Here is a 57,671-nt window from a genome sequence, read left to right on the forward strand (position 1 = left end):
CACTACCGCCTTTGGTAATCCCCAATAAAAAACCAAAGAAGCCAATTAGTAGCCCAAGCGCCATAGGATGACCGCCCGACGCAACAATCAGTGGCACCAAAGGTAATAACGGACCATGAGTACCCGCTAAATTTGCTGATGGGTTAAAAAAGCCAGATATCAATACGACAAAAAGCACAGCAGCAATGAGCAGTTCAAATCGAACGTTTTCTACTACAAATTCCGGTGATAACCCAAGCGGTGCAGCAAAGGCACCTACAACGGCCGCCACCATTACAATTTTACCTATTGTTGCCGCCATACCTGGTACGCAGTCTTCCCACTCTACACGGTAGTCCCTACCTGGAAGGTTGAGTCGCCAGCGCTTTGGGGCGATGATCTGTAACTCGTGGTTTAAATAATCTTCTCTTGACTGAAATGTATTGCTTGGCTTGTGAAGTTTTTGATAAGAATCGCTTTCTTGAGACACTTTACACCTTACGATTGCTGGAAGAATCGCAAGGCTATACCTGTTAATAGCGTGTAACAATGCGACTGTGGTCTTACACGCAAGCTGATATGGCATTTATTTTAAGCATAAAAAAACCCGCAACAATGATTCGAACCCCCGGAAGGTTTGACCCTTCGCCTGATTTCAAGTCAGGTGCATTAAACCGAGCTCTGCCACCTCTCCAAGTGCTGCGTATCTTAATGATATTTTTGAGCGTGTAAAGTGCAAATCTAAATAAAGTGCGCCAAGTGGCGAATAGATAAACAAAATGCAGTGCCGAGGTTATATTTCATACAAAACATATTCGCTTTCTGCCCCTTCAGTCACTTATTACACAGCGCGAATCGGTAAAGTTTAACTCCACTGACTGCGTAAAATAACCATGACTGCCCCCCACTCTTTGAACCCTCGCGCTAATTATGCTTTTACCTAAATATTTATTGCGCCAGAAATAGCAAATTTTTTCACCCTACATTGACCATACAAGCACTACTATAAAACGTTCTGATTAAAAACTTCCTTATATTAAACGATGTTTTGCTAATATTGCATTGTTGAAAACAACCTCATCAACTGGTGAGGTTTTATTGTTGGCAAAACAAAAATGAGAAAAAAACAATTTCATGGCGCTATCGCTTCTTTTATTTGTGCTACAAGCTTCATTCTTGGCTTGTTCCTCATATTTATCATTGCGCCCGACTTTAATGATGGGCCGGATCAACGCTTACGCACCCTTAATAACTTTAGTGAATTAATGCAAGTTTGGTATTTCTTAGTTTATGTTGTGTTTGGGATAAGCGTTCTAGTACTTAGCGTTTCATTATTAGAAAATCAAACGCGAGAGCACAGTGTACTTCAGCAAATTACGATGCTAATGAGCTATCTTTGGTCATGTTACATATTCGCCAGCGGTTTTATCGCCATTCTTTCGGTAGAGTTTCTATTTGGTGAAAATTTTAAACTGGGAACAGCTGTAGTTGATTTGTGGCGAGATATATATGCGATTCAAATGGGCTTAGGGGAAGGCTCTGAATGGGTAGGAGCAATCTGGGTCATGTTGATCAATACTTGTTTGCTGAAAGAACAAAGATTAAGTAAAAATCTTGTTCTCTTTGGCTATATTATCAGTTTTTTCGGTTTTTTAACGCTTATACCAAGTCTTAAGGAAATTGGCGCAGTATTTGGGTTATTGCAGATAATTTGGTTCATACTTGTAGGTTCGATGTTGCTACATGAGAGGCGCGAGTCACAACAACATGTAACCATCGACATTTAACAGTTTAGAAATTCGCTCTCACCCAAGCAGTCGCTTTCGCAATGGCTTGAGGATTAGATAATATGCTCATGTGATCAGCATGTTTAATTAATTCAACAGAGCCTAAAGCACTATTCTCAAGAATAAAGTTCGGGTATGCGCTCGCCAAAAAAACTTCATCTTCTTGTCCTATAATCGCTATTAATGGCTGAGGTATATTGAGCAGTGCTTTATCGGTTGTGTCTGGCCTGTTAGATTGAGCAGACATAATTGAAGAATAACTATAAGCCATCATATGTGGTCGAAAATTAAAATACATAATAGTTAATGAGTCTAAATGATTAATTCCTATAGTGTTTAACATCAATAGCCCAATCATTCTTGTCTTATTGAAAAAAATTGGCGAATTGCCCGCCATATCTCCACTCGCTTTACGCTGTGTAGGGCCTTCGCCAAAATTAGGAGCAAACAATAAGTATCCGTCTACGTCTGGTTTATTATCTTTCAACGCGTAACGCATAGTAATACCGCCCCCCATTGAGTAACCACCAATAATGATATGACGATATGGACCTTTTGAGGACACGTTAGCTTTTGACGTTAAGTATAAAAGGATATCTTCTAAATCATCCTCATATTGGCCAATGTAAGCAACATCGAAGTTGTTTCCTTGAGAAAACCCGTGTCCCCTCAGATCGGGTAATAATATTTGAGCCCCTGTTGCCTCATGCAACTGCGTTGCAGTATTTATTAATGTTTGATGAGTGGATGCTATTCCATGTATTAACACGATAACGCGCTGAGAATCTGGACCAATCTTACGCAAATAGAGCGACGTACCATCTCTAGCGGCCACTGTCATATGTTGCCCATCAAAATTCAATGGTTCATTATGATTTGCATTATTTACATCATGATGAATCAAGCTAAACGGAAGCTTACTGGGCCAAAATATTAGGCTAAAACTGATGGTTAAATAGCTAAGTAATATACAGCTAAAAACAATGCTACTTTTTACAATTTTTTTCGACAGTGTTGATGTGTTTTTTACCTTCATGACTGCTCCTATTTGATTGAATGTTGATTACGCGAAGAGGCCTAGATCAAAATATTCATTAGGAGTTTAAGTGGAAATAGGTGAAGCAAAGGTAAAATTTAAACCGAAATGGCTAGGTAATGGTTGAAATAGCGACCCTGTAGATACGGTCTGCTTGCTCAACCTTGACGCTCCACCCCATTTCTTCAACGATGCGTTTCACAAGGTATTGACCATGACCTAACCCTTGATAATAAGGACGTTCTTGTGTCGCTTCCAGTGAATTTTCAAAAATGAGTTCGTGCCCTGAAGAACGGATTGTCATAGCTTTACCATTTCCATGGTAGAGCCCGTTGTTTACAAGGTTTTGGCAGAGCAAACCCAGCAAAAGCTCATTGCCAATGGCCCGCATTTTAGGACAAACTGCAATGAGAGCATTAAAAGAAAAGTCGGGGTATAGATGGTAAACCTTCAGTACTGTTTTCTCGATAATCGGTAAGACGCTAAATTCTGTAAACTCCAAATTTTCTTGTCTGGCTAATGCTAAAAGTATTTCAACGGTCTGTTCAAGTTCATTGGCAGATTGTTTTAATAGATTGTGCTCAGCGAGACTACCCACCTTTGCATTATTAAGTGTTAATGTATTTTTAATTAAAGTGATGGGAGTACGTAACTCATGGCTAACGTCGCGAGTAAAATTTCGTTCCCGTTCCAATAATATTTGAATCTCGTCATAAGACTCAGCAAGCGCTTTGGCAAGTTTTCCAATTTCATCTGATCTATCTAAACCAAACATAGATGCTACGGCGACATTTCTTTCAGATTTAAAGTCAACATTAGTGCGCCTGTTTTCAACACTTTTAGTCAATTGCTCTACAGGGCGCGAAAGCCATTTAGACAGATACCAGGAGCTCAATAAGCATAGAATAAATGCACTTCCAGAGATACTATAAAGAAATAAAGACTTATATTGGCTTAGGTGTTGATTCGCAGAAAAAGAATTTATGTTCATCAGTAACAGTTGGGGGCTTTGCTCAATCGTAAATACTCTAAAAACAAACTGTTGATTGTCTTTTGTTTCAAAACTTCCGCTACGCGCATTGCCAACTGCCGTAATTATCTCATTGGGAACCGACTCCATATTGGAATATAAAACTGAGTTTAGTATTGTTGGCATTAACAAAGGGTTGGTGATTGCTGTTAAGCGGTGTTCCTCTTGTGCAAGCACAGATTGATAGGCGTTAGCTTCGGCAATTTCTATTAATATAGTTGAAAAGCGTATGAAAAAAATACAGATGATTAATGATAAACAAGTAAACGCAACCATTAGTCTATTTTGTAAGCTTGTAAACCTAATCATCTATACCCTTTAACTGATAGCCAATATTGCTGATTGTGTGGAGGATAGGTTTTCCCGTTACTTGTTCAGTTGCTTTTCTTAGCGCATAAATGTGTGATTTCAGCGCATTGCTTTCAGGGGGATCATTACCCCAAACATGCTCAATCAATTCAGAGCGACTGACAGGGTAAGGCATTTCACTTAATAGCTTATGTAAAAGCTTAAACCCCACCTTCGTTACTTTTATATTTTCACTACTCCACAACACCTCAAACGACCTAGTGTCGAGAGATAACGCCCCATGGGAAACCACAGTATTTTGATGCAACTCAGACCTTCTTGACATCGCTTCGCATCGCAAAACCAGTTCTCTTAAATCAAAAGGCTTAGTAAGATAATCATCAGCACCTTTTCTAAAGCCTTTGACTTTATCCTCAAAAGCATCCCTAGCAGTAAGCATCAATATTGGTATGTTGGCGCTAGCGTGACGCTTAACGTCTTCACATACTCGTAAGCCGTCAGTGTCAGGTAAATTTAAGTCTAAAATAACAACGTCGAACGTATGCTCTAATGCTAATTTTACTCCTAACTTACCGGTTGACGCATAATCTACGTCCCACTCATGACTTTGAAAAAAAGTGATAATTTGATTCGCTATTGCTTGGTTGTCTTCAACAAGAAGCACGCGCAATTTACGCTTCATACAGATCTCCCTTTGCATAAAAACTGTGATAAAGCTGATTAAGTCAGCTTTATTCATCCAAAATTGTACTAAATAGCTTACTTATGGAAGGTGATGTGAAGGTGAAATTTACTCTTTTACAACACTTCACTCCAAATTTACTTAACAGTACTGATGATTGTTAGTTCATTCAATAAACCAAGTAACAACGCGCATCAAATAAAAAGTTACATGAAGCGAGAGAATTTATTTTAGCTCAGAGATATTAGCGTCTCCCTTAACAGCAGAAAACACAAGATTATATTGTTTTTTAACTGTTTCTTCTAAGCACAACTCAATCTTTTACACAATATGAAGCTGTTGAACAGGTTCAGTTTAACAACCAGATGAAATTTAAATCAGCTGAGGAATTGATAGATAAGGTTAGTCGTAACTACGTAGAAATTGATAAAGTGAGCATTATTATCAGCAACTTAGAAAGTGTTAAACATCATAAAGCGTTCGCGAACGTAAAACGTCGGCAGGACGTTTACAACCTTTATAAACAAAGCCAAACTTCGTTTTTACAGCGAAGTCGGCCTTCAGTATATTAATTTGAGCGTAATTACCCGATTAGAATGCGTATCTTATACTCATGTTTACGATTTCTTGGTCAGAGTATTTCGTGTATTCAATGCCCCCTATAACCCCCAAAAGGTCGTATAAAGCACCAAACCTATATGCTTTTTGGTCGGCGTCACCATCCCAATTTTGTACTTCGACACCACCAAAAACCTCTACGTTTTCGGTTAATTGATAGCGAACGTTTGTAGCGGCGCTAAAAAAATCTGTGTCAGCGCTTGCTGAATCACTATCGCGGGTGCCCGTCATATCAAAATTACCCAAACCCACTCTGTAATCAAGTGTCAGACGGGGTGAAATATTATGGATGTATCCAACCGAGAACTGCCGTTGCAATACATCAAGCTTGAACCCATCATGAGAATCTGAAGAATCCGTATGCTTATATTCAACAAAAAAGCCATACCCCACCTCACCACTTGCTCTGAGTTCATATCCATTCAAATTAAATGGTTCAAGATCGGCTAATTCTGTTTTTACAAAACTCGCCTGCAGGAAACTATAAGAAGGTTGAACTGCATGTGCGAAACCGCAACACGATAAGCACAAGGTAGGGAGAATAAGTTTATACATGTTTGTCCTTTATAGGTTTATTTAAACGACCTAAAGGCTAGCAACTCGATGGTGAATTGAAGGTGAAAGCACTATCGGAAAAAAAAACAAGTCAAACTTTATTATCCATATTCGTTCACCCTTATTTCACTTTGCATATTTTAGTATTCGCTTACTAGGAAACGGTACATTACTTATGAGGCTATAAAATATGACAGGCAGAAAAATGTTACAAAAAACGATGATCGCAAGTGTTGTGTGTTTAGGTTTAGCGGCTTGCGGATCAAGTAGCAATTCAACAGAACCAACTTTGCCCAGCCCACAACCTGCTCCAAACGTTGATTATCAGGAAATGCTAGAAGTGGCAGTAAATTCTGGTGTGCCCGGGGTTATAATGGCAATTGAAAGCCCAGAAATTAACTTTACTGGGGCCGCTGGGGTTGCCGATATTGACACTCAAGCACCTATGCAAACGTATCATCAAATGCCAACGGGAAGTTCAGGTAAAAAGGCCACGGCCTTATTAGTTGCTATGCTACACGAAGAAGGCATGCTGGATATGGACGACCTAATATCAACATGGTTGCCCACGACTATTTTGTCTCGTATTGAAAATAGCGAGAGCATGACCCTTCGACAGTTATTAAACCACACTACTGGTGTTTGGGATTACTTAGATGACGGTAGTTCAGACGAATGGTTTGAAGCTATTATTGATGATCCTACATCAGTCAAAACTGATATTTTTGCTTTGCAGTTTGCACTTGATCAGCCAGCATACTTTGCCCCTGGCGAGGCCTTTTACTATTCCAATACTGGTTATTTATTAGCAGGTCTAATTCTTGATGAGGTACTAGGCGAGCATCACCATACCGCCATGCGCGAGCGTTTATTTATAGGTTTGGGGATGAACAATACTTATTATAATGGCCTTGAAAAGGACAAGGGCAGCATTATTTCGGGGTATGCAGAATTTGATGATGAAATTGAAAATACGAAATTCATTTACGAAAACATCGGTGTTGCTGATGCACCATTAGTGTCTACAGTGGAAGATATGTCACTTTTATTGCGAGCCATCGTGAGTGAAAACTCACCCCTTGATTCCGCAATAACGGAACATTTGCTTGCCAGTGATCGTCTTGTTCAAGTTAACAGTGAAACGCAATACGGCTTGGGGATATTTTATCAAAACATTAATGGTAAAGACGTGTATCATCATGGCGGCGGCGATCCTGGTTATATTACCGAAAACTATTATGTCGCAGACAGCGATCTCACATTAACCGTATTTTTTAACTGTAGTGGCTATGAAGATTGCCAAGCTCCGGCTGCAAACTTTATGAATAGTGTACTTGAAACTATTTTCGAGGATAACTAGAAAGGCTAGCTAGCCTTTCATCGAAGGCGGGGGCTCCCCCGCGTTGCCACATCAGTCTTTCTTTTACCCATAAAAAAACCCGCAGAGGGAGGGATTCGAACCCCCGGAAGGTTTGACCCTTCGCCTGATTTCAAGTCAGGTGCATTAAACCGAGCTCTGCCACCTCTCCAAGTGCTGCGTATCATAATGATATTTTTATGACTGTAAAGTAAAAATTAAAAAAAACAGGTTAAGTGATGGCATTTCAGACAATTAGTGCGCTAATTGCGCGGTTGACACGTAATTCATACTTACTAACACTATTTTCATTTGAAACTACTTGAAAATGGGAACTAAAACCCATACAACATACACTAATAGTTAGTTTACCATTTTGGTTAAAGACATAGTCCTTTTGGAGGAAACAATGGATCAACGTTCGATGTATTCAAGTGCATCTCAACCATCAGTGTTGCAAACAAACAAGGTTTTGCGCAACACCTATATGCTGCTTGCGATGACACTAGCGTTCAGTGCGGTTTGTGCTGGTGTTGCCATGGCTGTAGGTATTTCCCCTATGATGTCATTAGGCATGACCATTGGTGCATTCATCACTTTATTTGTTGTACAAAAGAAAGCTGAATCAGCTTCAGGTATTTACTGGGTATTCCTGTTCACCGGTTTAATGGGTGCTTCATTAGGTTACACGCTTAACTTTTACTTAGGTGTAGCGGGCCCAGGCTTAATCATGGAAGCGTTAGGTGCTACTGCGTTAGTATTCTTCGCCCTTTCTGGTTATGCACTTACCACCAAAAAAGACTTCTCATTTATGGGTGGCTTCTTGGTAGTAGGCTTAGTTGTAGTGATTGTAGCGGCCATCGCGAATATGTTTTTCGCAGTACCTGCGGTAAGCTTGGCAATTAGCGCAGCTATCGTGTTTATTATGTCTGGTTTCATCTTGTTTGATACAAGCCGTATCATCAACGGTGGCGAGACGAATTACATCCGCGCAACAGTTTCTTTGTATTTGAACATTTATAACTTGTTCACGTCTATGCTTCACCTTCTAGGTGCATTTGGCGGCGACGACTAAGTTTAACGTTAGCGTAAAAGAAGACACCCCGTTACTGGGGTGTTTTTGTTTCTACAGCGCAGTTTTTATTGCTAGGTTTAACATTAGTTTTATCACTAACCATGTTTTAGAGTAATGGCACACTATTCAATTTTAGTAACAAGCTCCCCCTACGAAGGTCAACATGCACAGCGTGCGGTTGCCTTTATCAAAAGTGCAATTTCACAAGGGCATACTGTAAATAACATCTTCTTTTATGGTCAAGGTGTGCACCATGCTAATGGCTTCATGGTAGAAGTGGGTGATGAATTCTATCCACTTAAAGCATGGCAAGCGCTCAAAAACGAGCATAATATTACCTTACTGCTTTGTATTACTGCCGCGGTTAAACGCGGAGTCATTGGCGAGCAGGAAGCCGCTAGCGCTGGCGTATCCGCTGCTAACGTGGCAGATGGGTTCGAACAAGCAGGTTTAGGTGAGTTTTTTACTGCGCTTCACGACTGCGATAAGGTGGTACAGTTTTAATGGCTACTTTACTCATTCGATTTACTCAAGCTCCTTATCAATCTAGCGCCAGTCAAGATGGGTTAGACTTTGCATTAGCTGCCACCAACTATGGCCATGAGGTTATTGTGTTGTTCGAACATCAAGGTGTGTTGCAGCTCAATAAAACTGAATCTGTGCGTGGAACAAAAAACCACAGCAAACGGTTAGGTTCCCTACCCTTTTTCGATATTGAAGAATGTTACGTTTGCGAAGAAAGTTTAAAGCTGTCACTTCTAAATAACGAGAAACATGAATTAATAGCGCAATTAGACGCCTCACTATTATCAATTGATGAAAAGCTTGCACTGAGTGAGCGCGTTGACCACGTGGTGACCTTCTAATGCTCTTTATTGTAAAATCTTATCCGTTAAAGGCTGTAGCCATTAAAACCCTTCAACAGGCGTTTAGAAGAGCTGATTCTGACCAAGCGCTAGTTTTGATAGACGACGGTGTGTATTACGCCCAGCAGACTGACGGCGGTTTAGCGAACATAATAGGTGCAAGTGAAAATTTGCGCAGATCAGCAACTAGTATGTTTGCCTTACAAGAAGATATGGCGCTACGCGGTATAAGCGATAGTGTGAGTCAAAAGCTTGACCATGAAGCAGGTAGTGAACACGATACTTCTTCTATTACACCAGTATCGTTGGATGCGTTTGTAGCACTGACTGATACTTTTTATCCTATTGTGTACCTATAGATGGACTTATAATTGATTTTTAAGGCCGTTGTTCTAAGCAAATCAGCTAGGCTGTTACCATACGCTATTTACTTAGCTAGTTATCTTCTAACGTCTAGGTTTTCACCTGTAAAGCAATTGCGCCTATACAGCTGCAACACCTAACATCGACATTCACAATATTCAATGCGTCAATTACAGAGCTTTATTAATGACCCAAGAACAGTTTCATTTTGAATTTAACGGCACAGACATTCCTACTGACAAAGCAGGCTATCTGCTTGATCACACTTTGTGGAATGAAGATATGGTGCCAACACTAGCTGCAAACGAAAACATTACGCTTAGTGAGCCTCATTGGGAAGTTATTCGGTTTGTACGTCATTTCTATGAAGAGTTTGAAACTAGCCCTGCTATTCGCGCTCTGGTTAAAGCAATGGCCGCTAAATATGGACCAGAGAAAGGTAACAGTCGTTATTTGCAACGGTTGTTCCCTAAAGGGCCAGCTAAGCAAGCCACCAAACTTGCTGGGTTGCCAAAGCCTGCTAAGTGCCTGTAAAACCTATTTCAGTTAGAGCACGTGCTTAGGCACTAATTAAGACCTAATGAGGAGCTGTACATGGATCTTATCTTTTTCGATTTAGACGGGACGCTATTAAACAGCGAATCGCAAATATCAAACTACACCCGCGAAACGTTAGCCCTGCTCCAACAAAACGGCATTGCATATACGGTGGCAACTGGCAGAACCATGCTGTCAGCTAACAGCATTATTGCAGAAGATAACTTTCTTCTACCCCATATTTACAACAACGGTGTGGCTATATGGGATCCCACTGCCAATGCATTAACCCTTGAAAATCTAGTTAATGGTAATGAACTCGAATTCATCATTAACCTTGCCCATCAAAATGATATCACGCCTTTTGTTAATGTGATTGAAGGCACGTCTCATATTGTTCATCACCCAGCACCGAAACACCCAATAGAACAAAATTTATTAGATAAGTATTTTAAGAAAACTAACGCAGTACTTCGCCCGTTAAGCCAGCTTTCCCTTTCAGCTAAAATAACCAACATTAGTATGATTGGTGACAATACAAGGGTTAGAAATATGTACAAAACAATCAACGAAGTTGAAAACCTTATTGCGTATTCAGGGCCTGCAATTGAAGGGCAATCTTTTAGCTGGATGGATATTCACCACCGTGCGGCCAGCAAAGGTAGTGCGGTTATGAATTTGAAACAGAAACTTGGCGCGACCAATGTTATTTGTTTTGGCGACAGCGACAACGATTTAAGCATGTTCGAATTAGCGAACGAATGTTACGCCCCCGACAACGCTAAGCCGGTTATCAAAAGCGCGGCCAGTGAAGTGATTGGGCATCATAATGAAGATGGTGTAGCACGCTTTCTGAGGCAGCGATTTTCACTGTAAGTCACAAGTAAGCGACAAACACTAAACGCTCTGCTTTTTGCTGCTAGGCATTTACCATTTACTAATAGATATATGCCAATAGAGAGTTAGTTTTTCCCCACATACAAATAAGCTCGTAGATTCAACATCTACGAGCTTATCTTCAGCAACTAAATACGTAATGTAAGTCCAGCGCTAGATTTGTAATAAATTAGCTTGAGAGCTAAGCCTTTATCACTTCTACACCGTTCATGTACGGTACTAGGGCTTTAGGTATCGTTACACTGCCATCAGCCTGTTGGTAGTTTTCTAAAATAGCCACCAATGTACGGCCAACTGCCAAACCAGAACCATTCAATGTATGAAGCAATTCAGGCTTGTTTGTTTCTGGGTTTCTAAAGCGGGCTTGCATACGTCTTGCCTGAAAATCTACCATGTTTGAACATGATGAAATTTCACGATACGTGTTTTGCGCAGGCAACCATACTTCTAAGTCGTAAGTTTTACATGCGCCAAAGCCCATGTCGCCAGTACAAAGCAATACTTTACGGTATGGCAATTCAAGCTTCTGCAAAATGGTTTCAGCGTGCTGAGTAAGTTCTTCTAATGCGTCGAAGCTATCTTCAGGCTTCACTAGCTGTACAAGTTCAACTTTGTCGAACTGATGCTGACGAATCAAACCACGGGTATCACGGCCATACGAGCCTGCTTCTGAACGAAAACAAGGCGTATGCGCGGTCATCTTAACCGGTAGCGACTTCTCATCTAGAATTTCATCACGGGCGATGTTGGTTAGCGGTACTTCTGCAGTTGGAATAAGTGAAAGCCCTTGGCCTTCTTCCGTTGCTGGCTGAGTATGAAATAAGTCTTCACCAAATTTAGGTAATTGACCTGTGCCATAAAGGCTGTCAGCGTTTACCAAAAACGGGACATACATTTCATCATAACCGTGTTCGTTGGTGTGAACATCTAACATGAACTGGGCAATGGCGCGGTTTAAACGAGCCATCTCACGGCGCATCACTACAAAACGGCTACCTGTTAATTTAGTCGCCGTAGCAAAATCTAAGCTATTATTTAGCCCTTCACCAATATCAACGTGATCTTTCACTTCAAAATCGAAAGTACGTGGCTCACCCCAACGTGAAATCTCAACGTTGTCGTCTTCGTCTTTACCTTCAGGTACCGACTCATGTGGCAAGTTAGGAATGCCTTGAGTAAACGCAGTGATTTCATCAAGCAATACGGTTAGTTCAGCTTTAGCTGCATCTAAGTCATCGCCTAATTTGCCCACTTCTGCCAACAAAGGCGCAATATCTTCGCCTTGTGACTTTGCTTTACCAATGGACTTACTTCGAACGTTACGTTCGTTCTGCAGATCCTGTGTTTTGGACTGAAGTGTTTTTCTTTTTTCTTCTAGCGAGTTAAATGTAGCTACATCGAGGTTATAACCACGGGCAGCCAAACGCTTGGCAGTTTCTTCTATATCGCTTCGTAAACACTTTGGATCTAACATGTGTTCCTACTTATCCTTTCATGAGTTCAATAGCCAGCCAACCTGCTAATAAGCAAGCGCCGACGTTGAGAAATATATTAGCAATGGCTTTTAACCACAGCTCGTTTTCTAATAATGTGAGCGTTTCCACAGAGAATGTTGAAAATGTGGTAAACGCGCCTAACAGTCCTACCCCAATTAATGCTCGGTAAGGAGAGTCAGTTAATTCGTTGCGCTCAATAAAGCCATACAGGGTAACTAAGGCAAATGAACCAACAACGTTAACCGCTAGTGTACCAAAGGGCATATTTTTTCCAAACCAAGAATCTATGGTTGTGGTACAAAAATAACGCAAGCAAGCCCCAACTGCACCGCCTGCTGCAATATAGCAGTATAAAATAACGCCTTGAGGCACAATGTTCACCGTTTTTGATTATTACGCGCACTCTGCGCGTGTTCATTGAGATTATCTAAATAGTCACGTTTTGCCTTAAGCGCTTTTTCTAACCCACGTTCGTTAGGCTCGTATAAGCGAGTACCAGCAATGCTATCAGGCAAATACACTTCACCTGCCGCGAAAGCATTTGCTTCGTTATGCGCATACCGATAACCATCACCATGACCTAAGTTTTTCATTAATTCAGTGGGGGCGTTACGTAAATGCATGGGCACAGGTGCATCGGATGTTTGTCTGGCTAATGCCTTCGCTTGACTAAACGCCATATAAACAGCATTACTTTTTGCCGCCAATGCACAATAAACAGCAGCTTGTGCAATGGCACGCTCACCTTCAGCTGGCCCAACGCGATGATAGGTATCCCACGCGTTTATGCATAACTGCATAGCTCTGGGGTCGGCATTACCAATATCTTCCGATGCAATTGCCAATAACCTTCTTGCCACATAAAGCGCATCGCCGCCACCATCTAATATACGTGCATACCAATATAGCGCAGCATCAGGATCTGAACCCCGTACCGACTTATGAAACGCCGATATTAGGTCGTAAAATGTATCACCTTTATTGTCGTAGCTGGCAATTTTTTCGCCTACGGCTTGTTCAATATCGGCAATAGAAATAACACTGTTCTCAGTAAAGTCAGCGGCTAGCTCTAAATAAGTGAGTAACCTGCGGCCATCACCGCCACACAAACCTAACAAGGCGTTACTGGCATCTTCCTCAATACTTAACTGTCGTGAACCTAACCCTTTTTCTTCATCGGTTAGTGCCCGTTGCATTAATTCAGCAAGTGCATCTTGTTCTAATGCTTTAAGTACGTAAACCCGTACACGAGAAAGCAGTGCGTTGTTCAATTCAAAAGAAGGGTTTTCAGTGGTTGCACCTATGAAAGTAACAGTGCCCGACTCTACAAAAGGTAAAAAGGCGTCTTGTTGGCTTTTATTAAACCTGTGTACTTCATCTACAAATAATAAAGTACGTTGGTTATAGCGGGAGTTTTCTTTCGCGGTATCCATTGCCGCGCGAATATCTTTCACCCCAGAGGTTACCGCCGAAATGCGAATAACCGAGGCATTGGTATATGTGGCAATAAGCTCTGCTAAGGTTGTTTTACCCGTACCAGGTGGGCCCCATAAAATCATAGAATGGCAGTGGCCCGCTTCTAGCATTTTACGTAGCGGTTTGTTAGCGCCTAATAGGTGCGACTGGCCGGCATACTCATCTATGGTCACCGGCCGCATTTTGGCTGCTAGTGGTGCAAAAGGTTCAAGCGGTTCTTTGTTATCGTTAATCATCTATTCTTAGCTATCGCTGATCATCAATAATATAGCTTTGCGGCACGTCTACAGAGAAAAGATTGTCTTTAGCAGTATCAATAGCAAAATCTAAATCTTGCTTGCTAAACACTAACGCACTGGTTTGATCTTGTGCATCAAGCATATCTAACGTCGACAGAATACCGTCGCTGTTGAACCCTAATGTCAGTGACTTTATTTGACCATCTGTCGATTTAGGCACAATTTGGTATTGCTCTAACGTTGAGCTGGCTTTCGCGTCATCAAGCTTGCTGATCACAAAACTGTCCCAAGTTTCATCGTCGTTAGCCGTTAATAAAACAATAGGGTTATCTTTAATCGCTTGGTCTTGCGAAATAATAGTGACCTGCTCAACAAAGGTATCGATATTCCATACCGCTTCACCATCTGCGATAAGCAAGGTTTCATCAGGAAACGTGGTTTCCCAGCGAAGCTTATTCGGGCGCATCATGGTTAATGTACCCTGGGCTTCATGCACTATATTGCCTTGTGCATCGGTTACCGTTTGTTTAAAAGCGGCTTGGTATTGCTGTAATCCATGTAGGCGTTTTTTCAAAAGTACATTTGCACTATTTGCTGCATCAGCGGCTGCATCATCTGCTTTCGACATTTCTTTAGCACTGTGAGCGGTAAATTTAGGCTTTGTTGCAGAACCTACCACCACAGTGGCATCGCTATTGGTTTTTGGCGCATCGCTAGTTAAATTAGCGCTGGCAATCTGCATTGCAGATAAGCTCAACGGCGCCGTTAACGCCATTGCCATCATAATAGGTACTACTTTATTCATTGTTGTTAATCCTTAGGCGCTGGCGGAGCTAATACTTCGCGGTTGCCGTTGTGACCCTGTGCACTTACGACGCCACTAGATTCCATTTGTTCCACTAATCGTGCTGCGCGATTGTAACCAATTCTGAATTTGCGTTGCACACTAGAGACACTTGCTCTTCTTGTTTCGGTAACAAAGGCTACGGCTTCATCGTAAAATGCATCAAATTCTTGATCTTCACCTTCGGCTTGTTCACCCGGTAAAAGTACTTCGGCAGACGCTTCGCCATTTAATATCTCATCAATATATTTAGGTGCACCTCTACGTTTCCAATCCGCCACTACGGCATGAACCTCGTGGTCGTCCACGAACGCGCCGTGCACACGCGTTGGAACTGGGCTACCTGGTGGCAAGTACAACATATCACCCATGCCTAGCAGTGCTTCAGCACCTTGTTGGTCTAAAATGGTACGTGAATCAATTTTACTAGAAACCTGGAATGCAATACGCGTTGGAATATTCGCTTTAATTAAGCCGGTAATAACATCTACCGAAGGACGCTGCGTGGCGAGTACCAAATGAATACCTGCCGCACGGGCCTTTTGTGCAATACGAGCAATAAGCTCTTCCACTTTTTTACCAACAATCATCATCATGTCGGCGAATTCATCTACCACAACTACAATGGCAGGCAGTTTTTCTAAATCTGGTGCATGAGGCTCCATGCTTTCTTCACTCTTCCACAACGGATCTTGAATAGGCGTGCCAGCGGCAATCGCTTCTTCCACTTTTGCGTTGTAGCCTTTTAGGTTTCTTACCCCCAAGGCGCTCATTAAGCGATAACGACGCTCCATCTCACCTACACACCAACGAAGGGCGTTAGCCGCTTCTTTCATGTCGGTAACCACTTCGGCAAGCAAATGCGGAATACCTTCATATACCGATAGCTCAAGCATTTTCGGATCTATCATGATCATACGTACATCTTCTGGCGTGCTCTTATACAGCAAGCTTAAGATCATAACGTTAACACCAACCGACTTACCTGAACCGGTAGTACCCGCCACCAATAAGTGAGGCATTTTAGCCAAATCCACTATCACAGGCTTACCAGAAATATCCGCACCTAATACCATGGTAAGCGGTGAACTATTACGCTGAAAGGCATCACCACCAATCACTTCACTCAAACGTACCATTTCACGTTTTTTGTTTGGAAGCTCAAGGCCTATAACCGATTTACCCGGTATAACTTCTACCACACGTACTGATATTGCCGACATGGCGCGTGCCAAATCTTTAGACAACCCCGTAATTTTGCTTACCTTCACTCCAGGTGCTAAATCTAGTTCGAAGCGAGTAATAACAGGGCCTGGGTATACACCCACTACATTGGCTTCAATATTAAAGTCAGCCAGTTTCTCTTCAACTAGCCTAGATATACCGTCAATCTCTTCCTGTGTAAGCGGGTTTTCATGTTTATCCGCTCGTTCCAGTAGGTCAAACGAAGGCATGGCCGTAATAGGTTCGCTCCCCTCCCCTTCATGACGAGTAATGGATTTTGCACCCATCGCCACTGGCGTGAATGGTTGATGTGCCGGTTTTGGCGTTGGTGCTGATTCAGGAGCCGGCGCCGGCGCTGACTGCGGCTCTGGCGTCTCTATATTAACAGGCTCAGCAGTTTGTTGTGCCTCAGTCGCTGGCGCTTCAGTTAACGTATCGGTTTGCGACATGTCGAAGGTTGGTTCAATCATTTCATCAGACTGTGATTTAGCGATCTGATGATTCTCTACTACCTCATCTTTGCTAGAAGGCTTGGCTTCTTTCACTTTATTGCGCACAGCTTCGCGCATACCCGATAACGAAAAGCTCGACTTAGGTTTGTTTTCGCTTTCAGTATTAGCAGGCGTGTGGCTCTGAGTTTCAAAAGGCGGTACGTCATCTTCGTCAAACACATCATCTGGAATGCCAAATGATGGTTCACTGCGCTCAGCCTTAGGTGGCGGCGTAAAAACGGGTTCAGGCGTTTCGGCGGGCTCTGCACGCATGCTGGTGATATCTAATTCGTCATTTTCAGGCTTTGCACTGCGAGAAGGTAACGCAAGCCTTGGCATATCTAGGGCGAGCGCTTGTTGTGGTATCGACACACATTTGCGCCCAAACCAAAGTGTCATTTCACCTAGTCTGTCCACAATACTTAACCAGCTAATGCCCGTTAATAAGGTAAAGCCGGTACAGAAAAAGCACAGAAGCAACAAAATAGTGCCAGCGGTATTAAAGTACGGCACAAGGGCTGAACTAATAACATCGCCCACAAAGCCGCCGGCAGAAAAGTTGTATATGTCGTCAAAATTAATACTGGCAATGCCCGTGGCACCAAGTGCCATCAATAAACCACCAATAATGCGTAAACCTATTGTGAGGTAATCGAACTCTTCTAGGGCTTTAATGTGTTGGAATAAGAACCAACCTAAAAAGGCTGCACCAAAAGGAAGGAGGTAGGCTAAGAAGCCAAAAGAGAAAAGTAATAAATCGGCACTCCACGCGCCGGTAGAGCCTACCCAGTTATGTACGTCTAATTGCAAACCGGCTTGGCTCCAGCCAGGGTCGCCCGGATGAAAAGATACCAATGCCAGCAATAAGAAAAAGGCGAAGACACAGGCTATAATCATGCCGGCTTCCCAAATTCGCTGAATCCCTGTTAATTGCGTCATAACCCTAAATCACTTATTAAACTAAATTGATGTTTCGATGTTGTGATAATTCTATCGATAAAGAAGAATACAAATGCAGTGCCAATATTATCGTAATGTTTTCAATAAGTAATTTATTAATAAGGTGTATTACAAATCGGTTTACTTACACCCACTATTGCGAGTCAAATTCACACTAACAATAACCACTGTATTTTTGCACAGCCTATCACAAATGCCCATAATTGAGCCATGCTTTCATTACTTCAAATTAATCCGAAGCGATGTTGTACTTTTCACTTCTTCCATTACCACATAGGTTCGTGACTCACTCACCCCTGGAAGGCGCAGTAAAGTGTCGCCTAACAATCTACGATAGCTAGACATGTCTGCAACCCGGGCTTTTAGCAAGAAATCAAAATCCCCAGAGACCAGATGGCACTCTTGTATATCGTCATGAAGCCTAACCGCCGCAGAAAATTCTGCGAAGATATCTACCGACGTCTTCGTTAACGTTATTTCTACAAAAACAAGCATGGCGGCGCCCAGTTTTTCTGGATCAACCACGGCATGGTAGCCTTTTATATAGCCTTGGCTCTCTAAACGCTTAACCCGCTCTAAACAAGGACTAGGGCTCAAGCCCACGTCTTTAGCCAATTCCACGTTTGATATACGCCCGTTTTTTTGTAGCGAAATCAGTATATTCCTGTCTATTCGGTCAAGGTGTTTTGGGGTTTTTACTAGCATATTTTATTCTGCCCTGAATGTTCTATGCGTGATTATATGCTGCAACTGATATTTTTTCAGCACATAGTTCGCTTTTATCTACCGTATACTAATTAAAATAATAATCGGCAAGTGAGCCACTGGGCTAATCAATTAGAGGAAAAGTTATGTTAATCGGTGTACCAAAAGAAATTAAGAACCATGAATATCGCGTTGGCTTAACGCCTGCGGCAGTGAAAGAGTTTACCAGTCATGGTCATTCAGTGTTAGTTGAGACGCTAGCCGGTGATGCAATTGGTTTTACCGATGAAATGTACGTTGAAGCTGGTGCTTCTATCGCATCTACTGCTGAGCAAGTTTTTGCTGAAGCAGAAATGATTATTAAAGTAAAAGAGCCGCAAACGAATGAATGTAAAATGCTTCGTAAAGGCCAAACCCTTTACACTTACCTTCATTTGGCACCAGATCCTACACAGACAGAACTTCTTATCGCTTCTGGCGCAACCTGTATCGCTTATGAAACCGTAACCGACGACCGTGGCGGTTTGCCACTATTAGCGCCAATGAGCGAAGTGGCTGGCCGTATGTCAGTTCAAGCCGGTGCACATTACCTAGAAAAAGCACATGGCGGCAGCGGCACACTATTGGGCGGTGTTCCTGGCGTAGCACCGGGTAAAGTGCTTATTATTGGTGGTGGTGTTGTAGGTACGCAAGCCGCTAAAATGGCCCTAGGCCTAGGCGCAGACGTGACTATTTTAGACCGTTCACTTCCTCGCCTTCGTCAGTTAGATGACATTTTTAATGGCCAAGTGAAAACCGTTTACTCAACCGTTGATGCAATTGAACATTATTCGTCAAAAGCTGATCTTGTTGTTGGCGCTGTACTTATTCCTGGCGCAGCAGCACCTAAGCTACTTAACCGCGAACAAATTGCGGCTATGAAGCCAGGCTCTGTATTGGTTGATGTTGCTATCGACCAAGGTGGTTGTTTTGAAACCTCTAAAGCCACTACACACCAAGACCCTGTATACATCATCGATGACGTAGTGCATTACTGTGTTGCGAATATGCCAGGTGGCGTTGCACGTACCTCTACTATGGCCCTTAACAACGCAACTCTACCGTTTGGTTTGGCGTTGGCGAATAAAGGCCCTGCTAAAGCCATGCTTGAAGATAAGCACTTATTGAACGGTCTTAACGTTCATGAAGGCAAAGTAACGTATAAAGCTGTTGTTGACGCGTTAGGTGAAAAGTTAGGTTTAACTTACACCCCTGCTGAAGAAGCACTAAACGCTTAAGCAATTCTTGATTATGCTAGTGCGCTATAAGCACTAGCAAATAAAAACGCCCAGTTAGTGGTTAGCATATTGAATGCGTTCACTACTGGGCGTTTTTTTGTGTGTGCTTTTTGTGTGTATTTTTTTGTTTTTTGGGCAATTAGCTGATTGACGCGTTTACCTGCTTTAACACTTCCATAGGTTCGCTAGCTTGCGTGATTGGTCGTCCCATCACTAAGTAGCTTACGCCGCTATCTATTGCTTCTGGCGGCGTCATTACGCGCTTTTGATCGCCCGCATCACTGCCTTTAGGGCGAATCCCTGGAGTCACCAACAAAAAGTCTTCGCCAATTTCATTGCGTAACATTGCCGCTTCTTTAGCAGAACACACCACGCCATCTAAACCCGCTTGAGCAGTTAACGACGCTAAGCGTAATACTTGTTGCTCTGGCGTTACATTATCAATTACGCCGCTTAGCTGCGATTGATCCATACTGGTTAGTACCGTTACCGCAATTAATTTGGTTTCAGGTCGGCTACTTTGTGCAATGCCTTCTTTGGCTGCCTGCATCATTGGAAGTCCACCACTGGCGTGCACGTTTACCATCCACACACCAAGTTCAGCAGCAGCTTTGCACGCTTTACCTACCGTGTTTGGAATATCGTGAAATTTCAAATCAAGAAAAACGTCGAAGCCTTTAGCCACTAAAGATTTTACAAATTCAGGGCCAAATAAGGTGAACATCTCTTTGCCCACTTTAACTTTACACAGGCTGGGATCTAATTGGTCTACAAACGAAAGTGCTTGTTCTTGGTTGTCATAGTCGAGTGCAACAATAACGCGAGGTTCTTGCATGGTGAAGTTATTCTCCGTCTAGCCCTTTTATCGGTTTTACTACGCCCCACTTTTTACATGAAGGACATAGCCAGTAGAGTTTACGCCCAGAGAACCCGCAGCTATGGCAGCGGTATTTAGGGCGTTGCATCATTTGCTTCTCTACTAATTCTTTTAATATACGTAAACTCTCTGCTGAGGTCTTATCGTCTAATTGGTCGATATATAAACCCATAAGAGTTTTAAAACCACGCATGGTTGGGCGCTTACGTAGTTGTTCTAATAGATATTCTGCTGCTTGAGTGGTATCGCCTTTTTTAAGTAATACATCAACCATGGCAAGGTACGAGGTTGCACACTCTTGCCAGTGGGCTTCTAAGCTTTCCTCGAAATTATCCCAATCTCCGGTTTCTTCTGCAATTTTTTCTAAACTGGGCACCGCTTCGCTGAACCAATTAATATCACGCTCGGCCACTTGTACAAAATAAGCCCGTGCGTCACTGTAACGTTGTTGTTGAAGTGCAAGCTGTCCAAGCATTAACCAAGGTCTTACTGCATGCTCATCGGCATTAACGGCCTTTTGAAGTAAAGATAACGCAGAACCCTGATCATCATCTTTTAGTTTCGCTACCGCGTGCTCACAATAGAAATGCGCTAAACGTTCGCACACATCATCGTTGTCGCCATGGCATTCTACCATGCGCTCAGCAAGCTCAATGGCTCTGTCCCACTCTTTCGTGGTTTGGTAAATACTAAATAATTGTGTTTGCGCTACCAAATAGTGTTTGTCGCTATTGAGTAGTTGAAGAAAAGCATTTTCAGCCCGCTCTAAGAAGCCTGCGTGGGTGTAATCATGGCCAAGTTCTTTTAACGCGCTTTCCCGTTGTGTGGGTTGCAGCTCGTCTCGGCTTACTAGGTTTTGGTGAACCTTAATGGCTCTGTCTATTTCGCCGCGGTGGCGAAAAAAGCTGCCCATCGCAATATGAGTTTCAACCGTGTCGCTGTTTACGTTAATCATCTTAATTAACGTGTCTACCGCTTTATCAGGTTGATCGGAAAGCAGGAAATTTAAGCCTTTATAGTAATGCTTAGAAAGAATACTAGACTGTTTACGTTGTGCTTGGCGAACACTGTTACGGCCCATAATCCATCCGTAACCTGCTGCAACAGGCAAAAGTAAAAACAGCAGTTCGAGCATATTAGTGTTCTTTTTTCAGGCTATTGATTTTTGAATTCGCCGACAACAACTGAACGCGTAAACGTAACCAGCTTGCTGACATAATAAGTATCCCTACTAACACACCCAAAGAAAGCGCAATCGCAATAAGGGTGGAAACCCGCATGTTAGCTTGAGCAATAAGATAGTTAACGGTGATATAGGCTTCGTTTTGTGTGCCAATGACAAAAGCAAATGTCAGTAATATCAAAATGGCGAGTATTGTGAGGATCCCTTTCAAGACCAAACCCTTCTTGTACGTAATTAATAAAGAATAGCAAAATGCAGCAAGAGATAACACCAAAACCCAAGGTTTTAGTTGAGCTTACGTTAGCATTATGCGGTAGCTTCATCTTCTGATAAAGGACGCTCTTGCTTTGCAATTAATTTGGCCATAACCAAGTCGTGATGCAATGCAGACATATTAGTCACAAAAATACAGTGTGTATAGCCAGCTTGCATGGTTTCTAATTTATCGTACATTGCCTTATCAAGTTTAGACAGCTGTGCTAAACGTTTCTTCGTCAGCGGTGTGGTGGCGCCATAGCAGCGTATAGCCGTGACATTAGTGGCACTCACCTGCACTTTTTCTTCTTCTAACTGATTTTGAATTTGCGTACGCAATTTCGAATAAAGAAAATCGCTTTCTTTTATGTATACCAAGCGATTGTCGCTTTTACGTACACAATGCACCACAAGGTTGTTCTCCACATCGCCTTTAAACATGGCTTCAAGCATCATCGATTTAGGCTTGGCCACTGCTTTGTCGGCAAAAAAGCCATGTAATGGAATAATGTTTGCGGTACGAGAAAATGGGTATAAATCGTCAGACGAATCGCTTTGGTAAACGGTTTTGAGCCTATCCAGAATATGCCTATTCATTACACAAAGCACAGCAAGCGAAGGCATATGACGTACGGCTAATTCCCAAATGAATCGGTGAGTTGAGCGTTGAATACGGGCTATGTCTCTAATTTTGAAATACGCGGTATTTTCTTCAACCATCGCATCAACACTTGCTCCTGCCTTAGATTTTTTTACATCTTCTAAGCAAAGGCGTACAACGCCCGACGTGGCGTCGTAGTGAACAACCTTATATTTCTCGTTTTTGATTTTAAGGTCGGGGACCGATACCCGCACTTCACTTTGCAGTTCAGTACCTGGGGCAACCATTAACTTCATGCCACTGGCAGACAAATCGGCAACGCGAACATCAATTGAAGACAGCAGCCCTACTTTTATCATCGCTGCTTTATCGATGATATAACGGGTTTCAGAGCGTCTATCAAGGTCATCTTCCATCACAAAATCAATAGACCAGTTATCGCCAGAAGCACGTAGTGTTTTTGATAAGGGCTTAAAATCACACTTCTCGCTAAGGGTTAAGTTAGTAAGGTACATAGAAATATCCCGGCAGTACATTACATGGCTTAACGCCGCAAGATGCTCAAACTCTTTGCTCGGAATATCATGAATTGCAAAGGCTTTTACTTTGTCTTCTCGGCTCACATCTTCTAAGCGGCACTGCGTGCAAGTAAACTCGCCACTTTTAACTAAAAGATAAATAATGGCATTGAGTTGTCCAAGCTCTACTAATTGGCGATGGGTTGCCGTGATGGTAATTGCACCGCTTTTGGTTTTAATGACCCCGTGAAAAATAAACGCTTCATTGTACTTTTTCAGTTCTTGAACCAGGTTTTCAAAATGCGCTTTGTCTTGCAGGCTGGCCAGTAATTTTTCTGAATTATTATTATCGACATTCGCTTGAGTAAATAGCGCAATAATGGGTTTGAGTGATTTTTGATGGGCTGAAAGAAACACCGGCAACCATGGGCTGTTTTCTAAAATACGGTCACGCTCAAGGTCTTGCATTGCCCTTTCAATTTCTAAGTCTCGCTGCAAGGGCTGTTTATACGAGGTGCCTTTAATGTAGCGCTTCAAATTATTAAGCAGGCTAAGATCGGTTTCAGATGAAATCGTAAAAAATGATTCGTACTTACCTAAGTGCTTATTGTATTTAATAGCATCAAGTTCGTAGGTGATTTCTGTGGGTTCGGTGGTAAAGCCCATCACCTCAGGTATAACAAAGGTAACAATGTCACCGGTGGTTACGTTAGGCGGTCGTTTTGTTTCTACAGCAATACCCGTAAAAGAAAGCGAGCTAACCGTACAATGCCTACCCTTTTCAAAATCTACAGAAGATACCGTGAAGTTGGGCCGAACGGCGATGTCGTCACCAAAATCTATATCGGTAAATGATTGGCTTTCAACATTGAATGCTTCAACAATTTTCTTAAATTGATCGCGCTTGATTTGTGTTTGATAAAAGTCGGAGTTCATTACCGATTCAAACACACCTACCGTATATCGCTCTTGATATAAGGCAGTTTCATTTTGAAGGATTTTAGCGCCCACTTTGTCTAAGCGCATGGGAATACCAAAATGCTTAAACTTCATAACAGGGAATTTGGCGAATGCAGAATTGTCCGCGGATGCATCAGTTAAAGACGTGAGCCTAACGACTTCCTCTTTAATGATTTTGCGGATATTGCCTGGGAGCCGTTTTGAAAATTTATTAATACCTTCCAATAAGCGGTTTTGTTGCTCGTAGGGGATCAAGGCACGAATAAGCGGCTGATACTGCTTTATAATTTGTTGTTCTTCGCCGGCCGACATTGGTACACCATGCACCGTATTTAATTAACTACAATCTATTCAGATTTAAAAATTAAACCTGCATCCAGACATTAATTTAAACTTAAGTTGCGAATATACCAAATTTTTTTTCATTAGATATAAAAAAACCGCAACAAGTGCGGTTTTTTTTATTTAAGCTATGGAGGCGTCTACTCTTTCTCGAAGCTCTTTACCTGGCTTAAAGTGAGGGACATATTTGCCATCTAACTCTACTGTTTCGCCAGTTTTCGGGTTACGTCCCACGCGCGGAGCGCGGTAATGTAATGAAAAGCTACCGAATCCTCGAATTTCAATCCTATCGCCTTTTTGAAGGGTCTGGGCCATCTGTTCGAGAAGCTCTTTAATTGCCAGTTCAAGATCTTTCGCAGGAATTTGACGCGCTTGATCCGCGAGCCGTTCAATTAATTCAGACTTGGTCATACAAACCTCGTTTCAATATTATAGTTAAACAGCTACTGCGAACAAGGGAGTGCTGGGCACTCCCACATATAGCTTATTATTCGCCTTTAGCAGCTTTAAATGCTTCTGCCATTGCGCTAGCAAAACCAGCATCTTCTTGCTGATTAACCTTGTCGATAGCTTCTTTTTCGTCAGCCTGATCTTTTGCTTTCACAGATAGGTTAACGGTGCGGTTTTTACGGTCAACGCCCATAAATTTCGCTTCGATGCTGTCGCCAACGTTAGCAGCTTCAGTTGCGTCTTCAATACGGTCAACAGATAAATCTGCAACGCGGATGTAGCCATCAACTTCTTCAGAAAGGTTAACTGTAACGCCTTTAGCGTCAACTTCAGTAACCGTACCTACAACGATAGCACCTTTCTTGTTATCTGTCAGATACTTGTTGAAAGGGTCTTCTTCGATTTGCTTAACGCCAAGAGAGATACGCTCACGCTCAGGGTCAACTTGAAGAACAACAGCTGAGATTTCGTCGCCTTTCTTATAGTCACGAACAGCGTCTTCACCAGACTTGTTCCAGCTAATGTCAGAAAGGTGAACTAGACCGTCGATGCCGCCGTCAAGGCCGATGAAGATACCGAAGTCAGTGATTGACTTGATCTTACCAGACACTTTGTCACCTTTTTCGTGTGACTTAGCGAAAGTTTCCCAAGGGTTGTCGATGCACTGTTTAAGGCCTAGAGAAATACGACGACGTTCTTCGTCGATTTCAAGAACCATAACGTCAACTGTGTCACCTAGGTTAACAACCTTAGATGGGTGGATGTTCTTGTTAGTCCAATCCATTTCAGAAACGTGTACAAGACCTTCAACGCCGTCTTCAATTTCAACGAAGCAGCCGTAATCGGTAAGATTCGTAACCTGACCAGAGATCTTAGTACCTTCTGGGTAACGTGAAGCAATTTCTTGCCATGGATCGTTGCCCATTTGCTTCATGCCAAGAGAAACACGTTGCTTCTCTTTATCGAACTTAAGTACTTTAACGTTGATTTCGTCACCAACATTTACGATTTCACTTGGGTGCTTAACGCGCTTCCAAGCCATATCTGTAATGTGTAGTAGACCGTCTACGCCACCAAGATCAACGAATGCTCCGTAATCAGTAAGGTTCTTAACGATACCTTTGATTTCGTGGCCTTCTTCAAGGTTAGCAAGAAGAGATTCGCGCTCTGCGCTGCTTTCTGCTTCAATAACGGCACGACGTGAAACAACAACGTTGTTACGCTTAGCGTCAAGTTTGATAACTTTAAATTCTAGCTCTTTGCCTTCAAGGTGAGTTGTGTCACGTACTGGACGTACGTCAACCAATGAACCAGGAAGGAACGCGCGCACTGTGTTAACTTCAACAGTGAAACCGCCTTTAACTTTACCGTTGATAATACCTTTAATGGTAACTTTATCATCGTAAGCTTTTTCCAGCTCAACCCACGCTTCGTGACGCTTCGCTTTTTCGCGAGAAAGAATAGTTTCACCGAAACCATCTTCTACTGCGTCAAGGGCTACATCTACTTCGTCACCGATAGCGATTTCAAGCTCGCCTTCAGCGTTTTTAAATTGGTCAGCTGGGATAGCACTTTCTGATTTCAAGCCTGCATCAACAAGAACGATGTCTTTGTCGATAGAAACTACAGTACCTTTTACAATTGAACCTGGACGTGTTTCTAGTTCTTGTAAGCTTTCTTCAAAAAGTTGTGCAAAATTTTCAGTCATAAGGTTTAAATTAACTTTAAGTTGATATCCACGCTTCAAATCCGGATAACGTGGGGTTATTAGTAAAAGCCGCCACTCCCTGTGGTAGCACTGCTCTGAATACCTTAAAAACTCACCTTACTTAAAGGCGCGAATTGATGATATCCATCGCTTTTTCAAAGACTTGGTCAATATCCAAATCAGTTGAGTCTATAATTACCGCATCTTGTGCCGGTACCAATGGAGCGACTGAACGTTGTGTATCTCGCTCATCTCTCGCCTTGATATCGGTTAAAAGGCGCGCAATATTAACATCCATACCTTTAGCTTTCAACTGGCTATAGCGACGTTCGGCACGGGCTTCAGCGCTAGCAGTAAGAAATAACTTCACCTGCGCGTCTGGAAAAACGACCGTACCCATGTCTCGACCATCGGCAACAAGGCCGGGATCTTGTTGAAAAGCGCGCTGGCGTCGAAGCAATGCTTCACGAACACGAGGTAACGCAGCAACCTTCGATGCAACACTGCCTACATCTTCAGTGCGAATGTCGTCAGTAACGTCTTCGCCTTCCAAAATAACCCGTGTGGTGTCTTTATCTGTCTCAAAACTTACGTCAAGACCGGTTGCTAACGGAACAACACATTCTTCATCGTCGCACGGCAAATCGTGGTGAAGCGCAGCGACAGCAAGCACACGATAAATCGCGCCACTATCTAAAAAGTGCCAACCAAGCTTCTTTGCGAGTAAGCTACTTAACGTTCCCTTACCTGCACCGCTGGGACCGTCAACCGTGACTACGGGTGTAGAATGCATACCTGCTCCAGAATTTATAAAATACGTAAAAATCGCGCGCAATTATACGCGTTAAGTAGAGATAAGCAATGCCATCGAACGTTGATGGCATTGTACATAAGGCTAAATTTCGTTTGAAAATAATATGCTATGAACGAAATAAGGTCTTTCTACAGACTAAGAATAGAGTGTGGCAAACCGTGTGAAGTAATCAGGGAAAGTTTTTCGGGTACAACCTGGGTCGTTAATGGTTACCGGCGTATCACTGAGCGCCACTAACGAAAAGCACATAGCAATGCGATGATCGTTATAGGTATCAATGGCCGCATGCTTTAACGAATCCGTTGGCCATACTTTAATATAGTCATGCCCTTCTTCTACTTCTGCACCCAACTTTCTAAGTTCAGTGGCCATGGCGTTTAAACGGTCAGTTTCTTTTACCCGCCAGTTATAAATATTAGTAATACTGGTTGGCCCTTCGGCAAATAGTGCAGTAGTGGCAATGGTCATGGCCGCATCAGGAATATGGTTCATGTCCATGTCTACACCCTTAAGTGGTGCCCCTGTTACTTCCACATACTCATCATGCCAAGTGATTTTTGCACCCATGGCTTCAAGCACATCGGCAAAACGAATGTCACCTTGAATGCTATTTTGGCCAATACCGGTTACGCGTACCGTGCCGCCTTTAATGGCGCCGGCTGCAAGAAAGTAAGAAGCCGATGAAGCATCACCTTCCACCATGAATTTACCCGGCGAACGATATGATTGCCCTGCAGATATGGTGAATGTTTGATAGTTATCATTGTTTACTTCAACACCAAACTTCGCCATGGTATCTAAGGTAATATCGATATACGGTTTTGACACTAATTCGCCTTTAATGCGAATGGTCACGTCACCTGTAAACAATGGTGCAGACATTAAAAGTGCAGTTAAAAACTGACTAGATACACTACCGTCTACTTCCATTTCGCCGCCGCATAAAGTCTTACCTTTAATTTGTAGCGGTGGAAAACCGTCGTTTTTAAGGTATTCAATGTCTGCGTTACCCATTAGTAATGCATCAACCAAATCGCCTATAGGACGCTCTTCCATTCGCGGCTCACCGGTAAGTACGACTTGTACATTACTGGCGGCTAATGCAGCGCATAATGGGCGCATTGCCGTGCCCGCGTTACCCAAGAAAAGCTCTAGTGGCTCGGCAACTGTAAATGCCCCGCCGTTACCCACCACTTTGCAGCAGGTTTTATCTTCACTTAGTGAATACGTTACGCCAAGCTTAGTTAGCGCATTTAGCATATGCTCAATATCTTCACTATCAAGCAAGTTTGTTAGTTCGGTTTCGCCTTCAGCTAAAGCAGCAAGCAATAACGCTCGGTTCGACAGGCTTTTAGACCCAGGAACGTTTACTGTCCCCGATACTTTGCTAATAGGTTCTAATGTTAACTGTTCCATGACTACCCGTTTACTCGTTCAAATTCACGCATAAATTCTACTAACGCCATCACCCCTTCAACAGGCATAGCGTTATAAATGCTAGCACGCATTCCGCCTACAGAGCGGTGACCTTTTAGTGCCATTAAACCAGCGTCTTGTGCTTGGCTTAAAAACAGCGCGTCTAATTCAGAGTTAACCAACTGAAACGGTACGTTCATTTTAGAACGGTTGTCTGGGTGTACTTGGCTAGCATAAAAATCAGAGCTGTCTATAGCAGAATACAACAGAGACGCTTTTTCGCTGTTGCGTTTTGCCATGGCATCAACGCCGCCCATCTCTTTAAGCCATTCAAACACTAACCCCGCCAAGTACCACGAGAACGTAGGTGGCGTGTTGTACATTGAATCAGCTTTAGCTGCTAATGCGTAGTCGAAAATTGACGGTGTTTCTTTGCGAGCTTTGCCCACTAAGTCTTCACGAACAATCACTACCGATAAACCGCTTGGGCCAATGTTTTTCTGCGCACCGGCGTAAATAAGACCGTGTTTAGCAACATCAATAGGCTGAGACAAAATGGTAGACGACATATCAGAAACTAGTGGCACATCACCAGACTCCGGTAACCAATCGTAAGCGATACCGTCAACGGTTTCGTTTGGACAGAAATGGTAATACGCTGCAGATTGGTCTACATTGGCAAGCGATGGTTGAGGCATGTAATGCAAACCATCTTTTTTAGTAAGCTCACCAACTACCACAGCGTTGTTGTATTTAGCTGCTTCGCTTACCGCACCATCAGACCAAGATCCACTCACCAAGTGAAGGCTGGTATCTGACGCAGACGATAAGTTAAGGGGAACCGCTGCAAATTGACCACGTCCACCGCCGTGGGTGAAAAGAACATGGTAATTTTTAGGAACCGAGAGTAAGTCGCGCAAATCTTGTTCAGCTTTGGCTGCTATCTCGATGAAATCTTTTCCGCGGTGGCTGACTTCCATTACCGAGCAACCTGAGTCGCGCCAGTTAGTAAATTCAGCTTGTGCTTTTTGCATTACGGCTTCAGGCAACTTTGCCGGGCCAGCGCTAAAATTGAAAACCTCTTTCATTGCGTTTTTCAACACCTATAAAATAACAAGCGGCCTAAGCCGCTTGTAATAAAGAACACCGATAACTGCCCGCTTTTAAATTAAGCGGGCAATACCCTACTCTTCTGTCGTTGAGCTGTCGCCGTCTTGTGCAGCGTTTTCTTCTTGCTCAATAGGTTCTTCTATAGCGATTGGATTGCCATCTTCATCTAGCTCTAGCAATTCTTCAACTACTTCTTCTATACGTTGTAAGCCAACAACATGCTCGTTCTCAACAGTGCGGATAAGACGAACACCTTGGGTATTCCTTCCTACTACTGAAACTTCGCCAACGCGGGTACGTACTAGGGTACCTTGGTCAGAAATAAGCATAATTTCATTGGATTCATCAACTTGAACCGCGCCAACCACTTTACCATTACGCTCAGAAACCTTAATAGATACTACACCTTGTGTAGCACGGCTCTTCGCTGGGTAATCTTCAAGTGGCGTACGTTTACCAAAACCGTTCTCTGTGGCAGTAAGGATAGGACCATCACCACGAGGTACAATTAGAGAAACAACGCGTTGGTCGTCTTGTAATCTGATACCACGAACACCCGTAGCAGTTCGGCCCATTGGACGTAGTGCGAGTAGTTCTTCACCAGTTTCAGGATCTAACTTAACGTTACCTGTTTCGCTATCACGAAGTTTTTCGTTAAAGCGAACCACTTTACCTGCGTCTGAGAACAACATAATGTCGTCGTCACCATGGGTAATGTCAACACCAATTAGTTCATCACCTTCGTTCAAGTTAACGGCAATAATACCGCTTGAACGTGGACGTGAATAAAGGCTTAAATCTGTTTTCTTCACTGTACCGTTAGCCGTAGCCATTAATACAAACTTACCTTCTTCAAATTCTTTGATAGGTAAAATTGCAGTAATACGCTCGTTATCTTCTAAAGGAAGAATGTTCACAATTGGACGGCCACGGGCATTACGGCTCGCGAACGGCAATTGATAAACTTTCAGCCAGTACAAACGGCCACGGGTTGAGAAACAAAGAATGTGGTCATGGGTATTGGCCACCAATAGTTTCTCAATGAAGTCTTCGTCTTTCATCTTAGTTGCCGATTTACCACGGCCACCACGACGCTGCGCTTCATAATCGTTTAGTTTTTGATACTTCACATAGCCTTCACGAGACAAGGTAACGACAACGTCTTCTTGTTCAATCAGGTCTTCAATATCAATATCGTGACTAGCAGCAGTAATTTCAGTACGGCGCTCGTCACCAAATTCGTCACGAATTTTTTCAAGCTCTTCTTCAATCACTTCCATTAATCGCTCTGGGCTATTAAGGATGTGAAGTAGTTCAGCAATAACTTCTAGAAGCTGTTTATATTCTTCAAGAATTTTTTCGTGCTCAAGACCAGTAAGTCTATGCAGACGAAGGTCTAGAATAGCTTGTGCTTGTTGTTCAGTAAGGAAGTATTGTCCATCACGAATACCAAACTCAGGCATTAACCAATCTGGACGTGCAGCATCATCACCTGCACGTTCAAGCATTTGCGATACATCGCCTAAATCCCAACCTTGTGCAACTAATGCTTTTTTCGCATCAGCAGGGCCAGGAGAGGCTTTAATTAGCTCAATGATTGGATCGATGTTGGCTAGCGCAATAGCTAGACCTTCAAGGATGTGTGCACGATCGCGGGCTTTACGTAGTTCAAATACGGTTCTACGGGTTACTACTTCACGGCGATGTAGAATAAAGGCTTCTAAGGTCTCTTTTAAGTTAAAGACTTTAGGTTGGCCGTTATCTAACGCAACCATGTTAATACCGAATACTGTTTGTAGCTGAGTATTGGCATATAAATGGTTAAGTAGTACTTCCGCTGATTCGTTACGTTTTACTTCAACAACAATACGCATACCGTCTTTATCAGACTCGTCACGTAGTGCAGAGATACCTTCGATGCGCTTTTCTTTAACTAGCTCAGCAATTTTTTCAATTAGGCGAGCTTTGTTAACTTGGTACGGAATTTCGTTGATGATAATGGTTTCTTTACCGTTATCTTCCGTTTCAATTTCCGCTTTGGCGCGCATGTATATTTTGCCGCGACCAGTACGGTAAGCGTCATCAATACCTTTACGGCCACTGATCATAGCGGCAGTTGGGAAATCAGGACCAGGGATATGAAGCATTAAGTCATCAATCGTAATTGATGGGTCTTTAATAAGGGCAATACAGCCGTTAATAACTTCAGTTAAGTTATGTGGCGGAATGTTAGTTGCCATACCTACCGCGATACCAGAAGAACCGTTTACCAGTAAGTTAGGAACCTTAGTAGGTAACACTTCTGGAATGTGTTCAGTACCATCGTAGTTAGGTACGAAGTCGACGGTTTCTTTATCGAGGTCGGCAAGAAGTTCGTGGGCAATTTTTGCCATACGTATTTCGGTATAACGCATCGCAGCGGCTGAATCGCCATCTACCGAACCAAAGTTACCTTGGCCGTCTACCAACATGTAGCGAAGCGAGAATGGCTGGGCCATACGTACAATAGTATCGTATACCGCAGAATCACCATGTGGGTGATACTTACCAATTACATCACCTACCACACGGGCAGATTTCTTGTATGGTTTATTGAAGTCGTTTTTCAGTTCGTTCATTGCGAACAACACACGGCGGTGTACAGGCTTCAAACCATCTCTTACGTCAGGCAATGCTCGCCCGACAATAACGCTCATCGCGTAATCGAGATAGGAGTTCTTTAACTCTTCCTCAATATTAACGGGGAGGATTTCGTTAGCGTTATCAGACATAAACTGCTTAATCCCTTTATTTCGGTTTGTTCTGCATTATCTATCTAGCTCAATCTACACAATATAGAGAAGCAAACGATAGATTTGCATTGTTATTATGGGGTCATAATCTTGCTTCGAGTGTAACACTTGATGACACATTTATGTAGCGCTTAATTGCCCTTCCTTACGTACTCGTCAACAAGCGATTATTTTTCGTTCAAGCAGACACGCTAAACCGCATTCGAGTTCCAAAAACGATGCCTTAACGCTGGTTTTGCGTTATGTTACTGCTCTTATATAGGTAGTGTTTAATTAATCGCAGATAGCTTCTATCTGTACAGCGGCATCAGTCATGCGGGTTCTTTTGCAAAATCGGTTCTCTATATCAGTGCAAAATAATAAGCTGGCGCAGAAAGGAAAAAATATAAATGACAAACGTTGATGAGCAGGAAATTGATAAGTTTTCAGAGTTAGCCTCACGATGGTGGGATCCTGAAGGTGAGTTCAAACCTCTACATTTAATTAACCCACTTCGTTTAGATTTTATTAATCAACACAGTAAAGGCCTGTTCAACAAAAAAGTCGTAGATATTGGTTGTGGCGGCGGCATATTAGCAGAGTCGATGGCGAAAGCCGGTGCTGAAGTTGTGGGCCTAGATATGGCAAGTGCATCATTAGAAATTGCCAAGCTTCACGGTTTAGAGTCGGGCATTAACGTTGAGTACCACTGCGTGACCGCTGAATCATTCGCAGACAGTCATGCTGGTGAGTTCGATGTAGTTACCTGTATGGAAATGCTAGAGCATGTGCCAGATCCCGCTTCGGTAGTGCGAGCTTGCGCTAAATTGGTTAAGCCTGGCGGGCATGTTTTCTTCTCTACATTAAATAGAAATATAAAGTCTTATTTAATGGGGATCGTTGGCGCTGAGTATTTATTAAAGCTTGTTCCAAAAGGCACTCACGATCATTCTCGATTCATTAAACCTTCTGAACTCATGCAGATGACAGATGAGGCTGGTTTGTTACCACGAGATATGACCGGCTTACATATGGACCCAGTTTCCCAAGGTTTTTATCTGTCTGACCGGAATGTGGATGTTAACTACCTACTATATACGGTGTCGCAAGATTAATTAGCACTACATATTGGGGCTTGTTGATAATTTCAACACCACATATCGTGTTTAGGTGTTAAGTACGATATTAAGTTAAATTATTTTAAGCCTCGATCATTTTTTCGAATAGTACTTGCAATCACTATATTTAAGGCTTGTAGAAAGCTAAAAAGTTAGTCACTACTAACCTAAAATCCGTGCCAGTTTAAGTGGTCGTTTAAGCACCAGATATTGGGTTGCATTGTGACGCAAACCTCACTATCTTGTGTTTAATCCAACGCGGGATCCCAAAGCGATTTTTGGGGTAACATTGAGATCGACAACGATCCTTTCACTGCGTTTTTTCGGATGATCAGACAAAACATACTATTAATGAAAAGAATTCAGCGGCTCCTCTCAAACTTATGCGCTAATAAGTTTAGGGTTGGTCGTGATTAGTTGTGTAAATCGCGCAAATGGTCTTACGCAGATGTATTACTTCGCAGCGAAACAACTAACCTAAAAAAGAATACACATTATAACAGGGTGATATACCCACGCCTCGCGCGCTAACAGACAACGGCCAGAGTAACATGAATAATAGTTTATCCGTCACCAAGCGAAATGGTGAGCAAGAATCCATCGACTTAGAAAAAATTCATAAGGTGGTGACATGGGCTGCAAAAGGACTTGAGAACGTCTCAGTTTCACAAGTTGAAATTAAAGCTCAAATTCAGTTTTTCGACGGTATCAATACCAGCGAAATTCACGAAACCCTTATCAAATCAGCAGCTGACTTAATTTCTACAGACGCGCCTGATTACCAATACTTGGCAGCTCGCCTTGCTATTTTCCACCTTCGCAAGAAAGCCTACGGTCAGTTCGAGCCCCCTGCACTGTTTAACCATGTCACTAACATGGTTGAGATGGGCAAATACGATAAGCATTTAATTGAAGATTATACTGCTGAAGAATTTGCCGAGATGGATACCTACATCGATCATTGGCGCGACATGAACTTCAGCTACGCCGCCGTTAAGCAGCTTGAAGGTAAATACCTGGTTCAAAACCGTGTAACCGGTGAAATTTACGAAAGTGCCCAGTTCCTTTATATCTTGGTAGCAGCGTGTCTGTTCGCTAACTACCCGAAAGATACCCGTATGAGCTATATTCGTCGTTTCTACGATGCTGCTTCTACGTTTAAGTTATCACTACCTACGCCTATTATGTCTGGTGTACGTACCCCTACTCGTCAATTTAGCTCGTGTGTATTAATTGAAACTGGCGACAGCCTTGATTCAATCAACGCCACGGCTAGCGCCATCGTTAAATACGTAAGCCAGCGAGCTGGTATCGGTGTGAATGCTGGCCGTATTCGCGCATTAGGTAGCCCTATTCGCGGCGGTGAAGCTTTTCACACGGGTTGTATCCCATTCTATAAATACTTCCAAACAGCGGTTAAAAGCTGTTCTCAGGGCGGTGTTCGTGGTGGCGCAGCTACCTTGTTCTACCCGCTATGGCATATGGAAGTTGAATCGTTATTAGTGCTTAAGAACAACCGTGGTGTTGAAGAAAACCGTGTTCGTCACTTAGACTACGGCGTACAGTTCAACAAACTCATGTATCAACGCATGATGAAAGATGACTATATTTCACTATTTAGTCCATCTGACGTACCTGGTCTTTACGATGCTTTCTTTGCTGATCAACAAAAGTTCGAGCGTTTGTATGTTCAATACGAAAACGACGACAACATTCGCAAGAAGCGCATTAAAGCTATGGAGCTTTTCAGCTTGTTCATGCAAGAGCGTGCAAGCACAGGTCGTATTTACCTTCAAAACGTTGACCACTGTAATACTCACAGCCCGTTCAACCCTGAAGTAGCACCTGTACGTCAAAGTAACCTTTGTCTTGAAATTGCACTACCTACTAAGCCGTTGCAGCACGTTAACGACGAAGAAGGTGAAATTGCCCTTTGTACGCTGTCTGCTTTCAACTTAGGCGCCATTAAGTCGCTAGACGAATTTGAAGAGTTGTCAGACCTTGCAGTACGTGCGCTTGATAACCTACTCGATTACCAAGACTACCCAGTTCCAGCGGCATACAATGCCACTATGGGTCGCAGAACCTTAGGTGTGGGTGTTATCAACTTCGCTTACTACTTAGCGAAAAATGGTGTGAAATATTCAGACCATAGCGCTAATGGTCTTGTTCACCGCACGTTTGAAGCAATGCAGTATTACCTACTGAAAGCATCGAACAATCTTGCGAAAGAAAAAGGCGCGTGTCCTAAGTTTAACGAAACCACTTATTCGCAAGGCATTATGCCTATCGATAGCTACAAGAAAGATCTTGATGGCGTATGTAACGAGCCACTTCATTACGATTGGGATGCGCTTCGTGAAGAAATTAAGACTCACGGTTTACGTAACTCTACCTTGTCTGCGTTAATGCCTTCTGAGACATCTTCTCAGATTTCAAACGCAACCAACGGTATTGAGCCGCCACGTGGCTTTATTAGTATTAAATCAAGTAAAGACGGTGTGCTTAAGCAAGTAGTACCAGAGTACGAGCGCTTAAGAGACAAGTACGAATTGTTGTGGGATATTCCTTCGAACGATGGTTACTTACAGCTAGTAGGTATTATGCAGAAGTTTATCGACCAAACTATCTCTGCTAACACCAACTACGATCCTAGCCGTTATGACGGTAACAAGGTTCCTATGAAGCTGTTACTGAAAGACCTATTAACAACCTACAAACTGGGTGTGAAAACCCTGTATTACCACAACACACGCGATGGTGCGACAGACGCTTCAGCATTAGAAGTTAAAGCCAATGAGCCGTTACCTCGTCAAGAAGAAGTGGTTATAGAAGAAGACGATGATTGTGCAGGCGGTGCGTGCAAAATTTAGCACGCACTCGCTTTTGCGAAATCGGTATCGCAGCAAGAACATAAATAATAAAACGCGTTTATCATTAAGTTTTTAGTTAGGCACTCATGAAATATACTACGTTTAATCAGCAAAGTACCAACCCATTGGTTGAACCTATGTTTTTCGGTAATCCGGTGAATGTAGCCCGTTACGACCAACAAAAGCATGCCATTTTCGAAAAGCTTATTGAAAAGCAGATTAGCTTTTTCTGGCGCCCTGAGGAAGTAGATGTATCTCGCGATCGAGTTGATTTTCAAAAATTAACCGACCCTGAAAAGCACATCTTTATTTCAAACTTGAAATACCAAACCCTATTAGACTCGGTACAAGGCCGCAGCCCTAATATTGCCTTTCTACCTATCATCTCGTTGCCTGAGCTTGAGACCTGGGTGGAAACATGGTCTTTCTTTGAAACCATTCACTCTCGCTCTTACACGCACATTTTGCGCAACCTGTTTTCAGATCCTAGCGATATTTTTGAAGACATTGTGGTTAACGATGAAATTAAGCGCCGTGCCGCCGACATTTCGAAGTACTACGACGACCTTATTTTTGCCACTCAATTATGGCAAACACAAGGTGAAGGTGTGCACACAGTTGATGGCGTGCCTCATACCATCAACATGTACGAACTAAAGAAAAAACTGTATTTGTGCATGAACTCAGTAAATGCCTTAGAAGCAATTCGTTTCTACGTGTCGTTTGCTTGTACGTTTGCTTTTGCGGAACGCAAGTTGATGGAAGGTAATTCAAAAATTATCCGCCTGATTGCCCGCGATGAAAACCTGCATTTGTCTTCTACCCAACATATTTTAAATTTGTGGGCACGAAGCAAAGACGATCCTGAAATGGCGCAAATTGCAGCAGACTGCAAAGAAGAAGCTCGCGCAATTTTCATGAACGCGGTTGAGCAAGAAAAAGAATGGGCTGATTACCTATTCAAAACCGGCTCTATGATTGGCCTTAACAAAGAAATCCTTTGTTCTTACGTTGAATATATTGCGAATCAACGTATGACGGCAATTGGTCTAGACGCCCCATTTGATATCAGCAGCAATCCTCTGCCGTGGATGAATAACTACCTTAACTCTGACAACGTTCAGGTAGCACCACAAGAGTCTGAAATTAGTTCTTATTTGGTTGGTCAAATTGACTCTGCCGTTAGTGAAGACGATTTTGCTGATTTCGAGCTCTAGCGCGAAGCTAATTTCGAGCGCTACCGCGAAGCTAATTTCGAGCGCTACCGCTAACAAAGCACGCAGAGAAAAAACGCCGGAATCAACACCGAAAAATAATGAGCAATAATGATAAAACACTCCGCATCGACGTTGTTGATGTGGGGTGTATTTCTTCCCCCCCTGATACTACGCTTCTTACCGCCCTTGAAGCCGCTAACATCAATATTCACTACCATTGCCGTGAAGGCTTTTGTGGTGCGTGTAGAACTAAGCTGATTGAAGGCGAAGTAGAATACACTACCGATCCCCTCGCCTTTATTGATGATGACGAAATTCTTCCATGCTGCTGCGTAGCCTTATGCCCGCTTAAAATCAAAGTACCGTTATAATCCACGCACCGTTATATTTAACCTACCGTTATAATTAACCTACCACTATAAATCTAACTTTAATGGCTGTTCGCTAACGTAAGTTCAAAGCTGAAACACGTGCCCTTCCCTAATTGACTCTCTACTCGCAAATCTGAATTAAGCAGTGTCATAAGCTTTTTGCAAATAGCCAAACCTAAACCTGCGTGGCTACAGGTGTCTTTTTCTGTATTACTGGCCTGATACCTAGCATCAAAAATATAGGCAATTTCTTTATCGCTAATACCAATGCCAGTATCACGAATATCTACCCTTAGCTTATCGTTGTGTAGCACCACAGCAAGGTCTATGCTGCCATCTGCTGGGGTATGGCGAATAGCATTGGCAATAAGATTCGTAAGCACACGCTCAAGTTTACCAATATCAGCAAACACGTAGTATTCAAAGTGGTCGGGAATAACTTTAATGGCGATATTTTTCTGTTTCGCTTCAAGCTCAAATTTTGCCGCTACGTCGTGCAGCAATTCGCCTAGCGGGAAAGACTCTTGATGCAAGGTAACTTGTCCGCCTTCTAAATACGCTAGCTCGAATATTTGGTCGATAAGATGCTTTAAATTTTTCGCATTTTTTAAAGAGATATCTACAAAGTGCCTTCTATCTTCTTTAGACAAGCTATCTTCATTTAGCGCAAGCGTTTCAATGTAACCTTGAAGACTAGCCAAAGGAGTGCGAAGGTCGTGAGATAAGTCGGCCAACAATACTCTGCGCTGGCTATCAATTTTATTAAGCTGGTCAAATTGGTTGTCTATATGGGTAAGCATGTCGGTAAATGCACTGCCCAAACGGTCTATCTCGTTGGCACTGTTTCTGTTCCATTTAGCCAAGTGAGGGGGCAATTTTTCACGATGAAAATCAGCTTCACGCACGCTGTCCATATCATCGCTTAAGCGCCTTAATGGCGTGGTAAAATATTTAAATAACACAAGAAGGGCCAACAATAATAAAAACAAACCAACAAACATGAACAACGCCACTTCGCGCATGCTCTGGCTGTTTTGTAAATTCGCGATAATAGAATCGTAACGCTCACCACCAATAATAACGTAAAGGTAGCCCTGCAACTTCTCATTGTTATAAACCGGTGCTGCCGAAAATATTTTTTGCAGGCCAATATTTCTTGGGTCGTCGCCTTCAATAGGAAAATCGCGATCGGTATTAATCAGTTGTTTTATCGGCGCGATATCCACCGACGTAGCTTTTACTTTGCCAGGTTCAGCTGAATACGTGAGTATGGTGCCCTCAGGGTCTAAATAATAAAACTCGAAGCTTGGCCCTAGTATCATTAACGTATGAAAAAGATTTCCAAGGGCTTCATAATCGTATACGCCTTCTTTAAGCAGCGGATTATCGCTAACCAAGTGTTCGGCCAACCCGATATGCAGTTTTTGTTCAGCTTCTTGTTGAGTACGCTTTTGCAATAAATTTGTGGAGTAAAAACAGGCAATCATCACCACCATAAATACACCAACCAAGCACACAGCAAGGCGAGGATAAAAGCCAAATTTCATGGGGTTAAACTCCTTGAGGATTAAATTTATACCCTACGCCCCAAACGGTTTGTACGATTTGAGGTGCAGTAGCATCGTTTTCTAATTTTGAACGCAACCGATTAATGTGCGAGTTCACCGTGTGCTCGTATCCACTATGGTGATAGCCCCACACCGACTCTAATAACTGACTACGACTAAACACTTGTCCAGGGTGGCTGGCCAAATGATGAAGCAGTTCAAATTCAGTGGCGGTTAGTACCAGTTCTTCATCAGATAGAAACACCTGATGGTTCCGTTGATCGATAGTTAATCGGCCTAGTGTTAACGGTGTATCTGCTTGTGGTTGAGTCGCTTGAGTTTGTTGCACCACATGATATTTTCGAAGCTGAGAACGCACCCTTGCTTGCAGCTCCCTTACGCTAAAAGGTTTTGTCATGTAATCATCAGCGCCAAGCTCTAACCCCAAGACCCTATCGGTTTCAGAGGTTTTCGAGGTAAGCATAATAATGCTTTGCATAGGTAAGGCATCGCGCACCTTCCTACATATATCTAGGCCACTCATACTAGGTAGCATTACATCCAGAATCACAATGGCGTATTCATCAGATAACGCGCATTCCAGTGCTATTTTTCCGTCAGTTTGATGTTCTATTTCAACACCTAGTTCTAACAGATTAACCCGCATTAAATTGGCGATATCTTGGTCGTCTTCAACGATTAATATTTTGTCGGTCATTTTTGGGAAAGCCACAGTTCAAAAACTAATAGAACGATGGAAAAGCGTTAATCTTTCACAAGATTAACGCTTTTTATTTACTTACCCGTTAAATTAGACTTTTGTCTAATGCGAGGGGCATAGCTGCTCATTACTCTGTTCGCGTAATCTGAATACGAATAACAGGGTTATCGAACTTGTGTTCAACCGTTAGCGCAGAGCTTGAGAGCCCATCGTCAGCGCTAACCACACCAGGGTGCATAGAGATAAAGCCTGTGTCGTCACGACTTGGGCTAAAGCCCTCTCCGTTCGCGGCAGGCCCTGGTACTGTTGTTGCACTTTCAGTGTTTGCTTCTGTACCAGCGTCATAAGCTGGACGCGTAGTGGTATAAGTAGCACCCACTTCAAGGTTCGCTAAGCTCCAACTATTTATACCGGTAAAGGCATCGTTGGTATTGCCCAACATAGCGGCAATAGTAAGGTTAGCGTCTGTGATATCGTTAATCGATACACTAATGGTTTGTGAATCGCCTGGGGTAATTGGGCCAACACCGCCAGCACTTGCATCACCTAGCATTAAAAAGTCGGCAGAATCACCTTGTTCAGCAATACGCTCTAACTCGACCGATGCGACTGCACCTACTTCCCACAACGTACCTTCGCTATGCAGTACTACCGCGGGCGGTGATACTGGCTGACCATTGGTTAAATTGGTCACGGTTACATCGTAAGATACCGGCACGGGATCTGGAATTTCAGCTGGCACTTCTACTTCGACTATTACTTCACGGGTATCGTCATCGCCACACGCCGCAAGCAAAAAGGGTAAAGTAAGTACCAATGCTTTTTTATAATGTTTGGCTAAATATTGCATAACAGCCTCCTTATCGTACGGTTACTGTTACTTTAGCTACTGGGTTCAACCAACGATGAACGGCATTATCTACATCACTTGCACCTTCCGTTAACGAGTCGTCACCAATGTTACCGCGGTGAATATGTACGGTAGCGTTAGTATCTGCGCCCGCTACACCGGTTCCACCTGTGCCTAACATAGGATCTAGTGGTGGTGGTACTGGCATACCCGCCATACCTGGTTCACCGCTTCCACGAAGTTCGTCATTCGCTTCTGTTCCCGCATCGTAGGCATTTACGTAAACCGTATATGTGCCAGCTTCGGTTGGAATTTCCCAGTTATCTAATCCAATGAAGCCATCATTAGAAGGCAAAATCATAGCAACCACAGACAACACAACGTTGTCGTCAGCTGTCATTAAATCGGCTGAGGTAGACATGGTTGGCGCTAAAAGCCCGCCAGCTGGGTTAGCAATTACGTCTGCACCAATAGCGGTACCAATGGTAGCAATACCGTCTAAGCTGCCGCCTTCGGCCATCATCTGTATTTCAGTGCTGGCAGCTTCACCCACTTCAAACAAACTAGCATCGGCAGTGTGCGCTACAGCAGCAATAGGTGTGAAGTACAACCCATGAGTTAAGTTTTGTATTTCTACTGTTATATCAGCAGCGAAACTTTGTTGGCTTGCGAACGCAAGCAATGCCGCTGCAGAAATTTTATTAAATCGCTTCATGATGTTTCCTTGGTAATGAATGAGTGAGTGTTAACGCCCTATCAATACTGAAAGAAAGATGTCACGAAAGTATCCAGAAAATGGGACAAAAATGTTCTGATGGCATAACAGGTTTGTAAAAAGTGGTACCTATATGTTGCAGACTTTTGATGAAAATAGAATATGAAGTGTATGGTCTAGAGATATTTTTTAACTTGCCATCCTGTTTACAATATCTAAAATGAATCTTTACTAATATTTACAAAACGATAAAAAACCGCAAATCAGAAAAGGAAGTCTACGTGAAGTACGCCCCCATTAATTATAAAACTCCCCTATTGTCTTTGTTAACCGTTTCGCTCATCAGTGCCTGTGGTGGCGGAGGGGGTGGTTCAGACCCTGTTACCCCTCCGGTTCAGGTTACGCCCCCTGTTAGTCTTGCTGACTATGCGGGTGAAGCAAGTGGTATCAGCTTATCTTCAGTAGATAGCTTGTTACAACTTAGCTTTCTTGCTCATAACTCGTTGTTTACCACCGCGCACATTAACGCCAACAGAGAAGGAAGTTGTATTAATGGTGGTATATACGAACAAACGCTCACCGATAACGACGATAACTCTGTGATTTCAGCCGGTGACCAAGTAACAGTTACCTACAGAGAATGTTATCTTGATAGTTTAAATGGCTCTACTGATGGCTCCGTTCGTTATGATGTTACAGCGTTCAACGAGCAATCGGATTATGACATTACCATTGATGCCAGTTCGTTAACCGTAGATGACAATGTCAATCTGGTAGGTTCATTACGTGTGAACTATCAGCGTGAAGAAACTCAGTCTGTTATGACCCTATCAACACCTACTGGAATTGATGTAGACATTGATGGTGACACAATCATTTCACTTAGTAATATGGAAATTGTGAAGCGCGAAGACTTTGCAGAAGCGCAATATAGCGTGAGTGTAGATGGCGATATTAGAGATGAAGCCTTAGACGGAACATACTCACTGAGTCAAGTTACCCCGTTTTCTGGGTATTTTGATGAGTTCCCTAACGAGGGTGAATTGACTATATCCACTGGCGGCACTGAAAGTGTAACCGTTGAAGCTAACTTTGTTGAAAACTCTCCTTTGTTCGATGTTAAATATAAAGACGATTTTTTCTCGATGTACTGGAATGATGCAATTGAAGGTGCAATAACCGGCATAAACGGCCAAATTACTCAAAATATTGCAGAATTTCGTTCAGACAACTTCACGTCTGTATCGATGCTTAATCAAAATACAATATCTAACTTTGGCCTTAAAGATAGCTACCAATTAGTATTTTCTAGACCGGTTGAGTCGATTGTAGCCGATTACGGTGAGATGTCTTTCCAATCTGAAAGCTGGCCTTACGATGAAGTAACGGCTAGCGTTGAGATCAACGGCGCTTTGGTTACCATTACCCCTGAAGAGAGTCTGATGGCCGATTCGTTTTATGGTTTATCGAGCTTTTTAGTAACAAGTACTAATCAACAAAGCTTTAGTATGTACGTACCTTCGGTGCAAACCCGTGACGACATTATTCCGGTGGTAACCTCGCAAACTCACCTCTATCGATTTAACGATACACCTACGTTAAGTGCAGGAGATACAGGTAATAATACCAACGGTGAACTTACCTATCAGTGGCAAGAGTTAAGTGATTCAGGTGTTGTATTTGAAACACCAAACGCGGCTAGCACAACATTTACAGTGCCAGAAACTGCTGACAGTGAGCTTACTATCGAAGTTGTTATTACTTCGGAATACGGATATAGCGTAAATGAAAAAGTGGTTCTAGAGTACGTTGATCCATTTGGTACAATCCTAAGCTTCGATAGCCCAGAGGGTGATTTTGTTGGTGGCGGCGAACAGCGCTTGTTCACTGAAAATGAGGGTGTATTCACCTTCATCAGCCCTGAAGATGCACCTCATTACTTATCGGTAGACTATCAAACCGACGATTGGTGGACGTTAGATCTTGCCGCTCCCACTGATGAAGTATTAGGTGTTGGCGTATATGAAGGTGCAACCAGATGGCCATTTCAATCCCCTACGGGCCCAGGCCTAGATTTCTCGGGCGCGAGCAGAGGCTGCAATAGATTAAGCGGAAGATTTGAAATACTGGAACTAAGTTACGATGAAAGTGGCAATGTAGAAACTCTAGCCGTAAACTTTGAGCAAAACTGTGAAGAAACGATGCCTACTCTAAAAGGACTAGTTCGCCACAATAGTAGCGTGCCGTTGAATCAATAAGTGTGAGATTCGCTTTAAATTAAGCTATATAAGCCCCTTTCATTAGGGGCTTTTTTTTGCCATCAAAAATACCTAGCTTGCAAAAAGCTTAAATTATGATTCGCAATATAGTGCCGAAACAAGCCATTACTATGGCAGTTTAAATAAATGAGATCACGATAAGATAACAAGTGTTTTATAAGGAAAGCTCCACGGTGACTCCGCTGCTTTGCATTAAATTTGTTTTATTAATTATAGTGTAACAACAATTTGTGGAGGAATTATGGAGAAGGTCATAATTTGCTTTCGCGCCCGTTTAAATATTCAAATACATCGCGCAGCGCTTCTGATGGTGAGCGAGGCTCGTATCCCAGTTCATTGTGTGCTTTCGTTATCTCATACTCCTGCCTGATGCCATAGAATAAAGCCACTTGGCTTCTAATAAGCTCTGCGGGTTTATCTGTCACCTTAGCTGCCAGCTCTGCGCACAAGGCAATAAAATATATTACCCACTTTGGTAGGCGTGCTGGAACTTTTAAGTTAATTCCCGCTGATTGGGCAGCTTTGTATATTTCAGTAAGTGACGAAGAGTTGTTATTAGCCAATATGTACCGGTTACCAGAACTTCCTTTCGTAGTAGCAGCAACTACGCCTTTTGCCACATCGCGAACATCAACAAAATTAAAGAAGAAATGAGGGTCTATTAGAAGCTTATTGGTTCTAATGGTTTCAATAAACTGCATAGTGTCTGTGAGTCGATTAGCATGAGGACCAATCATTGCAGAAGGTAGAACGGAAACCATCCAAAGATTATACTTTTTTGCCAACTCCCACGCTTTTTTCTCTGACTTTATTTTAGAGTTGTAATAGGCGTTGTTAGATAACGTGTTCCAACTATTTTCATCTAGATAGTTCCCATCATGGCCAACAGCCGCAACCGAGCTAACATAAACCACTTTTTTCACATTGGCTTCGGCCGCCGCTTTAAGGACAATTTCAGTCCCTTTTACATTCGGCTCGACGATTTCAGTAATAGGATCTTTAGCCCAATGTTTAAATACCGCGGCAACATGATATAAAATATCGACACCTTGCAGGGCTTTTCTCATTGCGTCTATATCTTGCATTTCGGTATAGACGACTTGGCAGTTCAAGTGGAAAAAATCATCCGCATTTTGGACATCACGCATCCCTGCCCTTACCGTTTCGCCTTGCGCTATAAGCGCTCTAACTACATTTCCTCCTAAATGACCGTTCGCCCCTGTTACCAAACATACATTAGACATCTTGTATTCACCTATAAAGTTATTAAGTGACAAGACTATAAACTCTCCCCTTAGGGGAACAGTCAAGGGCTTTTAATTGTTTGGGTTGTTAAGCGGAAATTGATCAATCAGTTCTTGTTTTAATGACCCTAGCTCAACATCTAGTTGTTTGGCTTTTTCAATCTCGATTCTAATTTGCTTCTGCTTTTGCTCTACGGCATCTATCGCCAACTCAACCGGAAAGTGATTTTCTTTGGCCTTTGCCTCAATCATTGGCAGTAGTTCCGAAAGTTTAAAACCCAGAGATTGCGCTTTTTTTATCATCGAGATTATTACGACGTGACGCTTATCGTAAATGCGGTACTTTCCTAATCTAGACACCTTCGTCAACAACCCTAGCGCTTCGTAGTGATGAATTGCTTTTTTTGATGCGCCAGTAAGTTTTGAAACCTCTCCTATATACATGTTTTTCAATCCTAATGGGTGTAACGCTGACGAAATTGGCATATTGAAGCGAAATAAATAAGGCCACGTGTTAGTGCGGCAGAGAACTTAGGCGACAAGTTATGTTGCATCGACACAAGGATAACCAATTTCTGAAATGTCTTTATCTAGCTGTTTTAATGTTACTTCAGAGTTTACTTCTTTAACCAATTCATCGGTTAAAGGTAAGTGATTATAAAACTTTGCAATAGTTGCAACATCTAAATCTACCTCATAGTACTCTAGTGCAAATACCCTATATGTTTCAGGGTTACAGTCAAAAATTTCTAAAAGATACTCTGAACCATCGGGATCTTCGTCAACTGCAAATTCGAAGTCACCCTTACCCCAAAAGTCTGCCGTGTGAAGTTTCCAAATACAGAACGAAATATTGTCCATAGAGAAAGCGGGTTCTTTAGACGCAGCAATAAATTCAGATGGCAACCCTTTTAATAAATCTGGCCATGGAACTTGACCATCAGTACTCCAAGATGACATTGCAGATTCATGATCAAAACCTTTAACAAAGCAGCCATCTTGAGTGAACAGTACAAAGAAATCATCACCGCAGCCATTTCTCATCGAACCCATTTGTTCATTATCGCCCCAATTTGAGTTGAACGAATAAAAACGTTCATCCCATTCAGGGGACATTATTGCATCTAGCATTGCCAGCGATTGAAGTAGCTTTTTTAACGCTAATACCTCTGGCATTGAGTTTAAATTTTTAGTTGATATAGCATCCAATGCAGGAGACTCCATTTGCAACATAACGCTTCTACAAGCGGGCAAAAGCCAACTGTATTTTGCCTTACTGAATTAATTTTTTATGTGTACGGAAAAGTTAAAACTTATAAAATTTTAGTGATCTCTGGCTTGATAAATAAACCTAGGACCCTTCCGAAAAGGTTTTTGTACATATACTCTATTTCTTTTTTAGAAATACCTGAACCATATATTAACATCTCAAGATTTTCGCCTGGCTCTTTAACTGTAAAACCTGAAGGTAAAAAACCATTGCTCTCATAAAATTCTTTACGTTTAACTCTTTGTTGATAATTACTTGCCTGTTTATCTATGACCTCAATGTTTAAAACTATCCTTTTACCTAAATGTTCATTTTTTAAGGATTCCAGTACTTGACTACCAAAGCCTTTTGAACGGCAAGATTCTAATATTGCAATTGATTGGATAAATACAATATCTTCATATTCTGTTATGTGAATAAGACCAATCCACATATCTTCTGTATGCAAAGCACTAAAACCTAACTTTCCATTCCTCAACTGATACTTGAGAAACCATTTAGGCACTTTCCTCGCTTCGGGGAATGCTTCTTTATAAAGATCTATTACCTTAATATAATTAGCGTTACTACTACTTATAGGTAAGAACGTGATGCTCATAGGGAGTACTCATAACACCGCAGTAAGCGGCTGATAATAGTTGGCTAACTTAACAAGACAGGCATAATACAAGAACACAAAACTGTCCCTTAGTACACTTTCTTTAATCTGTATGGCTATTCAAACTGGTAAACGAGTCAATCAGAGTCAGACAGCCGCAATGCCTAAAGCCCGAAAGTCGCAAATTAGTTTATTGGATACGCCGTATTATCACTGTGTTTCCCGCTGTGTTCGTCGTGCATTCTTGTGTGGCGAGGAAAACGGTAGAAGCTTTGAACATCGTCGCCAATGGGTGGAAGACCGTATTCATGTTTTGAGTGAGGTGTTTACCATTGATGTATGTGCTTATGCGGTGATGAGTAATCATACGCATTTGGTGTTGCATATTGCTAAAGAGAAGGCGGACGCACTGAGTACAGCAGACGTGATTCAACGTTGGCACAGGCTGTACAAAGGCACCTTAATCTCGCAGCGCTACATATCGCCAGCTTTACGCAAAGACTTAAATGAAACCCAAATTAAAACGGTGGAGTTAACGGCTGAGGTATGGCGAAAACGGCTATTTGATATCAGCTGGTTTATGCGAGCACTGAATGAATATATTGCCAGGGCAGCCAATAAAGAGGATGACTGCACTGGGCATTTTTGGGAAGGGCGGTTTAAATCACAAGCGCTATTAGATGAGTCGGCCCTTGCCGCCTGCATGGCTTATGTTGATTTAAACCCGGTACGGGCGAAAATAGCAAAGACGCCCGAAACATCTAACCATACCAGCATTAAATACCGTATTAACGCAGCCAGGGTAGGCAAAACACCCAAACGACTTATGCCTTTTGCGGGCAATCTAAAGCAAGAGATGCCACACGATTTACCTTTTACTCTTCCAGACTACTTACAGCTTGTAGATATAACCAGCCGGTATATTCATCCAAACAAGCGCGGCAAAGTTGAACATAGCCTGCCTACTATTTTAGAACGTCTCAATATTGAACACGAACAATGGCTAATCTTAACCACGCAGTTTGAAAATTACTTTAAGCAGGCTGCTGGCAAAGTGATTCACCTTGAGCAATACGCACACAATCAACATCAGCAACGAGTTCAGGGGCGACAAAGTGCAATGCGATTACTGGGATAGCGTTGAATCTAAATTGCGAGCCTCGCAAAACTGAATGCCACTTTATGCTGTTGAAGGAATAAATACACTTAAGCGCCTGTTACTCATACGCGCACTTCTGCTTTATTCTAACCATAAACTAAAAAGAAACGTTTACCTACACAATTAGCGACGAATATCGCCTTCGTAAAAGCAGTTTACCTTTCCAAATATGCCTGTCTTGTTTAGTCCTTTGTGTTTACTTACATACGACATTATAACTTCACAATCCATTGCGTTCCCGTTATCTCACGGAAATTTTTCATCACTAATAGGTTATAAAACAACTTATAATCTTTGACTTTCTGCGCATTCTCATTCAAATCACCAAACGACTCAGATAAATATTTATACTGACTAATAACAGACTCTATGCTTGAACCAAAATCAGATATAAAGACCTCATTAAGTGTTTGCTCCTTAGAACTACTGCTTCCCAATTCTTCTATTACACTAGTTATATCTAAACTTTCAATTCTAGAGGGTTCACTGCATGCAATTGAATAAGTTCCAGATTTAACATATGTATTTCTATGGTGCCCATTCAAATCGACTGCTCTAGAAAAATTTGAGTGCTTAATTATGTCTTTTCTTTTACGAACAAGTTCATTTATATCTTTGGTACAAGGTGAAGCATAGACAACCAAAACCTTAGAATTAAATTTTTCATGTATCTGGTTTAAAATGATCTGCTGCTCTTTGTATATGTCATATCTAAAGTATGGCTTTTTCCAGTATTTCCATTCCTTGCCTGAATTTGCAGTTATAAATTCTGGACGTTTATATTGAACTAGAATATTGGCTTTCATATAAGGTATATTTTTTAATTCGGTACTTAAGATATATTCCATTTCATCTGCGATTTTTCTCAAATCAACACCGTCGAATTTAGGCTGGAGCCAAAAAGGATAACCAAGTAGTTGCCATAATCTTCGATTTTTGGAAAACGAAGAAGAATCAAAACCAAGGCTCCCTTCTAAAACTTGCCCTGGAGGGAAGTAGATTTCAGACTTTCTATCTAGTTCGTTATTAAAGTAACTCTCGTATGTTTTCTCTTCAAAATTTGACTTCATTTCTTTGTACGAGCCCTTTTTACTTAAATTCTCAAAATCGTGAACAAGTAGACAATCGACACACTGGCTTTACCCACATAAGCGGACTAAAATATGTTGAGGAACGAGACATGGCCCGAGAGTTCCGACTTAATGTGTTTGTTATAACCCAATTTTGCGCCGACGCTTAAACCAACGTAAAACCTCATATACTGCCAAAATTGAAAAGCTAACAAGAGTAATATTGCCCATTTCTAACAACTGTGGCCTACCGCATGCGCCAATAGGGCCAGCTATCCTTTCCATGACAGCATATACATAAAACTGGGAATGTCACCCAGAGAGAGCCCGACTAAAAGTGGCACCCAGAATCGTGATTTTTGAAACTTAACAAGATAGGCATAAGTCGAAACTACCAAAATTGTCCCTTAGTACACTTTCTTTAATCTTAATCGCTAATGCTTCGCACGCAGTTTGAAACTAAATAAGACAGGCACAGACTGTATACCTTTGTACACAAAGATGCCTGACTTGTTTAGATTATCTACCTTTACACCATTTCCCAGCTTCTTTTGTACTGCGATTTCAAAATCACCTTTGTGATCTTGAATCCAGTGCAAGTAGAAAAGGCTTTGATTAATAAGCTCGGAGGATTCGACTTTCTTATATTCGATTATTACCGGATTATCTTCTTCTGATAACGCAAGACTATCTATTCTACCTGCATGCTGAGCGCCAGTCGAAAACTCACTTGCAATGAACCGGCAATTAAAAACTGTTTCAAGATTTTTCTCTATCAGGGACTGCAAATCCTTCTCAAGAGCAAAGTTTTTTTGCTCGACGGCGGATAACTTATCCCCTGAAATATCGAAAATAGGCACTTGATATTACTCCATTATCTCTTTGGCTTCTAACGCTTAAATAAGCGGCTTTAAAAAGTTGAACGAAGTGAAAACAGCCAATTGTTTAAAGTCCGTTGATTGCCTTGTTAGGTAACTACTGCTCCGGCTCTGCTGACTTTAATTGCATGCTTAACAAAACCAATAATGCGCCCCATATGCCTACGATACCTTTACCACTAAAGCCAAGTGCGAGAACTAAAGGTTTTAATAAAAAAAGATGAACTATAAACACAGGGATGATTAAACTAGCAACTAGTTTGAAGCTTGGTGAAATCTTTATCTGCTTTTCACAATGAGGACAAACTTTAGTTTTACCAAATTTATTTAACGCTTTCGAAAACAGACCTACTTTTTCACTACAATGTGGACACTTCATCAAATTCCCACCATAATTTTTTGTTATACGTAATTTACGTACCGTACTTTAATTCTATTATTTGTTTTAACAAATCGGCACGTTCAACATTTGCATAGCCGATACTCGCCATCGACGTTGCGATAAATATGAAGTGCATATTTGACCAACTTCCATCGTCTAACCAAACAGTAAAAATAAAATAAACTGTTAAAGCACCCAAAGTCATGTATGGCAAGTAACCAAGTCGATGAAACTTTTTTTCGAGTTTTTGAATTTGTTCTATCTTTTTATACTCATTAAGAGCTTTGACATCTTCTATTGAATTTAACTCCATTTACCAACTCTCCTTTACGCATAACGCCGCAATCACGCGCTTGTCGCGTGCATTGCCATGTTAAGTTTGAGCTCCATAGGCTGATAAACCAAGCCTGCCGATTCGTCCACTTCGCCACTGCACTCAAACCCATAATTTTCATAAGCGGTCACTGAAGATAGCAACGCGCTAACGGTAACAGTTCCAACCCTCGCATGATTCAAGGCGGATATAAGCAGCTTTCTTCCAATGCCACTTTTCTGGGATTCCGGACGAATAAAAAGCATCGCGACATGGCGACCCTCCTTTAACTCGATAACACCTTCGACATTTTCGTTGTTCTGAGCAACCAGCATCAAGTTATCGCCTTTCATCCGAACGAGGAATGCATCGCGCGCAGCGATATTCGAAAAGGTTGTAATCCCCTCATCAGACAATGTGCCTGCAACAGACTGCGAAAAAGAGTCCATGCAAATTGCACTTACAGCTTCAAGGTCCTTCTCTTCCATCTTCCTTATGATCATCAATGTTTCCCAAACACTTAACAGCTTATTATATGGAAAAATCCTTTATACAAGATGGAGTTTTTCCGTACATCATGTTCCTAATTCACAAACTTTCGCATGAAAACACTCTGTTATCAATCTACTACAATCTAACCCTTAAAAAGTCCCCCACATTCTGGAATAATTCCTTTATATTTTTAATCAATCCAAAAACTTGACTGACTGTATAAATGAACAGCCTAGAGAGTAAGACAGGCACAAAATGTATACCTTTTTACACAAAAATGTCTGTCTTATTTAGTCACGAATTTAGCCTTCGTAAAAGCAGCTTTAGTTACACAGATATGCCTGTCTTATTTAGTCACGGACGTATTCCCTCGTCTAAGGTCAATGTGAAAAAGCTGCTCCGTCAGTTTGAATCTCAATATCCTGGCGCAACACTTCACGTTATTAATGAAGGCACAGCCGACTGGTCGAAGAAATACCAACGCCTAAAACAGCGGCGCGCGTTAGTTCGTCAAGCCCGCAGGGCGATGCTGCCTTTGCTTGTTAGGTGATGTGCTAGCACTTTTGCAAAACAATACGCGCCCACTTTACATTCTCTTTATTTGGCAAGATGCTGGATTTATTTTGCACTTCGAAAATGCACACGAAACCATGCTTTTCGAATTGTTGAATAGTGAATTTCGTGTCTGTCGGATAGACCCTTGCCCCTAAACCAGCAGGCCCATTTCTGAGTGATATGGCACATCTCCCTCCTTTTTTAATTAGTACGGAGAGACGAATTACCGCCATTTCCCTTTCAGTGCTATCAATATGGTGCCATACCCCATCAATGAGAACAAAATCGAATTGATCTGTGCCCGCATTTAAGCATGCCATATCAGGAAAGCTACCTTTAAGCCAGGTGATTGATGCGCTTTTATATCTCTTTCTTGCAGCACTCAAGAATTCTGGCATGGGCTCTACAGCTGTAACAGTAAAACCCTCTTGAGCTAATGCTGCTGCATTTTGGCCAGCGCCGGAACCTGCATCTAATATACGAGCAGGTTTAGATGGTAGAAACGCGATAAAATCTTTGCAAACTTCAAAGAAATCTAAGTCTTGGCTGACCTCAATGAAGCGGGAAACAAATTTTTCGTAGCCTTCAGTTCCTGCCACCATGTTTTCACCTAACTCTTAAAAAACTAAAAAAGACATGCATAATTCGCTTCTGCTTTTATCTAACCATCAACTAAAAAGAAGGGTTTACCTAGACAATTGACGACGAATATAGCCTTCGTAAAACCAGCTTTAACTTCCCAAAGATGCCTGTCTTGATTAGTCTCGTCTGTTTAGTCTCACCTAATAAAATTTCTAGGCCTCAATCGGCCGATGCGTTAGCGGTCGGCTGAATTGACCTGTTATTCTTTTTCTTCTTAATCCTAGGTACATATCTCATTTCATGCCCCTCGACGATTACTTTTAAAACTTTGGGATTTATTCCAAACATTTGTTGGGAGGTAAGTTCACCAGTCCTATAGTAATGAAGAGCTTCGCTACGATTTCTCAAAGTATTTATAAAGCTCAATAGGCTTTCATCACCTGAGAATTCTTGAGCTATTTTTACCGGCCTCTCGTAGATAAAAAAATCCCTTAACCTAGACAAAAAATTAGTGCCGTCACCGAGCTTTCCCCGGTATGAATGTAGATAGCGCCAAACTCCAATAATTGGATCAATTTTATCCAACAATGCAAAGGTTTTAAAAAGTTGTCCGTTTTCTTCTACAATTTCCTCATACCTATCGAGCGAGGAAATCATTTTGTCTTCTAGAAATAGCTTTATAAATTGATTCGTAGTCTTGTCTCTTTGCCACTGATCAAATCTCCCTAACTTCTCCGCAGCTAGAATTGAAGCTCTAGATCTCTTTGCGTCATTTAACGCGGTGAATTGGGGAATATCGCCAAGAAAAATTTCGCATACATCGTGAAGCACAATGCAACGAGATATATCTAATGCTTCGTTATCCGTAAGATTCACACCAATTTCTGGAAGAAGATGGTCCGCAGAGTGTGCAACAGAAAGAATATGATCATAAATAGATCTCATCTCTAACTCAGGAGTAAATGTATCTAACCTGATCTTCTTCCCAGACCTTGGTATTTTCTTTAATGATTTTGCGATATTAATAGTTGTAAGGTGCGGCAGAGGAATTACTGAATTTTCAAGATCTACCAACAATTCTTTTGTGTAATTTTTGACTTTTCTGCCTTGTTCCTGTGAGGGGATAATGTTAAATACCTCTAACAGATCGTTTAAGCCATGTTGAAAGCTATTTCTAAAATCCGCGTATTTTTTATCCGCAAGAAACTCTGGCATATCCACTTCTTCTGCCAGCAAAGGTAACACGACAGTTCTTTTTTCATCAACCTCCTGCTTTATCTTAGGTAGCCACTCTTTCTCTACCCAACCAGAATCGATAGAGTCTATCGTGACCCATATACATAGGTATTCCGATTCCTTTAACCCTTCCTGGATCTTCTTGGAAATTGACTCTCCAACTTTTATTTGATCTTCGTCTAACCAAACCGAAATTCCTTTAGCTCTAAGCGAACTAGCGAGTTCCCTGACTTCCGGCTTGTTTTTACTTGAATGACTAATAAAAACTTTCACAACCTACTCCTTTAGTGAGTTGAGACACAATGGTTCCTGTAAAAGTAATAGACCCCGCATTTTCATGGGTTAACTTTTCAGCGACCGAGTGCCGACCAAAACCCCAATTAGTTTGTTCAATACTAAATTAATTAGGAGGCTAGCATAAACAAACATAGCATGATTTTTACCGGATTGGATACGCGTAAAGAGTTTCAAGAATTTGATTAATAAGAAGGCAACTAGCTGCGATAACTATTCAATTGTGGCCGTAACCAGATATGCCTGTCTTGTTTAATCTGTTTAGTCCCTAATTTAGTTCCCTTGTTAGCTACCAGCTAATTCAACTACCTCAATAGAAACAGTTCCTAATAGTACTAAACCCCATAAAAAAGAAAAAAAGCCTATTGTACCAAGGATAACAATAAGTCCCCTGAGCGCTGACAAAGTCGTATTCCCAGTTATTTGATCATCACTTAGAGGGAGTCTGCCATCCCAATTTTTATTGATATAAAAACCTTGAATGAGCAATGTGTAATAGCAGACTGAAAATGCAACAATTGTGAATAGCAGCAGTCCCCATGAGATCTTCAAATCCTGTAATATTGAAGTAGTTACTTGGGGAGAATCTTGTTTTAAAAAAAGGCTCATTGAAATAGTCAACGCACCACCGGTAAACAGCAATACTGTTTTCGTGAAAAGGTCAATCCTTTGTCTAAAATCTATACGAAATCCACTCTTTCGTTCTAGGTACTTGTGGTGATCATCTGGAGATATTTTTCGACGCTCCTCGCCACGTATATTATTTGCTTCCATGATTTAATATTCCCTGTAAGTAGCTAACTTTTAAATAAGGGGCGCAGGCATGTGGGTCATAATGGCGAAGCCGCCCCGCATGTATGCGTCCCAGCCCGCGCAGCGGGTGAACTTAATTTTTAACTCAACAAGACAGGCATAATACAAAAACACAAAACTGTCCCTTATTACACTTTCTTTAATCTGTATGGCTATTCAAACTGGTAAACGAGTCAATCACAGTCAGACTAAAAAGAAGCGTTTACCTAGACAATTGGCGACGAATATAGCCTTTGTAAAATCAGCTTTAACTTCCCAAAGATGCCTGTCTTGTTTAGTCCCGCGCACTACAGCTTTTTTATAACCACCAAATAAAAAGAAACGTTTACCTAGACAATTAGCGACGAATATAGCCTTCGTAAAACCAGCTTTAACATTCCAAAGATGCCTGTCTTGTTTAGTCCTTTCCACCTCCAGCCTCTTAAACTTTATTTTTTAACGCACTATTTAATGCTATTTGTCTAAGATAATGCAGACCTTGTCCAATAGCAGTGAACAAAGCAAATTCGACGATACCAATGGTTAACCATGTGATAGATGGTAAATAGGCAATTGTTTCCCACTTGTCTCTATAACCAAGATTGTCAGGCCAAAGCTGGCTACATAGAATAATGCCACCTAAAAGAGATAGCCCGGCCAAAACATAAAAAAGAATGGTGAGCGGGGGTGAATCAGCATTATTGTCGGTAGCTATAGAAGACGAAGTATTAGGCTTAGAGGCATCCTCACTTTCATCTATAAACCAACAATCGTTAATCACTCTTCCTGTATAGAATCCATCCCTAATCATTTTTATTGTTTTGTCGGCGGTTATACCTTTCTTTTGGGCAAACTCTTCTACGGGAATCATTCCTTCTGGTGCATTCATAATCTATTCCTTTTCTGATTTTTATTTTGAAGTTAAACGCGAGCATAAGCTGCATGAGAACTTAGTGGCGCTTAGATTGAAATTGCGCACTACAAAACTAAACGCCGTGTAATCTTTGTGTCCGGTCAAGCATGCGAGCGAGTTGATACGTTATTAGCGACTAATATAGCCTTCGTAAAAGCAGCTTTACCTACACAGATATGCCTGTCTTATTTAGTCCCTTCTTCATTTACGTAGATTGTATAACCGGTAACGTAACTAAATAGCAGGCTAAAAAGCCTGTTATTTTGCGTCCTTGGTTAAAGCGCTTGTTAACTGCCGGATGCTCGAACTTTAATTGCTTGTATCACCTCTGTTCCATATTTTTTTATCATTCTATCCATAAATTCAGGCTCGATATGTGTAGCATAGGATATTAAACCTAATAAGTTAGCCGCAGCTTCAATGCTTAATTTACTGTATTTTGATTTATGGATCATTGAAGAGATTAACCTTTTCTTCTCTCGACCGACCGACAGTCCTCCATTGTTAGTCAAAGTAACGCCTGTAACATGCCTATTGTGAGCTCTAGACGTGAATATAGTTTTCTCATGTTTAAGTTCTATACCTTCCATTGTTTCATTTAGTACAGAAGCTATAAAAAGAGGTATTTCGAACAAAGCATTTTTAACCCGAGTAGAAAATGTTATATCGTCAGCATACCTTGTATAAGTAATTTTTTTATTTAAGCACTCTGCGCTTACTTTTTTATCAAATGAAAACATTACAAAATTAGAAATCAACGGTGAAGTCGGAGCCCCAATGCTTAAAACTAAACCATCACCTTTTATAGGCCTCCAAAATAATAAACCTGTAAGTACCGTTCGATCATTTTCATTAAATTCGATTCCGTGAGCTTTAGCTACGCTAAAAAATAAATCAGGTGTTATACTTGGAAAGAAATCTTTAAAATCCATCTTTAATAGATATTTTGATTTAGAATGTTTCTTCGCATTTTCTTTAATTCCTATCCCTTTTTTATAGGCAAAAGCAGTTTCATGGACTGGAAGTTTTTTGGAAAGAAATTCTACCAATGTTCTCTGAATAAATTTTAGCTCTTTTGAAGGATGCGCAATTGTCCTAGTTTTACTAGAGTTTCGTTTTGGGATCTCATAAACTTTATAGCGGTGAGGTGAAGAAAGAGAGAACCTAACAATATCGTGCTCAGCTAAAAATAGAGTTTCAGACAAGTGTTCAATGATCATTTTACACCCTCTTTCGCTTTAGCTAATATTTGCTTCATTGCATTCTGCCTCTTTCGAGATTGATCATCATCACTAATTACAAACGATTGTTGGATCTTCATTCTCACATTTTGTTCATCAAAACCTTTCCCAGTTGAAAGCTTCCCAAAGTTTAAAATTCGGGCTTGAGGCTGC

The 57,671-nt window shown here is 41.9% G+C and carries 56 protein-coding genes and 1 tRNA gene (2 of these 57 cut by a window edge); 16 read left to right on the top strand and 41 right to left on the bottom strand.

What is annotated here, in order from left to right:
* On the bottom strand, positions 1-469 hold the start of the coding sequence (locus AV939_RS05640; RefSeq protein ID WP_061997306.1) for a DUF3360 family protein. 998 nt of this gene lie to the left of the window's left edge; only the first 469 of its 1,467 coding nucleotides appear in the window; it begins with the start codon at positions 467-469; its stop codon lies beyond the left edge, outside the window.
* Between the two features lie 625 nt (positions 470-1,094).
* Between AV939_RS05640 and AV939_RS05645 the strand changes: the two genes are divergently transcribed.
* Entirely contained in the window at positions 1,095-1,766 is a 672-nt protein-coding gene (locus AV939_RS05645) for a hypothetical protein (protein WP_061997308.1), read from the top strand.
* Between the two features lie 4 nt (positions 1,767-1,770).
* On the opposite strand, the gene AV939_RS05650 is transcribed toward AV939_RS05645, so the two are convergent.
* From AV939_RS05650 to AV939_RS05670, 4 genes are all read right to left on the bottom strand, one after another.
* Positions 1,771-2,802, bottom strand: a complete 1,032-nt coding sequence (locus tag AV939_RS05650) for an alpha/beta fold hydrolase (RefSeq protein ID WP_061997310.1) — start codon at positions 2,800-2,802, stop codon at positions 1,771-1,773.
* A 112-nt stretch (positions 2,803-2,914) separates the two neighbouring features.
* Positions 2,915-4,141 (bottom strand): sensor histidine kinase, encoded by a 1,227-nt coding sequence (locus tag AV939_RS05655; protein WP_061997312.1) that lies wholly within the window; start codon positions 4,139-4,141, stop codon positions 2,915-2,917.
* Positions 4,134-4,823: a response regulator transcription factor gene (locus AV939_RS05660; protein ID WP_057791912.1), complete on the bottom strand. Its 690-nt coding sequence runs from the start codon at positions 4,821-4,823 to the stop codon at positions 4,134-4,136. The genes AV939_RS05655 and AV939_RS05660 overlap by 8 nt, the downstream gene beginning before the upstream one ends.
* A 591-nt stretch (positions 4,824-5,414) precedes the next feature.
* Entirely contained in the window at positions 5,415-5,996 is a 582-nt protein-coding gene (locus AV939_RS05670; protein ID WP_057791916.1) for a hypothetical protein, read from the bottom strand.
* Between the two features lie 205 nt (positions 5,997-6,201).
* Between AV939_RS05670 and AV939_RS05675 the strand changes: the two genes are divergently transcribed.
* Positions 6,202-7,356, top strand: a complete 1,155-nt coding sequence (locus tag AV939_RS05675; RefSeq protein ID WP_063457309.1) for a serine hydrolase domain-containing protein — start codon at positions 6,202-6,204, stop codon at positions 7,354-7,356.
* Positions 7,357-7,436: 80 nt separating this feature from the next.
* Here the strand turns inward: AV939_RS05675 and AV939_RS05680 are convergent.
* Positions 7,437-7,525, bottom strand: a tRNA-Ser gene (locus AV939_RS05680).
* A 237-nt stretch (positions 7,526-7,762) separates the two neighbouring features.
* Between AV939_RS05680 and AV939_RS05685 the strand changes: the two genes are divergently transcribed.
* The 6 genes from AV939_RS05685 to AV939_RS05710 all read left to right on the top strand — a co-directional run bounded on the left by AV939_RS05685 (position 7,763) and on the right by AV939_RS05710 (position 11,070).
* Positions 7,763-8,428, top strand: coding sequence for a Bax inhibitor-1/YccA family protein (locus AV939_RS05685; protein ID WP_013784150.1), 666 nt, complete (start codon positions 7,763-7,765; stop codon positions 8,426-8,428).
* Positions 8,429-8,542: 114 nt separating this feature from the next.
* Complete coding sequence (gene tusD, locus AV939_RS05690) at positions 8,543-8,932, top strand: sulfurtransferase complex subunit TusD (RefSeq protein WP_061997315.1); 390 nt, start codon at positions 8,543-8,545, stop codon at positions 8,930-8,932.
* Positions 8,932-9,294 (top strand): DsrE family protein, encoded by a 363-nt coding sequence (locus AV939_RS05695; RefSeq protein WP_061997316.1) that lies wholly within the window; start codon positions 8,932-8,934, stop codon positions 9,292-9,294. The genes tusD and AV939_RS05695 overlap by 1 nt, the downstream gene beginning before the upstream one ends.
* Positions 9,294-9,653: a DsrH/TusB family sulfur metabolism protein gene (locus AV939_RS05700; protein WP_061997317.1), complete on the top strand. Its 360-nt coding sequence runs from the start codon at positions 9,294-9,296 to the stop codon at positions 9,651-9,653. Before AV939_RS05695 ends, AV939_RS05700 begins: the two co-directional genes overlap by 1 nt.
* 190 nt (positions 9,654-9,843) lie before the next feature.
* Positions 9,844-10,191, top strand: coding sequence for a TusE/DsrC/DsvC family sulfur relay protein (locus AV939_RS05705; RefSeq protein ID WP_057791926.1), 348 nt, complete (start codon positions 9,844-9,846; stop codon positions 10,189-10,191).
* 60 nt (positions 10,192-10,251) lie between these two features.
* Positions 10,252-11,070, top strand: coding sequence for an HAD family hydrolase (locus AV939_RS05710; RefSeq protein WP_061997318.1), 819 nt, complete (start codon positions 10,252-10,254; stop codon positions 11,068-11,070).
* Between the two features lie 202 nt (positions 11,071-11,272).
* On the opposite strand, the gene serS is transcribed toward AV939_RS05710, so the two are convergent.
* From serS to lrp, 6 genes are all read right to left on the bottom strand, one after another.
* On the bottom strand, positions 11,273-12,565 hold the full coding sequence (gene serS, locus AV939_RS05715; protein WP_061997319.1) for a serine--tRNA ligase: 1,293 nt from the start codon (positions 12,563-12,565) through the stop codon (positions 11,273-11,275).
* 10 nt (positions 12,566-12,575) lie between these two features.
* Positions 12,576-12,959, bottom strand: a complete 384-nt coding sequence (crcB, locus tag AV939_RS05720) for a fluoride efflux transporter CrcB (RefSeq protein ID WP_057791932.1) — start codon at positions 12,957-12,959, stop codon at positions 12,576-12,578.
* A gap of 5 nt (positions 12,960-12,964) precedes the next feature.
* Positions 12,965-14,299: a replication-associated recombination protein A gene (locus tag AV939_RS05725; RefSeq protein ID WP_061997320.1), complete on the bottom strand. Its 1,335-nt coding sequence runs from the start codon at positions 14,297-14,299 to the stop codon at positions 12,965-12,967.
* 10 nt (positions 14,300-14,309) lie between these two features.
* The gene (lolA, locus tag AV939_RS05730; RefSeq protein WP_061997321.1) at positions 14,310-15,107 is read right to left on the bottom strand and encodes an outer membrane lipoprotein chaperone LolA; all 798 of its coding nucleotides are present in this window, start codon (positions 15,105-15,107) and stop codon (positions 14,310-14,312) included.
* Between the two features lie 5 nt (positions 15,108-15,112).
* Complete coding sequence (locus tag AV939_RS05735; protein WP_061997322.1) at positions 15,113-17,800, bottom strand: DNA translocase FtsK; 2,688 nt, start codon at positions 17,798-17,800, stop codon at positions 15,113-15,115.
* A gap of 240 nt (positions 17,801-18,040) precedes the next feature.
* Positions 18,041-18,526 carry a leucine-responsive transcriptional regulator Lrp gene (gene lrp, locus AV939_RS05740; RefSeq protein ID WP_013784161.1) on the bottom strand — a complete coding sequence of 162 codons (486 nt, stop codon included), beginning with the start codon at positions 18,524-18,526 and terminating at the stop codon, positions 18,041-18,043.
* A gap of 146 nt (positions 18,527-18,672) precedes the next feature.
* Between lrp and ald the strand changes: the two genes are divergently transcribed.
* A complete protein-coding gene (gene ald, locus AV939_RS05745; RefSeq protein WP_061997323.1) occupies positions 18,673-19,803 on the top strand; it encodes an alanine dehydrogenase in 1,131 nt (376 codons plus the stop codon).
* 139 nt (positions 19,804-19,942) lie between these two features.
* On the opposite strand, the gene pyrF is transcribed toward ald, so the two are convergent.
* From pyrF to gyrA, 10 genes are all read right to left on the bottom strand, one after another.
* A complete protein-coding gene (gene pyrF, locus AV939_RS05750) occupies positions 19,943-20,638 on the bottom strand; it encodes an orotidine-5'-phosphate decarboxylase (protein WP_061997324.1) in 696 nt (231 codons plus the stop codon).
* Positions 20,639-20,645: 7 nt separating this feature from the next.
* Positions 20,646-21,815, bottom strand: coding sequence for a lipopolysaccharide assembly protein LapB (gene lapB, locus AV939_RS05755; RefSeq protein WP_061997325.1), 1,170 nt, complete (start codon positions 21,813-21,815; stop codon positions 20,646-20,648).
* A gap of 1 nt (position 21,816) precedes the next feature.
* A complete protein-coding gene (locus tag AV939_RS05760; RefSeq protein WP_057791948.1) occupies positions 21,817-22,074 on the bottom strand; it encodes a LapA family protein in 258 nt (85 codons plus the stop codon).
* Between the two features lie 95 nt (positions 22,075-22,169).
* On the bottom strand, positions 22,170-24,509 hold the full coding sequence (locus AV939_RS05765) for a PilZ domain-containing protein (RefSeq protein ID WP_061997326.1): 2,340 nt from the start codon (positions 24,507-24,509) through the stop codon (positions 22,170-22,172).
* A 153-nt stretch (positions 24,510-24,662) separates the two neighbouring features.
* A complete protein-coding gene (gene ihfB, locus AV939_RS05770) occupies positions 24,663-24,950 on the bottom strand; it encodes an integration host factor subunit beta (protein ID WP_013784167.1) in 288 nt (95 codons plus the stop codon).
* A gap of 76 nt (positions 24,951-25,026) precedes the next feature.
* The gene (gene rpsA, locus AV939_RS05775; protein ID WP_013784168.1) at positions 25,027-26,697 is read right to left on the bottom strand and encodes a 30S ribosomal protein S1; all 1,671 of its coding nucleotides are present in this window, start codon (positions 26,695-26,697) and stop codon (positions 25,027-25,029) included.
* Positions 26,698-26,818: 121 nt separating this feature from the next.
* Positions 26,819-27,490 (bottom strand): (d)CMP kinase, encoded by a 672-nt coding sequence (cmk, locus tag AV939_RS05780; RefSeq protein WP_057791952.1) that lies wholly within the window; start codon positions 27,488-27,490, stop codon positions 26,819-26,821.
* A 156-nt stretch (positions 27,491-27,646) separates the two neighbouring features.
* Positions 27,647-28,927 (bottom strand): 3-phosphoshikimate 1-carboxyvinyltransferase, encoded by a 1,281-nt coding sequence (gene aroA / locus AV939_RS05785; RefSeq protein ID WP_057791953.1) that lies wholly within the window; start codon positions 28,925-28,927, stop codon positions 27,647-27,649.
* Positions 28,928-28,929: 2 nt separating this feature from the next.
* A complete protein-coding gene (gene serC, locus AV939_RS05790; RefSeq protein ID WP_061997327.1) occupies positions 28,930-30,015 on the bottom strand; it encodes a 3-phosphoserine/phosphohydroxythreonine transaminase in 1,086 nt (361 codons plus the stop codon).
* 96 nt (positions 30,016-30,111) lie between these two features.
* A complete protein-coding gene (gene gyrA / locus AV939_RS05795; protein ID WP_061997328.1) occupies positions 30,112-32,808 on the bottom strand; it encodes a DNA topoisomerase (ATP-hydrolyzing) subunit A in 2,697 nt (898 codons plus the stop codon).
* A gap of 410 nt (positions 32,809-33,218) precedes the next feature.
* Here gyrA and ubiG point away from each other — a divergent pair, with 410 nt between their 5' ends.
* The 4 genes from ubiG to yfaE all read left to right on the top strand — a co-directional run bounded on the left by ubiG (position 33,219) and on the right by yfaE (position 38,387).
* A complete protein-coding gene (gene ubiG, locus AV939_RS05800) occupies positions 33,219-33,923 on the top strand; it encodes a bifunctional 2-polyprenyl-6-hydroxyphenol methylase/3-demethylubiquinol 3-O-methyltransferase UbiG (protein WP_061997329.1) in 705 nt (234 codons plus the stop codon).
* A 554-nt stretch (positions 33,924-34,477) separates the two neighbouring features.
* Complete coding sequence (nrdA, locus tag AV939_RS05805) at positions 34,478-36,799, top strand: class 1a ribonucleoside-diphosphate reductase subunit alpha (protein ID WP_057791960.1); 2,322 nt, start codon at positions 34,478-34,480, stop codon at positions 36,797-36,799.
* A gap of 86 nt (positions 36,800-36,885) precedes the next feature.
* The gene (gene nrdB / locus AV939_RS05810; RefSeq protein WP_061997330.1) at positions 36,886-38,016 is read left to right on the top strand and encodes a class Ia ribonucleoside-diphosphate reductase subunit beta; all 1,131 of its coding nucleotides are present in this window, start codon (positions 36,886-36,888) and stop codon (positions 38,014-38,016) included.
* Between the two features lie 98 nt (positions 38,017-38,114).
* Complete coding sequence (gene yfaE, locus AV939_RS05815; RefSeq protein WP_057791965.1) at positions 38,115-38,387, top strand: class I ribonucleotide reductase maintenance protein YfaE; 273 nt, start codon at positions 38,115-38,117, stop codon at positions 38,385-38,387.
* Positions 38,388-38,446: 59 nt separating this feature from the next.
* Here the strand turns inward: yfaE and AV939_RS05820 are convergent, their stop codons facing one another.
* The 4 genes from AV939_RS05820 to AV939_RS05835 all read right to left on the bottom strand — a co-directional run bounded on the left by AV939_RS05820 (position 38,447) and on the right by AV939_RS05835 (position 42,220).
* The gene (locus AV939_RS05820; protein WP_061997331.1) at positions 38,447-39,934 is read right to left on the bottom strand and encodes a sensor histidine kinase; all 1,488 of its coding nucleotides are present in this window, start codon (positions 39,932-39,934) and stop codon (positions 38,447-38,449) included.
* Between the two features lie 4 nt (positions 39,935-39,938).
* The gene (locus tag AV939_RS05825; RefSeq protein WP_057791969.1) at positions 39,939-40,652 is read right to left on the bottom strand and encodes a response regulator transcription factor; all 714 of its coding nucleotides are present in this window, start codon (positions 40,650-40,652) and stop codon (positions 39,939-39,941) included.
* 130 nt (positions 40,653-40,782) lie between these two features.
* The gene (locus AV939_RS05830) at positions 40,783-41,505 is read right to left on the bottom strand and encodes a spondin domain-containing protein (protein WP_057791971.1); all 723 of its coding nucleotides are present in this window, start codon (positions 41,503-41,505) and stop codon (positions 40,783-40,785) included.
* Between the two features lie 10 nt (positions 41,506-41,515).
* Positions 41,516-42,220, bottom strand: a complete 705-nt coding sequence (locus AV939_RS05835) for a spondin domain-containing protein (protein ID WP_061997332.1) — start codon at positions 42,218-42,220, stop codon at positions 41,516-41,518.
* 281 nt (positions 42,221-42,501) lie between these two features.
* Between AV939_RS05835 and AV939_RS05840 the strand changes: the two genes are divergently transcribed.
* The gene (locus AV939_RS05840) at positions 42,502-44,478 is read left to right on the top strand and encodes a hypothetical protein (RefSeq protein WP_061997333.1); all 1,977 of its coding nucleotides are present in this window, start codon (positions 42,502-42,504) and stop codon (positions 44,476-44,478) included.
* 272 nt (positions 44,479-44,750) lie between these two features.
* On the opposite strand, the gene AV939_RS05845 is transcribed toward AV939_RS05840, so the two are convergent.
* From AV939_RS05845 to AV939_RS05860, 4 genes are all read right to left on the bottom strand, one after another.
* The gene (locus AV939_RS05845; protein WP_082746032.1) at positions 44,751-45,743 is read right to left on the bottom strand and encodes an NAD-dependent epimerase/dehydratase family protein; all 993 of its coding nucleotides are present in this window, start codon (positions 45,741-45,743) and stop codon (positions 44,751-44,753) included.
* Positions 45,744-45,815: 72 nt separating this feature from the next.
* Positions 45,816-46,187, bottom strand: coding sequence for a MerR family transcriptional regulator (locus tag AV939_RS05850; protein ID WP_061997334.1), 372 nt, complete (start codon positions 46,185-46,187; stop codon positions 45,816-45,818).
* A 99-nt stretch (positions 46,188-46,286) separates the two neighbouring features.
* Positions 46,287-46,976: a hypothetical protein gene (locus AV939_RS05855; protein WP_082746034.1), complete on the bottom strand. Its 690-nt coding sequence runs from the start codon at positions 46,974-46,976 to the stop codon at positions 46,287-46,289.
* Between the two features lie 80 nt (positions 46,977-47,056).
* On the bottom strand, positions 47,057-47,611 hold the full coding sequence (locus AV939_RS05860) for a GNAT family N-acetyltransferase (protein ID WP_057791987.1): 555 nt from the start codon (positions 47,609-47,611) through the stop codon (positions 47,057-47,059).
* Positions 47,612-47,771: 160 nt separating this feature from the next.
* Between AV939_RS05860 and AV939_RS05865 the strand changes: the two genes are divergently transcribed.
* Positions 47,772-48,749 carry a transposase gene (locus AV939_RS05865; RefSeq protein WP_061997335.1) on the top strand — a complete coding sequence of 326 codons (978 nt, stop codon included), beginning with the start codon at positions 47,772-47,774 and terminating at the stop codon, positions 48,747-48,749.
* Between the two features lie 233 nt (positions 48,750-48,982).
* On the opposite strand, the gene AV939_RS05870 is transcribed toward AV939_RS05865, so the two are convergent.
* From AV939_RS05870 to AV939_RS05890, 5 genes are all read right to left on the bottom strand, one after another.
* Entirely contained in the window at positions 48,983-49,840 is an 858-nt protein-coding gene (locus AV939_RS05870; protein ID WP_061997336.1) for a hypothetical protein, read from the bottom strand.
* A 434-nt stretch (positions 49,841-50,274) separates the two neighbouring features.
* Positions 50,275-50,700, bottom strand: coding sequence for a hypothetical protein (locus tag AV939_RS05875; RefSeq protein WP_231751170.1), 426 nt, complete (start codon positions 50,698-50,700; stop codon positions 50,275-50,277).
* A gap of 115 nt (positions 50,701-50,815) precedes the next feature.
* The gene (locus tag AV939_RS05880; RefSeq protein ID WP_157076065.1) at positions 50,816-51,100 is read right to left on the bottom strand and encodes a hypothetical protein; all 285 of its coding nucleotides are present in this window, start codon (positions 51,098-51,100) and stop codon (positions 50,816-50,818) included.
* 31 nt (positions 51,101-51,131) lie between these two features.
* A complete protein-coding gene (locus AV939_RS05885) occupies positions 51,132-51,413 on the bottom strand; it encodes a hypothetical protein (protein ID WP_061997338.1) in 282 nt (93 codons plus the stop codon).
* 32 nt (positions 51,414-51,445) lie between these two features.
* Positions 51,446-51,916: a GNAT family N-acetyltransferase gene (locus AV939_RS05890; RefSeq protein ID WP_231751171.1), complete on the bottom strand. Its 471-nt coding sequence runs from the start codon at positions 51,914-51,916 to the stop codon at positions 51,446-51,448.
* Positions 51,917-52,242: 326 nt separating this feature from the next.
* On the opposite strand from AV939_RS05890, the gene AV939_RS19985 reads away from it, so the two are divergent.
* Positions 52,243-52,455: a hypothetical protein gene (locus tag AV939_RS19985; protein WP_197427713.1), complete on the top strand. Its 213-nt coding sequence runs from the start codon at positions 52,243-52,245 to the stop codon at positions 52,453-52,455.
* A gap of 4 nt (positions 52,456-52,459) precedes the next feature.
* On the opposite strand, the gene AV939_RS05895 is transcribed toward AV939_RS19985, so the two are convergent.
* The 6 genes from AV939_RS05895 to AV939_RS05925 form a co-directional block, all read right to left on the bottom strand.
* Positions 52,460-53,062 carry a class I SAM-dependent methyltransferase gene (locus AV939_RS05895; protein ID WP_061997339.1) on the bottom strand — a complete coding sequence of 201 codons (603 nt, stop codon included), beginning with the start codon at positions 53,060-53,062 and terminating at the stop codon, positions 52,460-52,462.
* A 199-nt stretch (positions 53,063-53,261) separates the two neighbouring features.
* On the bottom strand, positions 53,262-54,551 hold the full coding sequence (locus AV939_RS05900) for a TIR domain-containing protein (protein WP_061997340.1): 1,290 nt from the start codon (positions 54,549-54,551) through the stop codon (positions 53,262-53,264).
* A gap of 306 nt (positions 54,552-54,857) precedes the next feature.
* Entirely contained in the window at positions 54,858-55,346 is a 489-nt protein-coding gene (locus AV939_RS05905; RefSeq protein ID WP_061997341.1) for a hypothetical protein, read from the bottom strand.
* 460 nt (positions 55,347-55,806) lie between these two features.
* Entirely contained in the window at positions 55,807-56,253 is a 447-nt protein-coding gene (locus tag AV939_RS05915; RefSeq protein ID WP_061997343.1) for a hypothetical protein, read from the bottom strand.
* A 311-nt stretch (positions 56,254-56,564) separates the two neighbouring features.
* Positions 56,565-57,497 carry a retron St85 family RNA-directed DNA polymerase gene (locus tag AV939_RS05920; RefSeq protein WP_061997344.1) on the bottom strand — a complete coding sequence of 311 codons (933 nt, stop codon included), beginning with the start codon at positions 57,495-57,497 and terminating at the stop codon, positions 56,565-56,567.
* Positions 57,494-57,671, bottom strand: the final stretch of a protein-coding gene (locus AV939_RS05925) for a retron St85 family effector protein (protein WP_061997345.1). Its footprint extends 788 nt past the window's final position; 178 of the gene's 966 nt are visible here — the last part of the coding sequence; the start codon falls outside the window, past its right edge — the gene reads right to left on this strand; the stop codon is at positions 57,494-57,496. The genes AV939_RS05920 and AV939_RS05925 overlap by 4 nt, the downstream gene beginning before the upstream one ends.

Origin of the sequence: Alteromonas sp. Mac1 (assembly GCF_001562125.1) — a bacterium.
In the GTDB taxonomy this organism is placed as follows: domain Bacteria; phylum Pseudomonadota; class Gammaproteobacteria; order Enterobacterales; family Alteromonadaceae; genus Alteromonas; species Alteromonas stellipolaris.

What these genes read in the sequence shown, in the direction of transcription:
- AV939_RS05645 (WP_061997308.1), top strand. Translation starts at nt 1,095, where the DNA reads ATGAGAAAAAAACAATTTCATGGCGCTATCGCTTCTTTTATTTGTGCT.
- AV939_RS05650 (WP_061997310.1), bottom strand. Translation starts at nt 2,802, where the DNA reads ATGAAGGTAAAAAACACATCAACACTGTCGAAAAAAATTGTAAAAAGT.
- AV939_RS05655 (WP_061997312.1), bottom strand. Translation starts at nt 4,141, where the DNA reads ATGATTAGGTTTACAAGCTTACAAAATAGACTAATGGTTGCGTTTACT.
- AV939_RS05660 (WP_057791912.1), bottom strand. Translation starts at nt 4,823, where the DNA reads ATGAAGCGTAAATTGCGCGTGCTTCTTGTTGAAGACAACCAAGCAATA.
- AV939_RS05670 (WP_057791916.1), bottom strand. Translation starts at nt 5,996, where the DNA reads ATGTATAAACTTATTCTCCCTACCTTGTGCTTATCGTGTTGCGGTTTC.
- AV939_RS05675 (WP_063457309.1), top strand. Translation starts at nt 6,202, where the DNA reads ATGTTACAAAAAACGATGATCGCAAGTGTTGTGTGTTTAGGTTTAGCG.
- AV939_RS05685 (WP_013784150.1), top strand. Translation starts at nt 7,763, where the DNA reads ATGGATCAACGTTCGATGTATTCAAGTGCATCTCAACCATCAGTGTTG.
- tusD (WP_061997315.1), top strand. Translation starts at nt 8,543, where the DNA reads ATGGCACACTATTCAATTTTAGTAACAAGCTCCCCCTACGAAGGTCAA.
- AV939_RS05695 (WP_061997316.1), top strand. Translation starts at nt 8,932, where the DNA reads ATGGCTACTTTACTCATTCGATTTACTCAAGCTCCTTATCAATCTAGC.
- AV939_RS05700 (WP_061997317.1), top strand. Translation starts at nt 9,294, where the DNA reads ATGCTCTTTATTGTAAAATCTTATCCGTTAAAGGCTGTAGCCATTAAA.
- AV939_RS05705 (WP_057791926.1), top strand. Translation starts at nt 9,844, where the DNA reads ATGACCCAAGAACAGTTTCATTTTGAATTTAACGGCACAGACATTCCT.
- AV939_RS05710 (WP_061997318.1), top strand. Translation starts at nt 10,252, where the DNA reads ATGGATCTTATCTTTTTCGATTTAGACGGGACGCTATTAAACAGCGAA.
- serS (WP_061997319.1), bottom strand. Translation starts at nt 12,565, where the DNA reads ATGTTAGATCCAAAGTGTTTACGAAGCGATATAGAAGAAACTGCCAAG.
- AV939_RS05725 (WP_061997320.1), bottom strand. Translation starts at nt 14,299, where the DNA reads ATGATTAACGATAACAAAGAACCGCTTGAACCTTTTGCACCACTAGCA.
- lolA (WP_061997321.1), bottom strand. Translation starts at nt 15,107, where the DNA reads ATGAATAAAGTAGTACCTATTATGATGGCAATGGCGTTAACGGCGCCG.
- AV939_RS05735 (WP_061997322.1), bottom strand. Translation starts at nt 17,800, where the DNA reads ATGACGCAATTAACAGGGATTCAGCGAATTTGGGAAGCCGGCATGATT.
- lrp (WP_013784161.1), bottom strand. Translation starts at nt 18,526, where the DNA reads ATGCTAGTAAAAACCCCAAAACACCTTGACCGAATAGACAGGAATATA.
- ald (WP_061997323.1), top strand. Translation starts at nt 18,673, where the DNA reads ATGTTAATCGGTGTACCAAAAGAAATTAAGAACCATGAATATCGCGTT.
- pyrF (WP_061997324.1), bottom strand. Translation starts at nt 20,638, where the DNA reads ATGCAAGAACCTCGCGTTATTGTTGCACTCGACTATGACAACCAAGAA.
- lapB (WP_061997325.1), bottom strand. Translation starts at nt 21,815, where the DNA reads ATGCTCGAACTGCTGTTTTTACTTTTGCCTGTTGCAGCAGGTTACGGA.
- AV939_RS05765 (WP_061997326.1), bottom strand. Translation starts at nt 24,509, where the DNA reads ATGTCGGCCGGCGAAGAACAACAAATTATAAAGCAGTATCAGCCGCTT.
- ihfB (WP_013784167.1), bottom strand. Translation starts at nt 24,950, where the DNA reads ATGACCAAGTCTGAATTAATTGAACGGCTCGCGGATCAAGCGCGTCAA.
- rpsA (WP_013784168.1), bottom strand. Translation starts at nt 26,697, where the DNA reads ATGACTGAAAATTTTGCACAACTTTTTGAAGAAAGCTTACAAGAACTA.
- cmk (WP_057791952.1), bottom strand. Translation starts at nt 27,490, where the DNA reads ATGCATTCTACACCCGTAGTCACGGTTGACGGTCCCAGCGGTGCAGGT.
- aroA (WP_057791953.1), bottom strand. Translation starts at nt 28,927, where the DNA reads ATGGAACAGTTAACATTAGAACCTATTAGCAAAGTATCGGGGACAGTA.
- serC (WP_061997327.1), bottom strand. Translation starts at nt 30,015, where the DNA reads ATGAAAGAGGTTTTCAATTTTAGCGCTGGCCCGGCAAAGTTGCCTGAA.
- gyrA (WP_061997328.1), bottom strand. Translation starts at nt 32,808, where the DNA reads ATGTCTGATAACGCTAACGAAATCCTCCCCGTTAATATTGAGGAAGAG.
- ubiG (WP_061997329.1), top strand. Translation starts at nt 33,219, where the DNA reads ATGACAAACGTTGATGAGCAGGAAATTGATAAGTTTTCAGAGTTAGCC.
- nrdA (WP_057791960.1), top strand. Translation starts at nt 34,478, where the DNA reads ATGAATAATAGTTTATCCGTCACCAAGCGAAATGGTGAGCAAGAATCC.
- nrdB (WP_061997330.1), top strand. Translation starts at nt 36,886, where the DNA reads ATGAAATATACTACGTTTAATCAGCAAAGTACCAACCCATTGGTTGAA.
- yfaE (WP_057791965.1), top strand. Translation starts at nt 38,115, where the DNA reads ATGAGCAATAATGATAAAACACTCCGCATCGACGTTGTTGATGTGGGG.
- AV939_RS05820 (WP_061997331.1), bottom strand. Translation starts at nt 39,934, where the DNA reads ATGAAATTTGGCTTTTATCCTCGCCTTGCTGTGTGCTTGGTTGGTGTA.
- AV939_RS05825 (WP_057791969.1), bottom strand. Translation starts at nt 40,652, where the DNA reads ATGACCGACAAAATATTAATCGTTGAAGACGACCAAGATATCGCCAAT.
- AV939_RS05830 (WP_057791971.1), bottom strand. Translation starts at nt 41,505, where the DNA reads ATGCAATATTTAGCCAAACATTATAAAAAAGCATTGGTACTTACTTTA.
- AV939_RS05835 (WP_061997332.1), bottom strand. Translation starts at nt 42,220, where the DNA reads ATGAAGCGATTTAATAAAATTTCTGCAGCGGCATTGCTTGCGTTCGCA.
- AV939_RS05845 (WP_082746032.1), bottom strand. Translation starts at nt 45,743, where the DNA reads ATGTCTAATGTATGTTTGGTAACAGGGGCGAACGGTCATTTAGGAGGA.
- AV939_RS05850 (WP_061997334.1), bottom strand. Translation starts at nt 46,187, where the DNA reads ATGTATATAGGAGAGGTTTCAAAACTTACTGGCGCATCAAAAAAAGCA.
- AV939_RS05855 (WP_082746034.1), bottom strand. Translation starts at nt 46,976, where the DNA reads ATGTTGCAAATGGAGTCTCCTGCATTGGATGCTATATCAACTAAAAAT.
- AV939_RS05860 (WP_057791987.1), bottom strand. Translation starts at nt 47,611, where the DNA reads ATGAGCATCACGTTCTTACCTATAAGTAGTAGTAACGCTAATTATATT.
- AV939_RS05865 (WP_061997335.1), top strand. Translation starts at nt 47,772, where the DNA reads ATGCCTAAAGCCCGAAAGTCGCAAATTAGTTTATTGGATACGCCGTAT.
- AV939_RS05870 (WP_061997336.1), bottom strand. Translation starts at nt 49,840, where the DNA reads ATGAAGTCAAATTTTGAAGAGAAAACATACGAGAGTTACTTTAATAAC.
- AV939_RS05885 (WP_061997338.1), bottom strand. Translation starts at nt 51,413, where the DNA reads ATGGAGTTAAATTCAATAGAAGATGTCAAAGCTCTTAATGAGTATAAA.
- AV939_RS05890 (WP_231751171.1), bottom strand. Translation starts at nt 51,916, where the DNA reads ATGATCATAAGGAAGATGGAAGAGAAGGACCTTGAAGCTGTAAGTGCA.
- AV939_RS19985 (WP_197427713.1), top strand. Translation starts at nt 52,243, where the DNA reads ATGCCTGTCTTATTTAGTCACGGACGTATTCCCTCGTCTAAGGTCAAT.
- AV939_RS05895 (WP_061997339.1), bottom strand. Translation starts at nt 53,062, where the DNA reads ATGGTGGCAGGAACTGAAGGCTACGAAAAATTTGTTTCCCGCTTCATT.
- AV939_RS05905 (WP_061997341.1), bottom strand. Translation starts at nt 55,346, where the DNA reads ATGGAAGCAAATAATATACGTGGCGAGGAGCGTCGAAAAATATCTCCA.
- AV939_RS05915 (WP_061997343.1), bottom strand. Translation starts at nt 56,253, where the DNA reads ATGAATGCACCAGAAGGAATGATTCCCGTAGAAGAGTTTGCCCAAAAG.
- AV939_RS05920 (WP_061997344.1), bottom strand. Translation starts at nt 57,497, where the DNA reads ATGATCATTGAACACTTGTCTGAAACTCTATTTTTAGCTGAGCACGAT.